Annotated in this window: 57 protein-coding genes and 3 pseudogenes (1 of these 60 running past the window's edge); 8 read left to right on the top strand and 52 right to left on the bottom strand. The window is 58.6% G+C overall.

All coding sequences use genetic code 11. The features are described 5' to 3' along the window. A protein-coding gene (gene mycP / locus HMPREF2562_RS05000; RefSeq protein WP_224783771.1) for a type VII secretion-associated serine protease mycosin crosses the window boundary here: on the top strand, window positions 1-1110 show its 3' portion. Its footprint begins 129 nt before the window's first position; the window shows 1110 of its 1239 coding nt (coding positions 130-1239); its start codon lies beyond the left edge, outside the window; its stop codon occupies window positions 1108-1110. Here the strand turns inward: mycP and eccB are convergent. Next, window positions 1069-2511, bottom strand: a complete 1443-nt coding sequence (eccB, locus tag HMPREF2562_RS04995) for a type VII secretion protein EccB (RefSeq protein WP_070549706.1) — start codon at window positions 2509-2511, stop codon at window positions 1069-1071. The genes mycP and eccB overlap by 42 nt on opposite strands. Window positions 2512-2625: 114 nt before the next feature. Here eccB and HMPREF2562_RS10730 point away from each other — a divergent pair, with 114 nt between their 5' ends. Continuing rightward, window positions 2626-3780 (top strand): hypothetical protein, encoded by a 1155-nt coding sequence (locus HMPREF2562_RS10730; protein WP_016422084.1) that lies wholly within the window; start codon window positions 2626-2628, stop codon window positions 3778-3780. Window positions 3781-4369: 589 nt separating this feature from the next. Here HMPREF2562_RS10730 and HMPREF2562_RS04985 read toward each other — a convergent pair. The 9 genes from HMPREF2562_RS04985 to map all read right to left on the bottom strand — a co-directional run bounded on the left by HMPREF2562_RS04985 (window position 4370) and on the right by map (window position 12371). Beyond that, window positions 4370-6511 carry a DUF6541 family protein gene (locus tag HMPREF2562_RS04985; protein ID WP_070549705.1) on the bottom strand — a complete coding sequence of 714 codons (2142 nt, stop codon included), beginning with the start codon at window positions 6509-6511 and terminating at the stop codon, window positions 4370-4372. A gap of 59 nt (window positions 6512-6570) precedes the next feature. Next, complete coding sequence (locus HMPREF2562_RS04980) at window positions 6571-7461, bottom strand: tRNA pseudouridine synthase A (RefSeq protein ID WP_070549704.1); 891 nt, start codon at window positions 7459-7461, stop codon at window positions 6571-6573. Window positions 7462-7754: 293 nt separating this feature from the next. After that, window positions 7755-8225 carry a 50S ribosomal protein L17 gene (gene rplQ / locus HMPREF2562_RS04975; RefSeq protein ID WP_016422080.1) on the bottom strand — a complete coding sequence of 157 codons (471 nt, stop codon included), beginning with the start codon at window positions 8223-8225 and terminating at the stop codon, window positions 7755-7757. Window positions 8226-8262: 37 nt separating this feature from the next. Beyond that, the gene (locus tag HMPREF2562_RS04970) at window positions 8263-9288 is read right to left on the bottom strand and encodes a DNA-directed RNA polymerase subunit alpha (RefSeq protein WP_016422079.1); all 1026 of its coding nucleotides are present in this window, start codon (window positions 9286-9288) and stop codon (window positions 8263-8265) included. A 73-nt stretch (window positions 9289-9361) separates the two neighbouring features. Next, window positions 9362-9967, bottom strand: coding sequence for a 30S ribosomal protein S4 (gene rpsD / locus HMPREF2562_RS04965; RefSeq protein ID WP_005509964.1), 606 nt, complete (start codon window positions 9965-9967; stop codon window positions 9362-9364). A 24-nt stretch (window positions 9968-9991) separates the two neighbouring features. Then, a complete protein-coding gene (gene rpsK, locus HMPREF2562_RS04960; RefSeq protein WP_016422078.1) occupies window positions 9992-10396 on the bottom strand; it encodes a 30S ribosomal protein S11 in 405 nt (134 codons plus the stop codon). Between the two features lie 3 nt (window positions 10397-10399). Continuing rightward, window positions 10400-10768 carry a 30S ribosomal protein S13 gene (gene rpsM / locus HMPREF2562_RS04955; protein ID WP_005509836.1) on the bottom strand — a complete coding sequence of 123 codons (369 nt, stop codon included), beginning with the start codon at window positions 10766-10768 and terminating at the stop codon, window positions 10400-10402. A gap of 296 nt (window positions 10769-11064) precedes the next feature. Further along, window positions 11065-11286 (bottom strand): translation initiation factor IF-1, encoded by a 222-nt coding sequence (gene infA, locus HMPREF2562_RS04950; protein ID WP_016422077.1) that lies wholly within the window; start codon window positions 11284-11286, stop codon window positions 11065-11067. A gap of 284 nt (window positions 11287-11570) precedes the next feature. Further along, complete coding sequence (gene map, locus HMPREF2562_RS04945; RefSeq protein ID WP_070429842.1) at window positions 11571-12371, bottom strand: type I methionyl aminopeptidase; 801 nt, start codon at window positions 12369-12371, stop codon at window positions 11571-11573. A gap of 137 nt (window positions 12372-12508) precedes the next feature. On the opposite strand from map, the gene HMPREF2562_RS04940 reads away from it, so the two are divergent. Beyond that, window positions 12509-13090, top strand: a complete 582-nt coding sequence (locus HMPREF2562_RS04940; RefSeq protein ID WP_070549703.1) for a hypothetical protein — start codon at window positions 12509-12511, stop codon at window positions 13088-13090. A 180-nt stretch (window positions 13091-13270) separates the two neighbouring features. On the opposite strand, the gene HMPREF2562_RS04935 is transcribed toward HMPREF2562_RS04940, so the two are convergent. Beyond that, window positions 13271-13822 carry an adenylate kinase gene (locus HMPREF2562_RS04935; RefSeq protein WP_005509947.1) on the bottom strand — a complete coding sequence of 184 codons (552 nt, stop codon included), beginning with the start codon at window positions 13820-13822 and terminating at the stop codon, window positions 13271-13273. Next, a complete protein-coding gene (secY, locus tag HMPREF2562_RS04930) occupies window positions 13822-15159 on the bottom strand; it encodes a preprotein translocase subunit SecY (protein WP_048731466.1) in 1338 nt (445 codons plus the stop codon). The genes HMPREF2562_RS04935 and secY overlap by 1 nt, the downstream gene beginning before the upstream one ends. 349 nt (window positions 15160-15508) lie before the next feature. Between secY and HMPREF2562_RS11180 the strand changes: the two are divergent. Both HMPREF2562_RS11180 and HMPREF2562_RS11175 read left to right on the top strand, forming a co-directional pair. Continuing rightward, a pseudogene (locus HMPREF2562_RS11180) lies at window positions 15509-16168 on the top strand (6-carboxyhexanoate--CoA ligase); the annotation flags it as partial. 48 nt (window positions 16169-16216) lie between these two features. Further along, a complete protein-coding gene (locus tag HMPREF2562_RS11175) occupies window positions 16217-17368 on the top strand; it encodes an aminotransferase class I/II-fold pyridoxal phosphate-dependent enzyme (RefSeq protein WP_371325808.1) in 1152 nt (383 codons plus the stop codon). Window positions 17369-17471: 103 nt separating this feature from the next. Here HMPREF2562_RS11175 and rplO read toward each other — a convergent pair whose 3' ends face one another. The 10 genes from rplO to rplN form a co-directional block, all read right to left on the bottom strand. Next, complete coding sequence (gene rplO / locus HMPREF2562_RS04920) at window positions 17472-17918, bottom strand: 50S ribosomal protein L15 (protein WP_016422071.1); 447 nt, start codon at window positions 17916-17918, stop codon at window positions 17472-17474. A gap of 7 nt (window positions 17919-17925) precedes the next feature. Further along, entirely contained in the window at window positions 17926-18111 is a 186-nt protein-coding gene (rpmD, locus tag HMPREF2562_RS04915; RefSeq protein WP_005509843.1) for a 50S ribosomal protein L30, read from the bottom strand. Window positions 18112-18116: 5 nt separating this feature from the next. Continuing rightward, window positions 18117-18734, bottom strand: coding sequence for a 30S ribosomal protein S5 (gene rpsE / locus HMPREF2562_RS04910; protein WP_005510059.1), 618 nt, complete (start codon window positions 18732-18734; stop codon window positions 18117-18119). 34 nt (window positions 18735-18768) lie between these two features. After that, entirely contained in the window at window positions 18769-19167 is a 399-nt protein-coding gene (rplR, locus tag HMPREF2562_RS04905; RefSeq protein WP_005510009.1) for a 50S ribosomal protein L18, read from the bottom strand. After that, a complete protein-coding gene (gene rplF / locus HMPREF2562_RS04900) occupies window positions 19167-19703 on the bottom strand; it encodes a 50S ribosomal protein L6 (RefSeq protein ID WP_005509895.1) in 537 nt (178 codons plus the stop codon). The genes rplR and rplF overlap by 1 nt, the downstream gene beginning before the upstream one ends. Window positions 19704-19718: 15 nt before the next feature. Continuing rightward, window positions 19719-20117 carry a 30S ribosomal protein S8 gene (gene rpsH, locus HMPREF2562_RS04895; RefSeq protein ID WP_005509822.1) on the bottom strand — a complete coding sequence of 133 codons (399 nt, stop codon included), beginning with the start codon at window positions 20115-20117 and terminating at the stop codon, window positions 19719-19721. Between the two features lie 403 nt (window positions 20118-20520). Further along, window positions 20521-21417 carry a GDSL-type esterase/lipase family protein gene (locus HMPREF2562_RS04890; RefSeq protein ID WP_070438096.1) on the bottom strand — a complete coding sequence of 299 codons (897 nt, stop codon included), beginning with the start codon at window positions 21415-21417 and terminating at the stop codon, window positions 20521-20523. Between the two features lie 382 nt (window positions 21418-21799). Next, the gene (gene rplE / locus HMPREF2562_RS04885; RefSeq protein ID WP_005509901.1) at window positions 21800-22354 is read right to left on the bottom strand and encodes a 50S ribosomal protein L5; all 555 of its coding nucleotides are present in this window, start codon (window positions 22352-22354) and stop codon (window positions 21800-21802) included. Window positions 22355-22356: 2 nt separating this feature from the next. After that, window positions 22357-22671, bottom strand: a complete 315-nt coding sequence (gene rplX / locus HMPREF2562_RS04880) for a 50S ribosomal protein L24 (RefSeq protein WP_005509963.1) — start codon at window positions 22669-22671, stop codon at window positions 22357-22359. Beyond that, the gene (gene rplN, locus HMPREF2562_RS04875; protein ID WP_016422069.1) at window positions 22672-23040 is read right to left on the bottom strand and encodes a 50S ribosomal protein L14; all 369 of its coding nucleotides are present in this window, start codon (window positions 23038-23040) and stop codon (window positions 22672-22674) included. It abuts the gene before it with no gap. Window positions 23041-23321: 281 nt separating this feature from the next. On the opposite strand from rplN, the gene HMPREF2562_RS04870 reads away from it, so the two are divergent. Beyond that, window positions 23322-24563 carry a multidrug effflux MFS transporter gene (locus HMPREF2562_RS04870; protein WP_070549702.1) on the top strand — a complete coding sequence of 414 codons (1242 nt, stop codon included), beginning with the start codon at window positions 23322-23324 and terminating at the stop codon, window positions 24561-24563. A 51-nt stretch (window positions 24564-24614) separates the two neighbouring features. On the opposite strand, the gene HMPREF2562_RS04865 is transcribed toward HMPREF2562_RS04870, so the two are convergent. From HMPREF2562_RS04865 to HMPREF2562_RS10720, 3 genes and pseudogenes are all read right to left on the bottom strand, one after another. Continuing rightward, on the bottom strand, window positions 24615-25397 hold the full coding sequence (locus HMPREF2562_RS04865; RefSeq protein WP_070549701.1) for a formate/nitrite transporter family protein: 783 nt from the start codon (window positions 25395-25397) through the stop codon (window positions 24615-24617). 223 nt (window positions 25398-25620) lie between these two features. Beyond that, window positions 25621-26163, bottom strand: a pseudogene (locus HMPREF2562_RS04860) (PTS transporter subunit EIIC); the annotation flags it as partial. Beyond that, a pseudogene (locus HMPREF2562_RS10720) lies at window positions 26147-26530 on the bottom strand (glycoside hydrolase family 32 protein); the annotation flags it as partial. The pseudogenes HMPREF2562_RS04860 and HMPREF2562_RS10720, both read right to left, overlap by 17 nt. Window positions 26531-26555: 25 nt before the next feature. On the opposite strand from HMPREF2562_RS10720, the gene HMPREF2562_RS04850 reads away from it, so the two are divergent. Then, window positions 26556-27452, top strand: a complete 897-nt coding sequence (locus HMPREF2562_RS04850; RefSeq protein WP_070549698.1) for a carbohydrate kinase family protein — start codon at window positions 26556-26558, stop codon at window positions 27450-27452. Window positions 27453-27472: 20 nt separating this feature from the next. Here HMPREF2562_RS04850 and HMPREF2562_RS04845 read toward each other — a convergent pair whose 3' ends face one another. From HMPREF2562_RS04845 to rpsL, 17 genes are all read right to left on the bottom strand, one after another. Further along, window positions 27473-28132: a class I SAM-dependent methyltransferase gene (locus tag HMPREF2562_RS04845; protein WP_070549697.1), complete on the bottom strand. Its 660-nt coding sequence runs from the start codon at window positions 28130-28132 to the stop codon at window positions 27473-27475. Window positions 28133-28185: 53 nt separating this feature from the next. Then, window positions 28186-29535 (bottom strand): magnesium transporter, encoded by a 1350-nt coding sequence (mgtE, locus tag HMPREF2562_RS04840; RefSeq protein ID WP_070549696.1) that lies wholly within the window; start codon window positions 29533-29535, stop codon window positions 28186-28188. 201 nt (window positions 29536-29736) lie between these two features. Continuing rightward, complete coding sequence (rpsQ, locus tag HMPREF2562_RS04835) at window positions 29737-30015, bottom strand: 30S ribosomal protein S17 (protein WP_042388398.1); 279 nt, start codon at window positions 30013-30015, stop codon at window positions 29737-29739. Continuing rightward, on the bottom strand, window positions 30012-30248 hold the full coding sequence (rpmC, locus tag HMPREF2562_RS04830) for a 50S ribosomal protein L29 (protein WP_005509851.1): 237 nt from the start codon (window positions 30246-30248) through the stop codon (window positions 30012-30014). The genes rpsQ and rpmC overlap by 4 nt, the downstream gene beginning before the upstream one ends. Then, entirely contained in the window at window positions 30248-30664 is a 417-nt protein-coding gene (gene rplP / locus HMPREF2562_RS04825) for a 50S ribosomal protein L16 (protein WP_016422059.1), read from the bottom strand. Before rplP ends, rpmC begins: the two co-directional genes overlap by 1 nt. Window positions 30665-30667: 3 nt before the next feature. Beyond that, window positions 30668-31408, bottom strand: a complete 741-nt coding sequence (gene rpsC, locus HMPREF2562_RS04820) for a 30S ribosomal protein S3 (protein ID WP_016422058.1) — start codon at window positions 31406-31408, stop codon at window positions 30668-30670. Next, window positions 31408-31770 (bottom strand): 50S ribosomal protein L22, encoded by a 363-nt coding sequence (gene rplV, locus HMPREF2562_RS04815; protein WP_005509775.1) that lies wholly within the window; start codon window positions 31768-31770, stop codon window positions 31408-31410. The genes rpsC and rplV overlap by 1 nt, the downstream gene beginning before the upstream one ends. 3 nt (window positions 31771-31773) lie before the next feature. Beyond that, on the bottom strand, window positions 31774-32052 hold the full coding sequence (rpsS, locus tag HMPREF2562_RS04810) for a 30S ribosomal protein S19 (RefSeq protein ID WP_005509882.1): 279 nt from the start codon (window positions 32050-32052) through the stop codon (window positions 31774-31776). A 14-nt stretch (window positions 32053-32066) separates the two neighbouring features. Next, a complete protein-coding gene (gene rplB, locus HMPREF2562_RS04805; RefSeq protein ID WP_016422056.1) occupies window positions 32067-32909 on the bottom strand; it encodes a 50S ribosomal protein L2 in 843 nt (280 codons plus the stop codon). A 37-nt stretch (window positions 32910-32946) separates the two neighbouring features. Continuing rightward, window positions 32947-33252, bottom strand: coding sequence for a 50S ribosomal protein L23 (rplW, locus tag HMPREF2562_RS04800; RefSeq protein ID WP_005509869.1), 306 nt, complete (start codon window positions 33250-33252; stop codon window positions 32947-32949). After that, window positions 33252-33899, bottom strand: a complete 648-nt coding sequence (rplD, locus tag HMPREF2562_RS04795) for a 50S ribosomal protein L4 (protein ID WP_049190610.1) — start codon at window positions 33897-33899, stop codon at window positions 33252-33254. Before rplD ends, rplW begins: the two co-directional genes overlap by 1 nt. Then, window positions 33896-34552, bottom strand: coding sequence for a 50S ribosomal protein L3 (gene rplC / locus HMPREF2562_RS04790; RefSeq protein ID WP_005509762.1), 657 nt, complete (start codon window positions 34550-34552; stop codon window positions 33896-33898). The genes rplD and rplC overlap by 4 nt, the downstream gene beginning before the upstream one ends. A 31-nt stretch (window positions 34553-34583) precedes the next feature. Further along, window positions 34584-34889, bottom strand: a complete 306-nt coding sequence (rpsJ, locus tag HMPREF2562_RS04785; RefSeq protein ID WP_003938093.1) for a 30S ribosomal protein S10 — start codon at window positions 34887-34889, stop codon at window positions 34584-34586. Between the two features lie 675 nt (window positions 34890-35564). Beyond that, complete coding sequence (tuf, locus tag HMPREF2562_RS04780) at window positions 35565-36755, bottom strand: elongation factor Tu (RefSeq protein ID WP_016422054.1); 1191 nt, start codon at window positions 36753-36755, stop codon at window positions 35565-35567. A 502-nt stretch (window positions 36756-37257) separates the two neighbouring features. Beyond that, window positions 37258-39390, bottom strand: a complete 2133-nt coding sequence (gene fusA / locus HMPREF2562_RS04775; RefSeq protein WP_016422053.1) for an elongation factor G — start codon at window positions 39388-39390, stop codon at window positions 37258-37260. Between the two features lie 299 nt (window positions 39391-39689). Beyond that, entirely contained in the window at window positions 39690-40160 is a 471-nt protein-coding gene (gene rpsG / locus HMPREF2562_RS04770) for a 30S ribosomal protein S7 (protein WP_016422052.1), read from the bottom strand. A 3-nt stretch (window positions 40161-40163) separates the two neighbouring features. Next, complete coding sequence (gene rpsL / locus HMPREF2562_RS04765) at window positions 40164-40535, bottom strand: 30S ribosomal protein S12 (RefSeq protein ID WP_005509887.1); 372 nt, start codon at window positions 40533-40535, stop codon at window positions 40164-40166. A 542-nt stretch (window positions 40536-41077) separates the two neighbouring features. Between rpsL and HMPREF2562_RS04760 the strand changes: the two genes are divergently transcribed. Then, window positions 41078-41725, top strand: a complete 648-nt coding sequence (locus tag HMPREF2562_RS04760; protein WP_016422051.1) for an SDR family oxidoreductase — start codon at window positions 41078-41080, stop codon at window positions 41723-41725. A 305-nt stretch (window positions 41726-42030) separates the two neighbouring features. Here the strand turns inward: HMPREF2562_RS04760 and HMPREF2562_RS04755 are convergent, their stop codons facing one another. From HMPREF2562_RS04755 to secE, 10 genes are all read right to left on the bottom strand, one after another. Further along, on the bottom strand, window positions 42031-46002 hold the full coding sequence (locus tag HMPREF2562_RS04755; protein WP_016422050.1) for a DNA-directed RNA polymerase subunit beta': 3972 nt from the start codon (window positions 46000-46002) through the stop codon (window positions 42031-42033). Window positions 46003-46150: 148 nt separating this feature from the next. After that, on the bottom strand, window positions 46151-49639 hold the full coding sequence (locus HMPREF2562_RS04750; RefSeq protein ID WP_042388391.1) for a DNA-directed RNA polymerase subunit beta: 3489 nt from the start codon (window positions 49637-49639) through the stop codon (window positions 46151-46153). Between the two features lie 433 nt (window positions 49640-50072). Then, window positions 50073-51038: a cell envelope lipid trafficking protein PgfA gene (locus HMPREF2562_RS04745; RefSeq protein WP_042388387.1), complete on the bottom strand. Its 966-nt coding sequence runs from the start codon at window positions 51036-51038 to the stop codon at window positions 50073-50075. A 223-nt stretch (window positions 51039-51261) separates the two neighbouring features. Beyond that, window positions 51262-51645 carry a 50S ribosomal protein L7/L12 gene (gene rplL, locus HMPREF2562_RS04740; RefSeq protein WP_016422047.1) on the bottom strand — a complete coding sequence of 128 codons (384 nt, stop codon included), beginning with the start codon at window positions 51643-51645 and terminating at the stop codon, window positions 51262-51264. A gap of 124 nt (window positions 51646-51769) precedes the next feature. Further along, entirely contained in the window at window positions 51770-52282 is a 513-nt protein-coding gene (gene rplJ / locus HMPREF2562_RS04735; RefSeq protein WP_016422046.1) for a 50S ribosomal protein L10, read from the bottom strand. 387 nt (window positions 52283-52669) lie between these two features. After that, window positions 52670-53302, bottom strand: coding sequence for a hypothetical protein (locus HMPREF2562_RS04730; protein WP_042388383.1), 633 nt, complete (start codon window positions 53300-53302; stop codon window positions 52670-52672). 253 nt (window positions 53303-53555) lie between these two features. Next, complete coding sequence (gene rplA, locus HMPREF2562_RS04725; protein ID WP_016422044.1) at window positions 53556-54260, bottom strand: 50S ribosomal protein L1; 705 nt, start codon at window positions 54258-54260, stop codon at window positions 53556-53558. Window positions 54261-54361: 101 nt separating this feature from the next. Then, window positions 54362-54799 carry a 50S ribosomal protein L11 gene (rplK, locus tag HMPREF2562_RS04720; protein ID WP_016422043.1) on the bottom strand — a complete coding sequence of 146 codons (438 nt, stop codon included), beginning with the start codon at window positions 54797-54799 and terminating at the stop codon, window positions 54362-54364. Between the two features lie 338 nt (window positions 54800-55137). Further along, complete coding sequence (gene nusG, locus HMPREF2562_RS04715; protein WP_070546900.1) at window positions 55138-56007, bottom strand: transcription termination/antitermination protein NusG; 870 nt, start codon at window positions 56005-56007, stop codon at window positions 55138-55140. A gap of 191 nt (window positions 56008-56198) precedes the next feature. Continuing rightward, window positions 56199-56507: a preprotein translocase subunit SecE gene (gene secE, locus HMPREF2562_RS04710; protein WP_049170051.1), complete on the bottom strand. Its 309-nt coding sequence runs from the start codon at window positions 56505-56507 to the stop codon at window positions 56199-56201. Window positions 56508-56867: the final 360 nt, after the last annotated feature.

The following is a 56867-nucleotide window of genomic DNA, read 5'->3' as shown; positions in this document are numbered from 1 at the left end:
GACTGCGTGGCCACGATGCTGTCGTCGGAAAGCGCACTGCATGAACCGACGGTGATCGAAAAAGCTCTTCGGTTTCGCCAAGCATGGCAACTGACGACGGGTGCGGGGATTACGGTGGCGGTAATCGATACCGGGGTCTCACCCAATGAGCGCCTGGGCGAGGTTCTCGACGGTGGCGATTTTGTCGACGGCAACAGCGGGTTCGTAGACTGCGACGGTCACGGAACTCTAGTAGCCGGCATTATTGCAGGCCGGCCCGGTGCCGATGGTTTCGCCGGACTGGCGCCCGACGCGCACGTGTTGTCGATAAGACAAACGGCCGATGGCGAAGGAAATTTGGAGTCGCTGGCACAAGCTATCGACAGGGCCGTCGCGGAGGGCGCGCGAGTCATCAATATCTCGCTCACATCGTGTGCCCCGGCAGGTGTAATGCCCCAAGGTGCAACAGATGTTGCCGAGAGCGTCGCACGCGCGGAAATCTCAGGCGCAGTAGTGGTCGCAGCGGCAGGAAATAAGGGCGATAGTTGTCAGGACGGATCCGTAGCGTGGCCCGCAGTTCTGCCGGAGGTAATCGCGGTATCAGCAGTACAGTTCGACGATGCTGGCCAAGCACAACCCGCAGAGTATGCAATCACGGGACAATGGGTCAATGTCTCCGCTCCCGGCGGCCCCGTACTCGGTCCCGATCCGCGCACCCCCACCGGTCTCATAGACCGCCACGTGTTCGGGTCCGGGGATAACACCCGAGCTCAACAGATTGCCGGCACCAGCTTTGCCACGCCAACCGTGTCGGGCACAGCTGCCCTGCTGCTGGCACGAAACCCAGAGCTTTCCCCAGCACAGGTTCGCGACATCATCCTTAATTCCGCGAGCCCAATTAGTTCCGGGCTCGGCCTTGGTCGCGGCATCATTGCACCTTATGACGCTCTGATTTGGACCACTGTAGACACCGCTGCGCAGCACGCAGCCAATCCCGCGGCCGCACCGGCTCCACCGGATCTGCTTTCTTCGCAGGAGCGCAATGCACCGCTCCGGGCGACTGGACTGCTCCTGATATGCGCACTGGGCCTAGGTGCCTGGCTGCTCTCGCGCCCCAGACAGCGGCCCTAGCGCCGCCTGCTTACTCAGCTCAGGGCCTCCGCGCAACGCGGCCAGCACTTCCCAGTCCACTGGTCGCGTGCCACCGCTATCGGCATTGGTTGATGCATTAAACCCGAGGGCAGCCAACGTCGTGCGATCGTGCACAGCAAAGCGCATCCCCTCTGGAGAAATGACGTGTACGGCCCCATTTACGCTTACTGCAATCGAGCTGCGCTCACGGCTGCGACCATCCACGAAACCGTCGACGGCCGCACCCGAACCGTCGGCATGCGGGTAATCCACGTGCCGCCCCTCCGGAGCATGCTGCGACCACTGCACGAGAGCTTGCGGCCGTCCTGCTATCCGGCCGGCACACAACCAGCCATCAGCATCGGCAAACGTCAGCGGCTTTTCAGGTAGCCCCGGGACTGCTGGCGCATTCGCAACGGGAACTGCCGCCAGCTGCCCCTCACTGGCCTGCAGAACTGGGCTATGCGCAGCTAATAGCTCTCCTAGCACCGGGGAGAGAATCGCGGCACCGTCGTCAAGCACGATAACGCGCCGCTGCCCGACCTCAACCACATTGCCGACTGTGTCGAATGGAGCGGCGAAGTGCGTGGGTGCGCCGCGGTTCGGGATTGCTGGCGCGGCCAGAATCGGAACCTCCGGAATCGTTCTGAGCAACGCAGGGCTGACAGGCCGGACTGCGGCGCGTTCCAACCCCAGCGCTCGAGAAACAGCGGCGTGCTCCGGGTGGTTGACATCCAGCCGCGAGCGGTAGCCCTGCGTAATCAGCCAGAGGTTTTGGCCATCGGCAACGACGGCACTGTCCGAGTGGGTTCGGGTAAGCTGCTGCGGTTCCGCACGGACTTCTTCAAGACGCGCAAGCGACTCTGCAACAATCCACGGCTGCCCGAGGTCTTGCACCGTCCGCTCGCATAAAGACAGTGCCAACTCCGGCGCACCTGCACTGCCCCTCTTGGCAGCTCCCGAGGCACCAGAGCCTGCCGGCGCGGCCGGAACTGCTGGTGCGCCCTCAATCCCGACAGCAAAACTGATGTCCTCTTTGTCCAACTCGCTACTGCGCACCCGCTTCGGCTCAGCAGGATTGCCCAAAATTAACCGCGCCGATGCGAGATTCGCGACTGGATGCAATCGACCATTGACACGTACATGCAGGCCCTCCGACCCCGATACGACAATCAGCTGCTCATTGGAGCTCGAACCGCCCTGCGGCCGCACCAACGACAGCACCGCAGTGCCGGCGGCCAGTAAAACCACCAGCGCACAGCCGATAAACAGTGCTCGCGTACGCGTGCGCAGAGGATCGTGCAGCATTCGCGAATCCGCACGCACAAGCGCGTGCTCAATCCGACGAATCAAGAATCGATGACCGCTGACCTGGCTAGGCGTAGTCGGCGTACGTGGCATGAGTTTCCCCCAAAACTATTCCCCCAAATAATCTCTACCCTGCAGAGTAAGCCAGGCCGCGCTACTGTGCGACCAGGGGAATTTTAGTGGGGAACATATTGGGGGGATTTTCACATGCCATTGTCATTGTGGCTACTCATTACAGCAATAACCATCACTGCAGGCGCGCATGTCCCTGTGCGCGGCCGCAGCCTTCGTGACCGCCTGCGACGCACCGAACCAGGACAACTCATCGGACTACGTCTCACACCAGGCCTGCGAAGCCAGCTAAGCGCTGCGGATATCGTCTCGCTTGCCGACGACAGCCCAGTGACCCTGGATGCGCTGTGCTTTTATCACATTGCGCCGGAAGTCCGCGGAGAGCATGCGCACCGCTACTTCCGAGCAGCCGAGCGCTCCGGCACAGCCCCTGAACCCTGGACACATCTGGTGGCAACTCTTCCGGTGGAAGCCTCCGCTGACCAAGCCCTACGCTTCCTCATCCACCGGCTGGGAACCCTTGGTATTCGCGCACGGCGATTGACGGCACCGGAATGTGCTCTGACTGAGAGCTCTGCGGAGGTCGTGCAGCTGCGCCGCACTGGACGCTCTCATCATGTGGCGGCGTTGGGACGCAAACCGCACCTGTGGTTAAGCCGACAACGTGACATCGCTATCACTAATGGTCCGGCGCAGGTCATAGGAGCCGGGAGCAGTGGACAAACCATCACAATGTGTCCCGCGAACGTCCCCCGATTGGAGGTCGACTGCGGCAATCAGGACATTTGTGAGCTGCTCATCGGAATGCTCTCGCTCGGCTATCGAGTCGGGATTCGCACGTCCCGTCCACATTTCTATACTGTGGCTCTTGATCTGGGCGCAGTACTTCTCGCTCGAGCTGGAGACGACACCGTCGATGTGGTTGTTGTCGAAGAGTATGAGCCCGACCTGTGTACTGGAATCGCGAGAATCATCGAGGTCAGTCGTACAGGTTCGCCCACGGCAGCAGCAGCGGAAATGCCAGCTTCGTGCCCTCGACTGGCGATGGGCGAATTCACCTGGACGCTATCTACCGCCCGCACTACCGATGAATTGCAGCCACTAGCTATGCGGGCAACTAGCGGTTTAGTCCCGGAATCAACGCACCCAAATCTGGCAGACCGCCCGGCGCCTGGGAGCCGTCAGGCTCCCCCTGCTGCGCCGGGTCATTCGGAGCGCCATTTTCTTGGCCACCCGGCTGACCGCCTGCTGCAGGAGGCACATCCTCCTTCGGCATCTGTGCACCAGTGACATTGCCATTGTCGATAGTGGCAGCGCCCGCTGGTCCCGAGCACTCCAGAGTAGACGGGCCATAGGCCGCGCAGTTGTAACCGAATGCGCTCAACTGAGAATTCGCTGGCAGCGTCTTCATCTCACCCGCCGGCGGGAACGTAAGGACCTCGTAAGTAACTCCCCCCGGGTTCCAGGACACAGCATTGGCGGGAACCTTGTTTCCCGTGCCGTCATCGACCATCGGAGGATTGGCAAGATTCACCTGGCAGGCCAAGTAGGCGTCACCGCTCAGATCGTTGAGGAAGCAGCGTGTCGTGCCATCCTCCAACTGAAAGAGTCGAGTATTTGGGCCGTCCGCCGGGGTGTAATCCGCATCATTGACCTGGGTGATTGCAGGAGTTTCCGTCGGCGTCTCTGATTTTGTCGGTGTCGTCGACTCCTCAGTCGGCTTCGGCGGAGTCGAGGATTTAGTCTTTGCGGAAGAACTGACGGAGCGATTCGAGACTTCCGGCTTAGCCGGCTCGTCGTCTCCACATCCGGCCAGCGCGAAAGTCATCATCACACCGGCTGCGATCGTTGCCATAAATTTATTCATCCGCATGGTGTCCTAACCTACCCGACCATCGCTCCATCCCCTAGTAGCCGAGGGAGGAATTACTTCCGGAGAACTAGCTCGCATCTCGTCGATGCGTTCTGGCGTAATCACGTCATTGAAGGCGAAGATAGTTACTTCCCTATCTCGATAAACAGGGGTTACCCCTGGAGCTACCCAGAGCCCTTCACCAGGAAACTCTAAATCCTCCTTGGAATCCCAAATACCCGGGGGTGACAAATAGATGAATCCCACGTTCAGCTTTCGGGCTGAGCGATCGACATCGTTCACCCCATCCGGCCGATCGGGGTCTGGAAAACCGAGGTAATCAGCGTGCCAATACAGCATTGAGGTAGCAGTCCACTTATTCGCCACTGGCCAATCATAGTGCGGGAACACTACCGGCAAGTCATTGCGAGCGTACATCCAGCTGGACCCCTCCGGCGGATTCGTCAACGTGCGGTACTTATGTGCCTCCGGCTGCTCGGCCAACCAATCAAATGCCTTCAAGTCAGCCTTGGAAATGATTTGCCATTCCCTAGGGCTCTTGTAGGCGAAATCCGCAGCGCTAGCATTAGACGCCACTCCATAGACCACAAGTACAGCAGAGCTCACCGTCGCTAAGCTCAACCCCAGAACTCGCCCCGTCGATGGCACTTTTGACTCACTAATTCGAGCCGCCCACGCGCAGCCCCACGCAACGGCGATACCCGCAAGCGCGGAATACAGGTACGCGGTGACCATCACCAACCGGTGAGGCGTCGAATAGTGAAGATCCGTATACAGCGCGAGAATATCGCCCGGCACGCCACCAAAATGATTGAGCGCGTGGGTCGTCATCAACACCGAAACAAACCAGGCCGGTACTACCCACACCCGTCGGCGCGAAGTACCTGCGAAAACCAAAAACGCCATCCCGATGAAACCGAGGATGATGATTGGCCAGAACGGCCGGAATTCCTCAGTGTGGCGGGTCAGCATTGTGGCGCCTCGATACCACGCATCGAAACGATCGAGGTCGTCTACTTCAGCGCTAACCGCGCGCACATCCTCGGTCTGAGAAGTTCCCGTAAGCCACTGCGGCAGGAGAACTGCCACTGCTGGCACAAAGGCGGCTGCAATCACCGCGACGTCGTAAAGCCTGGCGCGAACCGCACCCAGTTCAGGATGCGCGGGACGCGGCAGGCGGTAGCACAACCACCAGATTGCACCGAGCATAACGACTGTAGGCACCGATGCCGGATGGAGCTCTCCGATACCGATTATCGAAAGCGCGGCGCTCAAGATGCGCTGAGGTGCGTGCGGGAGCGACGTAACAAAGGCAAAAACGGTAATCGCTAGTGCAATCGAGACCTGGTACGGCCAGGCCCCCACGAAGACCCCGACGGGCATCAATACCGGAAGCGCTGCGGAAACAAGCGCTGCAACCCCCGCGGCAACGGCGGTGGACAGCTTTCGGCGATCAATAATTCTCCAGGTCAGCGCCGCAGCTGCCGTGGGTATGGTCACGGCCGGAATGATAATGCCGAGGTAATTGACTGCCTCGGTGATTGGTAGACGGACAATCAGTATCCAAAGCGCACCGAACGCATGCCATGCGGCGGGATAGTAGGACACCGCCTGAGTTTCCACATTCTGAATCTCGCCCATTCTAGTGGCCGAGGCCATGCCGTCTTCCGTAATCGAACGGAGCACACTTGCATGCCAGAGTGTGTCCCAGCCTTGCTGGATGGTCGCCATCCCCTCGGACATTGAAGCGATGCGGCCGATAGCGGTCCACGTGAGAACCGCCGCTGCGATGATGACTCCGATACTTGCGATTAGCCCATAGCCCAACTCGCGCCATCGACTTGCGGCGGGCGGCTGCGTCTCGGCCGACACTGAGCGATCGACACTACCGCGCCGCCGCCGAATCAAAGCGCTGCCGCCACTCCAGCAAAGCGCGAGAAGTAGTGTCACGGCCCAGCAGATAGACGCACTGACCAAGGTGAAGCGCACTTCGATAGCGCCGAGCGCCCACCCTGCGGTACCTGCGATACCAAACGTCACCGCAGGACCGAGGGCCAGCGCCCACGGAGTACGAACGCCGCTGGCTCTCACTACAACAGCGCCGGGGATTACGAGCAGCGCAACCAAGCTAACAATTGCCCACACCACTACCGAACACTCCTCCTACGGTCACTTTCTTCAGGGAATATTACCGAGAGCTTGTACATTTAAGCCTCGTCCCCATCTGTCCGGGCATCACGACGCTCGCGGGTCTGCTCCGCCCTGGCCGCCAAATCAGCATCGCCGGGGTAATCAACACCTACCAGGCTGAGCCCACGCGCCTCTGCCACCGGGACCAACGGGGAACGCTTCCCTTCACTCAACAACTGTTCAGTGAATCCAACCGCACGTCGCCCCTCACCGACACTAAGGCAGGCCCCAACCAGTGAGCGCACCATAGACCAGCAGAACGCGTCGGCAGTCACATGGGCCTCGTACAGCTCTGGTTCTTCCCGCGTAGATACGTCGAACCACTGGAACCGCTGTAGATCTCTAGTGGTCGTCGCATGTGGCTTGTGTCGACAAAAAGCGGCAAAGTCATTGAGCCCCAGTAGGGCATCAGCCGCCACCTGCATGCGGTTGATGTCCACTGACCGCCGCCAGTGGGCCGTATCGCGAGCACGGGTAGGAAGCGGGCCACTGACGCAACTAGTGACGCGATAGACATAGTGCCGACGTAACGCGGAAAAGCGGGCATCGAAACCCGGGGGCGCAAACGAGGTGCCCCGAAGCGTCACGTCCGCGGGCAATAGTCGCGCTACACGACGAACCAAATTACCCGGATCCCCTGCGATAGAACGTGTGTCTAAACAGGAGACAGGAACATCTGCGTGAGCCACCTGCCCGGAGGCATGAACACCGGCATCTGTACGACCGGCCACAGTCAGTTGCACGGGAGTGCGCAACACCTTCTCCAAAGTGGATTCCAACGTCGCCTGCACAGTCCGCACCGGTTCTCCAGTAGGCTTATCGCGCTGAGCAGCCCAACCATGGAAATCGGTCCCGTCATAGGCAATGTCAAAACGCAACCGAACCAGGTCGGAGTCGGTGCTCCCCATAGCGGCTCGATCGGGAGAATCGCACGGGGTATCCGGAGTCGTTGGAGTAAGTGATGTCACGGTTAACAGATTGTAGCCGGGACCCCGGATTAGATAATCAGCAGTTTCCACCGCAGGGTCTCCGTATTGCTCTCAATGTTGGTGCGTAATCCGTCGGTGTAACCGGAGGCAGAACTGGAGTCGGGCGCTATGCACCGTCGTCAAGCACAAAGAACCCCCGGAAGAGCGTTCAGATATGAACTGCTCAACGGGGGTTCAAAGCTGTGACGGTCAGAAGCCGTCAGCGAGGGGAATTACTCCTCCTCTGCAGCCTCAGCCTCAGTAGCCTCAGCCTCTTCGGCCTTTGCCTCTTCAGCCTGCTTGGAAGCAGCAGCGCGAGTTGCGCGAGTTGCCTCAGCAGTTGCGGTCTCTTCCTCAACCAGAGCAATCAGAGAGATCGGGGCATTGTCGCCCTTGCGGTTACCCAGCTTGATGATGCGGGTGTAGCCGCCGTCGCGATCAGCGAACTGCGGACCAATCTCGTCGAACAGCTTCTTAACTGCGTAGTTGTCGTTAAGCAGCTTTGCAACGTTGCGGCGATCTGCGAGAGTGCCGCGCTTTGCCTTGGTGATCAGCTTCTCAACGTACGGACGCAGCAGCTTGGCCTTGGTGTCGGTGGTCTTAATCTTGCCGTGCTCGATGAGCTGCTTCGCGAGGTTGGCCAGAATCTTCTTCTGGTGCGAAGCGGAGCCGCCGAGACGGGAACCCTGCTTAGGGGTAGGCATAGGTATCTCCTCGTTTTAATGAAGTCGCGTCGGTGAACTACTCGTCGTAGCCAGCGCTTGCGCCATCAGTCCAGTCAGCGTCATCGCCCGAGGCAGCGTCCAAATCAGCGACAGCAGCCGGGTCGAAGTTGTTCGGGGAATCCTTCAGAGCGAGGCCAAGCTCAGCGAGCTTCTCCTTGACCTCATTGATGGACTTGTCACCGAAGTTGCGGATATCCAGCAGATCCGACTCGGTACGAGCAGCGAGCTCACCGACAGTGTGGATCTCCTCACGCTTGAGGCAGTTGTAGGAGCGCATAGAGAAGTCCAGATCCTCAATCGGAGTCTGGTACGCAGCGACATCCTCAGCCTCGCGCGGGCTCGGGCCAATCTCGATGCCCTCAGCAGCCTCGTTCAGCTCACGTGCCAGACCGAACAGCTCAACCAGAGTCTTGCCTGCCGACGCCATCGCGTCGCGGGCGGTGATCGAGTTCTTGGTCTCGACATCGATGATCAGCTTGTCAAAGTCGGTGCGCTGCTCAACACGAGTAGCCTCCACCTTGTAGCTGACCTTCAGAACTGGCGAGTAAATCTGGTCCATCGGAATGCGGCCGATTTCGCCACCGGAGTTCGGGGTCGCCGGCACGTAGCCACGACCACGCTCAACGATCATCTCAATATCCAAGCGACCGGAATCATTGAGAGTAGCGATGTGGTGGTCCGGGTTATGAATCTCCACACCTGCTGGGCACTCAATGTCTGCAGCGGTCACCGCGCCTGCACCTTCGCGACGCAGGTAAACGGTAGCCGGCTCATCGAACTCGCTCGAGAGCACCAGACCCTTGATGTTCAGGATGATATCGGAGACATCTTCCTTCACGCCCGGGATAGTGGTGAACTCGTGCAGCACACCGTCAATGCGGATGCTGGTGACTGCAGCGCCCGGAATGGACGACAGCAACGTACGACGAAGGGAGTTACCGAGGGTGTAACCGAAACCCGGCTCCAGCGGCTCGATAACGAACCGGGAGCGAGAGGAATCAATGTAGTCCTCAGTCAGCGTTGGGCGCTGGGAAATGAGCATTTTCGAAAATCCTCCAGGTGGCGACCGCTATATGACGCCATAGGGAATGAATGGATGCAAGCGAAGTTGGTTATTACTTCGAGTAGAACTCGACGATCAGCTGTTCCTGAAGCGGAATGTCGATCTGTGCGCGTTCCGGGGTCTGGTGCACGAGGATGCGCAGGGACTCAGGAACAACCTGAAGCCATGCCGGGACGACAGCGTCGACCAGGTTCTCCTGTGCCTCTTCGAACCAAATCATCTTCTGCGACTTCGGGCGCACGTCGATGATGTCGTACTGGCTTACCTGGAAGGACGGCACGTTGATCTTCTTACCGTTAACGGTGAAGTGGCCGTGGGAAACCAGCTGACGAGCCTGGCGACGGGTACGAGCCAGACCAGCGCGGTAGACAACGTTGTCGAGACGCGACTCCAGCAGGACGACGAGGTTATCGCCAGTCTTGCCCGGACGACGGTGAGCCTCGGCGTAGTAGCGACGGAACTGCTTCTCCATCACGCCGTAGGTGAAACGTGCCTTCTGCTTCTCCTGGAGCTGGAGCAGGTACTCCGACTCCTTGATACGAGCGCGGCCAGCCTGCCCCGGAGGGTAGGGACGACGCTCAAAGTTCATGTCGCCACCGACGAGGTCGACGCGGAGACGACGGGACTTACGGGTTGCGGGACCGGTATAACGGGCCATTTCTGTTCTCTCCTTACCCTATTCCTAGACGCGACGACGCTTCGGCGGACGGCAGCCGTTGTGCGGCTGAGGGGTCACATCCGAGATCGAGGACACCTCAAGGCCAGCGGCCTGGAGGGAACGGATGGCGGTTTCGCGGCCCGAACCCGGACCCTTAACGAAAACGTCAACCTTCTTCATACCGTGCTCCATGGCCTTACGAGCAGCGTTCTCGGCGGCCATCTGAGCAGCGAACGGAGTGGACTTACGAGAGCCCTTGAAACCGACGTGACCAGAGGAGGCCCACGAGATAACAGCGCCCTTCGGGTCCGTGATGGACACGATGGTGTTGTTGAAGGTGGACTTGATGTATGCGTGGCCCTGAGCCACGTTCTTCTTTACAACGCGACGGCCGGTACGACGGCCGCGTGCGGACTTCGGAGCTGCCATGTTTTACTTCTTCTTTCCGGCGATCGTCTTCTTCGGACCCTTACGCGTACGAGCGTTGGTCTTGGTGCGCTGACCACGGACTGGCAGGCCACGACGGTGGCGCAGACCCTGGTAGGAACCAATCTCAATCTTGCGGCGGATATCAGCCTGAACCTGGCGGCGGAGGTCACCCTCGACCTTCCAGGTAGCTTCAATCACGTCACGCAGCGCAGCAACCTGCTCATCGGTGAGAGCGTCGGTGCGCAGATCCGGAGAGATGCCGGTCTTCTCCAGCAGCTCATTGGCACGGGCGGGGCCGATGCCATAGATGTAGGTAAGAGCGACCTCCATACGCTTGTTGCGTGGCAGGTCAACTCCAGCAAGGCGTGCCATACGGCAATTTCCTTCCGGTTGATGCGGTGGTTTACTCCACTGCCATCCTTCCCAGACCCGACTTACTCGGTCGGACGCCGAGTCGCGCAAGTGTTATAGAAAGGCTCCAGCCACCGTTGCCGGAGGTATTCTCGCTTACTTCTGTGGAAAAGCTTTCATAAAGAACCGCCGCGCTAATCTGCTGAGACACCCGGTCTCGACATCACGCGGCCGTCACCAGAAGCAGCTAGGACGGTGGAGTTTCTGTCTAGTTAGTAAATAAGCCCATAACCACTACCAACAGTGGTCAGGTCGATTTACTTGTAGCGGTAGACGATTCGCCCACGCTCGAGATCGTACGGAGAAAGCTCCACTACGACTCGGTCTTCCGGGAGAATACGGATGTAGTGCTGGCGCATCTTGCCACTGATATGGGCGAGCACCTTGTGCCCGTTGTCCAGCTCCACTCGGAACATCGCGTTCGGCAAGGGTTCGACGACGCGACCCTCAACCTCAATTGCGCCTTCCTTTTTAGCCATGTCCTCCACGTCTCTCTGGCGGATACCCGGGACAATCCCGGCACCAGTTGGGAAATCTCTACTCTGCCTGGTGTTTTAGCAGTTCCGTGCAGGGATAATCATCACTGCAGCGACACTGCGCCCACACCATCGCCCAACTTTACACGCGACCTGCGTTTTTACCAAATACGACCACTATGGGACCGCCTGCAAGCGATGGCAGGCGGACTCTCTCTCCGCGTTCAGAATTCATCGCAGCCTTTATGGCGACATTCTGACCTTTCGCGTAGCCCCTCCCGCACTAGTTATTCATTTCGAGGAGTCAAAATACGGGGGCCGTCCGCTGTGGCGGCAACTGTGTGCTCCCAATGGGAGGCCGGCATTCTATCGGCGCTGACGACCGTCCAGCCGTCGTCAAGCTCATCACTCCCCCACTCGCCGCCGAGAATGAGCATCGGTTCAATGGCCAATACGGAGCCTTCGACGATGCGGGGACCCTTTCCAGCTTTGCCTTCGTTGGGAAGGAAGGGGTCCATGTGCATCTCACGCCCAATACCGTGCCCGCCGTACCCATCGACGATGCCGAGTTCAATATCGTGGCGCAGTTCAGCCTCACGGGTGGCCATTTCAAGCGCATACGAAATATCGGTGAGGCGAGCGCCCGGCACCATGGCCTTAATACCTTCGGCGAGGACCTCTGATGTCGCAATGTTCAGTTTTTCGACATCGTCACTCAGCTTTCCGACGCCGAAAGTAAGTGCCGAATCGCCGTGCCAGCCATCCAGGATTGCGCCACAGTCAATTGAGACTAAATCACCATCGGCGAGAACCGTAGACGAAGACGGAATGCCGTGGACAATCACTTCGTTCACTGATGCGCAGACAGATGCCGGGAAGCCTTCATAGCCAAGGAAGGACGGCGTTGCGCCAGCATCGATAATGACCTGGTGCGCAATCTCATTGAGATCTGCCGTGGTGACCCCTGGCTTAGCGGCGTCTCGGCAGGCTAGCAATGCACGACCGACAATCTCGCCGGCCGCTTGCATCGCATCCAATTCTCCCTCGGTGCGGGCAGGAACTACTTTGCGGCGGCGTGGAAAACTCATCACGCTGGTTGAGTCTACTCTGACTTAAAAGGGAACCACCGGCTAGCCGCACCCCGCCACCTACGAGGGCGCCGCTCGGATCGCTGCTACTTCCGAGAAATTTACACCCAAAGATGAGCTGCCCTACGATAACTGGCATGCATTCACTGTTGAAGTCCGCGCAGACTGCGGGCGTTGTTATTGCTGCCAGCTCGCTTTTCCTGATTGGCGCATGCTCAAGCAACCCCGAACCGTCGCCAGCGCCGACTGTCCCCTCCACTTCCCCTGCCACGGAATCGCCGGAGGCCCCTGGAAGCACCTCGGGTTTCATGGGCGCCTCTGCACTGCCTGAGTCGATTCAAAACTTCACACCTGATGCAATTAAGGAGGCGATTGGCAGCTGCGTCGAGTCGGATGACTCTAAACCCGTCATTTTTGGCAGCGAGAGCGTACCTGGCTTCACCTGCGTAATGGCAGTTGGCGACGGTGGCACCGCAATGCTCAGTACGGCCGAGGACCCGGCCACTGTCGAGCGCATTAACGAAAAGGCTGAGTCCGTCGAAAACTACGCACCATACGAGCTACCCGGCAAGCACGCATTTAGCGGCATCAGCAAGGGGTCCCCTTTCGTTATGGTTATCGACGAGGATAACCGCATCTACCAAGAGTTCGTTTTCGCGAATATTGGCGCCGAGGCCGCACAGCCACTTATCGACGAAATCATTCAGGACTTCCAGTAGCCCTCACTATCGGCTGCCCCCCCCCGCCCCACCCCAGCCCCAACAGCCACACACAAAAGCCGCCCTTCCAAACCTCAACGGTTCGAAAGGGCGGCTTCAACAACCATCTACAACCGGCAAACCCATCGGCCCCAGCCAGCGAAAAAGCTAGAGCGTCTAGTTACCCGGTGTGCCAGGAGCCTAGTTCAGCTTCTCCAGCTCAGCCATCGTGCGCTCGTTAATCTCCTCAACGGATCCCTCAGCGGCAATCTTGATGATCTTCTCCGAGTAGTAATCCAGCAAAGGAGCGGTCTCATTGGTGTACACATGCATGCGGTTGCGGATGACCTCTTCAGTGTCGTCTGCGCGACCACGGGCCAGCATGCGCTCGACGACGACATCCTCAGAAACGTCGAACTGTACGACCGCATCCAGCTCAGTGCCGAGGTTGGACAGCAGACGCTTCAGCTCTTCTGCCTGACCAACAGTGCGTGGGAAGCCATCCAACAGGAACCCCTTGGCAGCGTCGTCCTCATTCAGACGGGACTCGACCATACGCACAGTCACGTCGTCCGGAACAAGGTTGCCGGCGTCGATGTAGGACTTCGCCTCAATGCCGAGCGGAGTGCCTTCACCGATGTTTGCGCGAAACAGGTCACCGGTGGAGATGTGCGGGACACCGAGCTTCTCCGAGAGGATAGCTGCCTGAGTGCCCTTGCCTGCACCGGGAGGACCTACAAGTACGAGTCGCATTACTTCAAGAACCCTTCGTAGTTACGTTGCATCATTTGGCTTTCAACCTGCTTGACCGTCGTCAGCGCAACACTGACCAGAATCAGCAGGGCTGTACCTCCAAACATACCGCCTGTACCGGAGTTCGCGTCGCCAAGCCCCATATCAAGAGCGACATTTGGCAGAACAGCAATCAGCGCCAGGTACAGCGAGCCGACAGTCAGCAGGCGAATCAGGACGTAGGACAGGTATTCAGCAGTCGGACGTCCCGGGCGGAAGCCCGGAATGAATCCACCGTATTTCTTCATGTTCTCCGCCTGCTCGTGCGGGTCGTACTGCACGGAGGTGTAGAAGAAGGAGAAGAAGATGATCATCAGGAAGAACAGCAGAATGTACTGCCAACTGGACGGCGCCAGCAGGTACTGAATGACATTGCGCTGCCACCAGTTGTCCATGTTCGGATTCGACTGACCGGACTGAACAATCTGGGTAATCAGAACCGGCACGTAAATCAGCGAGGACGCGAAGATGACAGGGATAACACCGGCCTGGTTCACCTTCAGCGGCAGGTAGGTGGAAGATCCGCCGTACTGGCGACGACCAACCATGCGCTTTGCGTACTGCACCGGAATACGGCGCTGTCCCTGCTCAATGAAAATAACGCCGATGATGAGAATCAGCACGGCAACAATCACGGTGGCGAACACGACACCGGTGGTGGAGCGCAGAATGTTCGCTCCCTGCGCCGGCATACCAGCGGCGATACCGGAGAAAATCAGCAGCGACATACCGTTGCCGACGCCTCGGTCAGTGATGAGCTCACCCATCCACATGACCAGCACGGCACCGGAGGTCATCACAACGACCATCACCACGAGGTCAAAGACACCCGCATCCTTAACCAGCAGCGACTGCGAGCCACCCAGCAGGGCACCTCGGTCTGCCATGGCCACAATGCCTGCAGACTGCAGCAACGCCAACGCCACTGTGAGGTAGCGGGTGTACTGGGTCATCTTTGTCTGACCCGACTGCCCTTCCTTCTTCAACTGCTCGAAGTGTGGAATCACCACCGTGAGCAGCTGGACGATAATCGAGGCCGTAATGTACGGCATAATGCCGATGCCGAAAATCGCCATCTGCAGCAGAGCGCCACCTGAGAACAGGTTAATCAGCGAGTAAACGCTGGACTGATCTTTCGAAATCTGCTCGAGCTGCGCGTTGACCAACTGGTAGTCGATACCAGGGGTTGGAATCTGCGAGCCGATTCGGTACAGAATGATCATCGTCAGAGTGAAGAAGATCTTCTTACGCAAATCGGGATCGCGCAACGCCGCAATGAGACCGGAAGCCACGTGCATCCTCCCGAGGTCAAGAAATCCGCTTCTCCCACGCTTTTCCCGAAAGACTTACCCGCTTATCCGCCAGTAGTCTCCCGTTTTAGTTAAGCAACGCGGATGACGTATTCCTCAAACCTTTAATTGACAGTATTTGACGTAGTGAGTCTACCAGCGTTTCTCCACATCGTCGCAATACACCTCCATATCACCGTTAGTACAGCGCCCCGCCAATCACCTCTTTTCGCTTGACGACGATCCCAGCGCCCCCTCCCCTCTGAGCCCACGCCCCCTCACTGTGCCTCACCCAATTTTCCCAGACAAAACTTGAACAGTGTTAAAGTTTTGCTCTGTGAGTACCTACAGCATCCGCATGCGATCCAGCGCCGATGGCTGCCATATCTCTGGCGCTGAGCGTCTTGCACCGGCCGTCGAACTACCTCAGCTGGCTTCTGCAATGACTAGCCGTGCACTTCACCACGACAAGGGTCGAGCCGACACAATTCACATCACTGTGGACAAGGTTGAAGAGTCGACTATCGGCACCGTGTCCGCGTTGACTCCCTTTCTAGAGTCGAACCCCAGCCCTGAGGACGCACGCAATCTCATTGCTCAACGCCTACACGCTGCAGGCATACAAGCAGCCGACATCGCCGTCGAAATGGCCTATTCACTCACAGGTCTCCGCGGTGCCGCTCTCATCGATGCCTCCTCCGGTGAACGGCTCGACCCAAATCCTGCCCGTGGTGTACGGGTTTCCACTTTTGATGCCATCTCGCACCCCAGTAAGGACTGCACCAAGGATCATTTTCACGAGGCGCTCATCCTCGCATCTAAGGTTCACAGCGCCCCGGGTATCGTCGCAGAAATCTGCCTCTCCGATGACCCCTTTTACACGCGGGGATATCTGGCGCTGGACGGAATCTTTCACCGTATCCCCAATATCAAGGACCACGGCAGCACTCTTGGTACTCGCATCTTCATCGTTGAACCCGGCACCGATATCCCCGAGCTAATCGATTACCTGGAGAACGCGCCGGTCTACGTCGAGCTCCCAGCTGACGCCAGTTCCTCGCCGGACGTGACCGCCCCCAACAGCGACCTCTCAGCAATCGCCGCCCAAAGGAACTCGGCCTGGGCCGCTGAAGGGCTTGCCCGCACACTGCGCACTTTCGAAACCGGACAACTGCCACACAGCCGAATTGACGGAACCGACTATCTACTGTTTTCTTCTTCGGACTACCTCGGCCTGTCCACGCACCCTGAACTCATCTCAGCTGCCACCGAGGCAATTGGACATTTCGGCACCGGGTCCGGCGGCTCTCGCCTGACCACCGGCACTAGCATCCACAGGGCACTTGAGAATGAACTGGCGCAGTTCTTCGGTTTCGACGATGCCGTTCTCTTTGCGACTGGCTACCAGGCGAACCACTCAACCATCGCTGCCATCGCCACCGCCGACGTGGAAATCTTCTCCGACGCCGCCAACCATGCTTCCATCATCGACGGGTGCCGCAATGCCCGAGCTAACGTCACGGTCTTTCCACATGCTGACTACCAGGCACTCGACCGTCTCCTCGCAGCATCGAGCGCCCGCCACAAGCTTGTCATCTCCGACTCCGTGTTCTCTATGTCAGGCGAGGTCATCGACGGCCCCGCACTCGAGCGCACCTGTCGCCGTCACAACGCATGGTTGATGCTTGACGACGCCCACGGCGTCGGCGTTATCGGAGAGCAAGGCCGTGGCACCGCAGCGCACCTGGGCATTCACCCGGACATTGTGGTCGGCACCGCGAGCAAGGCTCTCGGTGTCGAAGGAGGATACGTTCTCTGCTCCGCACCAGTTGGCGACCTGCTACGCAATCAAGCCCGTAGCTTCGTGTACTCAACGTCGATGAACCCCGGTTCCGTCGCAGCTATCCGCGCCGCGTTGAAGCAGTTGGAGGCTGGGGACGTCGTCAAGCGATTGCAGCGTAATATTGCGCGCGTCCGCTCCCTGGTTGGCGCGCAGTCAGACCCCGCATCTGCAATCATCCCACTGCCCGTTGGCGACGAGGCCGAAGCGATGGACGCCTCAGCACGGTTGGCGGAGCTAGGCGTGTACATACCTGCGATTCGCTACCCGACGGTTCCCCGTGGTGAGGCAATGTTGCGATTGACCATTACCGCGCTCCATACGGACGCTGACATCGACCGACTGGAGCAGGCTCTGCGCCACACCGGCCTGCTGTAAGCGGGCGGTTTGCGCTGCCCTCCCCTCCCCTTTCCTCCCCCTCAATACAAAAAGAGCTCTTAACCACTTGGGTTAAGAGCTCTTTTGTTAAAGCTTAAATGCTTTAGGCCTCAGTGACAGAGCCGCCTGCAGCCTCGATCTTGGACTTTGCGGAGCCCGAGAACTTGGTTGCGGTGACGTTGACGGAGACGTTGATGTCGCCGTCGCCGAGGACCTTCACCGGCTGGTTAGCGCGGACAGCGCCCTTTGCAACCAGGTCGGCGATGGTGACGTCGCCACCGTTCGGGAACAGACGCTCCAGATCCGAAACGTTGACCACCTGGAAGGTGACCTTCGCCGGGTTCTTGAAGCCCTTCAACTTCGGCAGACGCATGTGAAGTGGCATCTGGCCACCCTCGAATGCTGCCGAAACCTGCTTGCGGGCCTTGGTGCCCTTGGTGCCGCGACCAGCGGTCTTACCCTTGGAAGCCTCACCACGGCCGACGCGAGTCTTCTTCTTCTTAGCACCCGGAGCCGGGGCCAAGTCGTGGAGCTTAATTGGTTCGCTCATGGTTTACCTACTCCCCCGCTACTTCTTCAACCTCGACCAGGTGACGCACAACGTTCACGAGACCGCGCACAGCCGGAGTATCCGGGCGAACGGCGGAATCGTTGATGCGCTTCAGGCCGAGGGTGCGCAGCGAATCCTTCTGGTTCTGCTTGGTACCAGCGGTACCACGGACCTGGGTAATCTTCAGTGCCATGGAAATCACGCTCCCTGACCTGCGCGTGCGCGCAGCATACGTGCTGGGGTGACCTCTTCGAGAGACTTGCCACGACGTGCGGCGACCTCTTCAGGGCGAACCAGCTGCTTGAGGGCATCAACGGTTGCGTGAACAACGTTGATGGAGTTGTTGGTACCCAGCGACTTGGACAGAACATCCTGAACACCGGCGCACTCGAGAACCGGGCGGACAGCGCCGCCGGCAATCAGACCGGTACCCGGAGCAGCCGGGCGCAGCAGGACGATGCCAGCAGCGGTCTCACCCTGAACCGGGTGGGTAATGGTGCCAGCAATCATCGGGACGCGGAAGAAGTTCTTACGAGCCTCTTCAGCACCCTTCTGGATAGCTGCCGGTACTTCCTTGGCCTTGCCGTAGCCGACGCCGACCATGCCCTCGCCGTCACCGACGATGACCAGAGCGGTGAAGCTGAAGCGACGACCACCCTTGACGACCTTGGAAACTCGGTTGATAGTTACTACGCGCTCGATGTACTGCGAACGCTCGTCCTGCTGGCGACGGTCGTTACCGCGACCACCACGACGGTTGTTGTTCTTGTTGTCAGCGGAGTTACGTCCGCCTTCGCGCTTATCGCGTTCCGACATCACGCATTCCTTCCGTTGGACTTGTAAGTGCGCATTAGAACTTCAGACCACCTTCACGGGCAGCCTCGGCCAGAGCAGCAACGCGGCCGTGGTACTGGTAGCCACCGCGGTCGAAAACGACCTTCTCGATGCCAGCATCCTTAGCGCGAGCAGCAATCAACTCGCCGACCTTGGCGCTCTTGGCCTTCTTGTCGCCCTCGAAGCCACGGAGATCTGCGTCCAGAGTGGAAGCAGCTGCCAGGGTACGACCGATGGAGTCGTCGATAACCTGAGCGGTGATGTGGCGGGAAGAGCGGTGCACGACGAGGCGCGGTGCCTCGGAGGTGCCGCGGACGTTCTTGCGCAAGCGTGCGTGACGGCGGGCACGGGCGACACGACGACGAGTCGAGATGTCCTTGCCTACCGGGAGGCGCTTTTCGTTGGTGTTGCTCATTACTTACCCGTCTTTCCGATCTTGCGACGGATCTGCTCGCCATCGTAACGAATGCCCTTGCCCTTGTAAGGATCATCCTTACGCAGACGACGGATGTTAGCTGCGAGCTGTCCGACCTGCTGCTTATCAATACCTGTGATCGACAGCTTGGTGGTGCCGTCGACGTCGAAGGTGATACCTTCCGGTGCTTCGATCAGGACTGGGTGCGAGTAGCCCAGGGAGAACTCGAGGTCCTTGCCCTTCTTGGCGACACGGTAACCGACACCGAAGATTTCCATCTTGATGGTGTAGCCCTCGGTCACACCGACAACCATATTGTTAATCAGCGAACGGGACAGGCCGTGCAGGGAGCGGCTCTTGCGGTGGTCATCCGGGCGGTTGACCACAATCTCATTGTCCTTCAGCTCAACGGTAATTGGAGCCGGGATAGAGACAGACAGCTCGCCCTTCGGGCCCTTGACGGAAACGTCCTGGCCGTTGACCTGGGCAGTAACGTTTGCCGGGACAACGACAGGGTTCTTACCAATACGAGACATTGTGTAGTTCCCCCTTTACCAGACGTAAGCGAGGACTTCCCCGCCAACCTTCTTCTCGTAAGCCTGACGGTCAGTCAGCAGGCCCTGAGACGTGGAGATGATAGCCACGCCCAGGCCACCGAGGACCTTCGGCAGGTTAGTGGACTTTGCGTAAACACGCAGACCCGGCTTGGAGACGCGACGCACGCCAGCGATCGAACGCTCGCGGGACGGACCGTACTTCAGGTTCAGGGTCAGGGTCTTGCCGACCTTGGCATCCTCGACTGCGTAGTCCGCAATGTAACCCTCAGACTTGAGGATCTCGGCGATGTTAGCCTTCAGCTTGGACGACGGCATCGAGACAGAGTCGTGGTACGCGTTGTTAGCGTTGCGCACGCGCGACAGCATGTCGGCGATTGGGTCAGTCATGGTCATGGTTAGTGACCGCTTCCTTTCTCGCTGCGGTTCCTTCCCACCTCGTGGCTAACTCCAATGACCGCGCAAACAGCAACTGTCACACGGCGAAAGCTTAAGTTGGAGTGATTACCAATATCGTGATTCCGGCGATTTAAGGGCTACTGTTCGCCAACTCGGTTCAATAGCCGAGTCAGCTCGCCACCCAGGTGACACCAGAGACGATGCGAGGCGAGGGGCCTACAGCAAAGTTCTTACATTTTTACTGCCGCACCTCTTATAGAGGGCAGACCTGGTGATACTAACAAATACCGGCCGAAATGCAAAAACGCCGCGGACGGACGTTAGTCCGCTCACGGCGTGAAGCCCCACCAACTAGCGGTGGAACTCAATTCCTAGCCGACATGGTGCCGGCGAAAGGAAATTAGTAGAGCTGGTCGGCGATGATGTTACCCATTGCCTTTTCGCCAGCCACCGTCGGGTGGTTGGTCATCGGGCCCATCACCGGGTCTGCGAAACCGGCGACGAAGCGCTCATCCGGGTTCGGGTTGCAGGTACCGTGGCCGAGGGTTGCCTCGTAGACGTCAATGAAGCCGGCACCTACGTGCTGAGATGCGGAGCGAATGCTGTCACGGAATGCACCCTGGATCTCGCTGCCACCCGGTGCCGGGATCGGGAAGGTCTGGTTCGGGGTGTTCACCAGGCACAGCTGGTCATCAGTGGCGTACTCAGGGTACGACGCCAGGACGACCTGAGCGCCCGGGGCAACCTGGTGGACGCGGTCAGTGAACTGACGCAGCGTCTGCTTGAACGCGGAAGGAGCCTGCGGATCCGGCTTTGCGACAAGCTCGCCTGCCACGTCAACCCACTGGACCCAGTCCATGCCGCCGTACATCAGGACAACCTTCTCGGTGCCCTCTCCGATGTCGCCGTACTGGATGGAAGCCTCCAGGTATGCGAGGAGCTGACCCGGGAAGCCGCCAAGACCGTTACAGGACCAGTCACCCAGGGACTTGTTCAGCTTCGTAGCTGCGATCTTCGGCCAGTTTTCCATGTCGGTAGCGCAGTTGGCGACCAGTACGTTCTGCCCCGGCGCCAGGCCACGCGGGCCACCCTTACCGGCATTAGCGGTGAAGGAGTCACCGAAGGTGACGATCTGCTTGACGCCCTTCGGGCCGGTGTCGCCGATACCCGGAATCGGAATGTTCGGCATTTCCGGCAGTGCCGGCTGTGCGTTGGCAGCACCTGCACCCAAGCTCAGACCCAGAGCCGCAACAGTTGCAATAGCAGCCGAGCGGACGGCCACGGAGAAGTTCTTCATGTAGTTAATCCCTTTGCGTTTTAACTTAAGAACCGCTCTGTGTAGAACCACTGGCTCAATCACACAGAAGCTGAAGTCACTTAAGTCTTGCCCAAATTGATAACGACCACAATGCATTTTGGCGGCCGTCACTATGACGAATGGCAGTTTACAACGAAATCATCACAAACGCCTAACTTTCAACTGAGAAACCTTGTGGCTTTACTAATTTCCAACCCCCAAAAAGGGTCAACTTTCCCACCAGCAACACTGGTAACTTTTACGCAGGCCCCGCACAGCGACCTCACTCCCCCACGAACATAAGCAGTTAACAGAGCAGCAAAAAGCCCCGGAGGCCAAGCGGCATCCGGGGCTTCAGGCAAAAGCTACCGAAGAGGCAAAACTACTTCTTGAACGGGAAGCCCAGCTCGCGCAGCAGCGCGCGGCCTTCCTCGTTGTTGGTAGCGGTGGTCACGACGGTGATGTCCATACCGCGCGGGCGGTCGATCTTGTCAACGTCGATCTCGTAGAACATGGTCTGCTCAGACAGGCCGAAGGTGTAGTTACCGTGACCATCGAACTGCTGATCAGACAGACCGCGGAAGTCGCGGATTCGCGGCAGAGCCACGGTCAGCAGACGATCCAGGAACTCCCACATACGGTCGCCACGCAGGGTGACGCGAGCGCCGATGGCATCGCCTTCACGGAGCTTGAAGTTAGCGATCGACTTGCGAGCACGACGGGTCTCCGGCTTCTGACCGGTAATCAGAGTCAGGTCGTTGATAGCACCGTTGATCTGCTTCTTGTCCTGAGCAGCAGCGCCGACGCCCATGTTGACGACGACCTTGGTGACGCCCGGAATCTGCATGACGTTCTCGTAGGAGAACTCTTCCTGCATCTTGCCGCGAATCTCATCGCGGTAACGGGCCTTCAGACGAGGGGTGTAATTTTCGCTCATGCTTAGATGTCCTTCCCGGTACGGCGGGAGATGCGAACCTTCTTGCCGTCCTCATCGAAGCGGTAACCGACGCGAGTCGGGGTACCATCTTCGTCGACCAGCATGACGTTCGACACGTGAATCGGAGCTTCCTGAGTGACAATGCCACCCGAGGATGCACCGCGCTCCGCAGCGGAGTTTGCAACGTGCTTCTTGATACGGTTAACGCCCTCGACCAGGACCTTGTCGCGCTTCGGGTAGGCCTCGATGACCTTGCCCTGAGCACCCTTGTCCGGACCAGAGATAACCAGCACGGTATCGCCCTTACGGATCTTCACTTAAATCACCTCCGGTGCGAGCGAGACAATCTTCATGAACTTCTTGTCACGCAGCTCACGCGCGACCGGGCCGAAAATACGGGTGCCCTTTGGCTCACCGTCGGCCTTGATGATGACAGCTGCATTCTCGTCGAACGAAATGTAGGAGCCGTCCGGACGACGGGTCTCCTTCTTCGCACGGACGATGACTGCCTTAACAATTTCGCCTGCCTTGACGTTGCCGCCCGGAGTAGCTTCCTTGACAGTTGCGACAATGGTGTCGCCAATGCCAGCGAAGCGTCGGGTCGAGCCACCGAGAACGCGGATGCACAGAATTTCACGTGCACCAGTGTTGTCGGCAACGCGCAGACGGGATTCCTGCTGAATCACTGCGTTTCTCCTGACCTGGTTGCATTGTGCGTCAGATTTCCGTCCTAAACGCACGCGGTCTTTATGTCTTGCGTTTACGCTTTACGACGGAAGCACCTGCTAGAGGTAGCTTTCCTATCGCTTTGACCTCGTGCTTACTACGGTTCTAGACCGTTGAGAGCAGCACGCAGTCACTTCGCGCAACCTGTGTATTATGGCACGTTCGTGCGGGACAACAAAATCCCTTATTTTCATGCCCCCAACATGGTTTATGCCTTGTGCGGCAACCCTGTACTGAGACAGTGACAAATCAACATTCCGAGAGTGCTCAGACAAAGCCAGCACAGACGCTACCGGTATCGCTACTTGCCGGGTTGGCCTTGTTATCCGCCGCCGCCCCGTTCGGCGCAGATACATATCTGGCATCCTTCGTGGAGATTGCACGCGAGTTCTCCACGACCGAGTCGATGGTTCAGCTCACGCTGACAACCTTCATGATTGGCATGGCTGCTGGACAGCTCGTCATTGGCGCTCTCTCCGATAGTTTGGGCCGCAAGAAGCTGCTTCTCATTGCGACTTTGGTGTTCTTGGGCTCGTCAATCCTCTGTGCAGTAGCACCGAATATTGGCACGCTTATTGCAATGCGCCTGTTCCAGGGGTTAGCTGGTGGCTCCACAGTTGTTCTGGCTCGTTCTGTAGTACCAGACCTCTTGACGGGCAAGGCATCAGCGAGAGCTTTCTCCACGCTGATGGGCATTTCCTCCATCGCCCCGGCAATCGCTCCCCTTGTGGGCGGTTTTCTAGGCCCCGCATTCGGCTGGCGCAGCGTGTTCTGGTTTCTCGCAGCCATCAACGTCGCGATGGTCGCGATTGTGATCCTGATGGTTCCGGAAACCCTGCCGCCTGAGCGACGCTCCACAGGCGCTCTGCGCAATCTCCTGCCCAATATTGGCAGGCTGCTGCGGCGGCCAGTATTTGTCGGCTACTTGTTGGCTTTCGCTGGTGGCTTCTCGGTGATGTTTTCGTACATCGCTGCGTCACCCTTTATCTTCCAGGAGCTGCTGGGGCTAACCCCTACTCAGTTTTCTCTCGTATTCGCATCCAATGCAGCGATGTTGACATTTGTGTCAATCCTTAACGGCAAGATGATCAACCGGATTCATCCCCGCAAGGGCATTTTAATTGCCCTTACGGTCATGCTCGTGACGTCGATAGGCCTGATTATTAATGCCACCGTCGGGATTACTTTCTTCACTACTTGGCTGTTGCTGTTCATTACGGTACCGATGATGCCGCTAATCTTCGCCAATGCCACGGCACTCGGAATTGAGGAGGTTCGAGATATCGGAATTGGCTCAGGTTCCGGTCTCATGGGCTTCACACAGTTCCTCGCGGCCGCCACGGTTTCCCCGCTGGTGGGGCTTGGTTCCAATCTGCCCCTCTCGATGGCTATTTCGATGTTGACCTGTGCATTGATTGCGCTGACCGCGGTGTTGACATTGACGCGCGCCGGCCTCCACAAACGCTCACACCGACTGACATAAGAGCCCTGCTCAAGAAACTCGGCACTCTAAGACTCCGGCGCAGCTCAAAAACTAGTCAACATAGCTGGTCTTCGTCTGGTTCAACCAGGCGTAGACCGCGCCGATTCCCAGGCCACCACCTACGAAGTTGCCCAGCCACACGGCCACCCAGTTAACAGTAATGTGCAGACCATCGAAGCCTGCAGGATGCGGATCAGCGAAAAAGGCCAAGGAAAACAACGAGAAGTTCGCAATCACGTGCTCGAGTCCGAGCCCGACGAACACTGCAATGATCGGCAGAATCACAACGAACTTCGAAATGATTTCCTTGGCTTGTAGCGCACCTAAGACAGCCATATTGACCACGAAGTTCGCACCCATCGCCTCTACGAAGGCACCGAAGAACGGCTTGGCCAGCTTCCCCTCAGTCAAGGTGGAAATCAGATGTGTGTCATCGATCCCACCGAGCTTGGCGCTCTGGCTGAGCACCAGCGCCACAATCGCCGCACCGATGAAGTTGTAGAACGTAGCGACGGCCACCATTCGAAAGGCAACTCCCCACGCCATGCGCCCGCGTGCGGCGGACCAGGACACAAACATCATGCTGCCGGTCGCAAGCTCTGCACCGAGCACCACAATGGCGAACAGCCCAAGCCCGAATAGGCACGCAAAGACCAGTCCCCCAGTCCCCGGCGCGACGCCCTCTGCCACTTGACCAGCGACCGCAGCGAAGGCCGTTCCGAGCGTCAGGTACATACCCGCCAGGACCGCTCGCACGGCAAATCGTCCGTAGTCCTGCGTCAACAGTTCCTGTTTCTTGTCGCCAGCCGTATCCAGCGTTTCGTATAGCGTCACCGCCGAAGCCTTTCCCTGCGTGCCGTTAATTGCAGTTATTCGCATAAAAGAATATCGACAGGCTGACGCGGAATCGCAACCGCTTTACGACGGTCACAGCGCCCTACCCCCCCCTTAGGCGCTGCAACCAGGAACTGCGATTCACCGTCGAAGAGAGGCAGATTTACTTCTTCTCTGCGGTAACAGCAGGTTTCGCAGCAGTTTCTGACTTCGGCTCGTCCTTCATGGTTGAGGCAATGGCCGAGGCACCCATGCCGATGTAAAACGGCCAGCGCAAACGTAGGTTCACACCGAAGATGGCCGGCTCGGTAATACCGAATAGCGCCGACATACCGGAGGCGCCAGCCAGACCTTTAAGCTTCTCACTCTTGGCCAGGAAGTACACTGCCAGCGCGGCACCACCTTGGGCAATATTGGCCATCGATGCCGTCGCGAAAATGAACGAGCCGCCCTGGTCCCACAGCATGTACTCGATTGGTGGGAAGGACTGGTGCAGGCCAGTAATGACAATTGGCGAGTAAACCAAGCCGAACAAGAAGCCGCCCACAGGTCCCGCGAATTCGTACAGATTTGCAAGACCAATACCCAGCCATTCACCTGCAGTGCGCAGTACTTGACCAATGGCGGCAAAGGTGATGAAACCAGTGATGAGCAACGTCAACAGTGGTGTCAGCATAAAGTCGACAGTGCCCTTGAGACGCTTATGGAAGAACTTCTCAATCGTTGCCAGAATCCATGAGATAACCAGAATCGGCAAGATGAATCCCACCCTCCGGGCCGGAGGGAGCAACCGCACGGACGCGGTTCTGCGATGGTATACGGCGTCCGTCTGCCTTCAAGTTTCCGGTATAAAAGAGCCACACATCATCACCATCAACAGCCGCGCCGCCCGAATAACAACCATGCTTGTCATAGGGCATGTCCGGATACAGCGCATCTGGATGATGACGCCACCGCTCGGCTGTCGTGAGCGACGCGGACGCATGCCCCCACCCAGTTCTCTTCGGCGCATGTGGAAAGCATGGATCATGCTGGTAGAACACATGCAGTGTCTCGCCGTCCACGAAAAGGCCATTCGGGTCATTCAGTCGGCCCTGTGGCGGTGACAGATGGTAATTCGGCCGATAGGTCATACCCCCCCCCGATATTATTGAAGTCATGGCTATTTGTGTTTGCGGCGAAGGTCTGGTTGACCTCGTTCCGGTATCTCCTGGCAGCCTCAATAACCACGTGCCGGCGCTAGGCGGAGGCCCCTACAACGTCGCAGTCACGGCCTCTCGCCTCGGTGCGGATGTTATTTTCCAGTCCCGCCTGTCTACGGATGGATTCGGAAATGAGCTAGTCAAGCACTTGGAAACCGAAGGGGTCGACACCACTTACGTTCAGCGTGGCCCAGAGCCGACCATTCTGGCGGTAACCACCATCCACGACGATCGCTCTGCAACATACACCTTTTACACCGACGGCACGGCCACCCCACTTGTGGAGCCGAAGCTCATCGATGCGAATATCGCATGTTTTGGCACGCTGTCGCTGGCGCTGGAACCGGGTGCCAGCCGATACGCGGAATTGCTCAAGCAGTTCGCAGCCAACGACACCCTAGTCGCTTTGGACCCGAACATTCGCCCCATGTACGCAACGGATGCACACCGCGAATTCCTCATGGGCTTGCTCCCCTACGTCAATTTGTTGAAGCTCTCGGATGAGGAAGTCGAGTTCCTTGGCGAAGAGGCGCTGACTAAAGTTCCGGCCGCTGTCATCACCCGAGGTGGCGATGGGCTCACTTTGCTTGCCGACGGAAACCGCATCGATGTCCCAGCCGTCAACGCGAATGTCGTTGACACCATCGGTGCTGGGGACACAATTATGGGCGCGCTGTTGGCACAGTTCGACGAGCGTGGCCTAACAGTCGCTGACCTGACTTCCGTATCACCAGATCAGTGGCGCGAGATTCTGCACTATGCGGCCGCCGCGGCTGCCATCACTGTGTCCCGCAAGGGAGCGCAGCCGCCGACGAAAATCGAGGTCGAAGAACTCCTGGCTAAGGATTCCTAGTCCGCGCTGCTTGGCCCGCTCTATTTAGCTCGCTCAAGCACTGCGACCAGGAATTGAGACTCATCGTCAAAGGGACGAAGATCCCACGTGGAGTAACGCTGGATCACGATGAGCCCAGCCTCCTGCGCAGTCGTTTCAAAATCCGCAAAGTCCCAGCCACGGCCAGCACCGAAGCCGATAATGGCACGACCGTTCTCCGGATTCAGCACCTCCGCGAAGCCCTGCAGTACCTTCGCGCGGTCTTCTGGCGCTACGAAAGTCAGCACATTGCCGGGGCAAATGATGACATCGAAGGCGGATGCCGTGTCATCGTGGGGTGTGTTCTCCAGCCCGTCGTCAAGCACGTGCGGCAGCTGCGCCAAGTCCCCGACCAACCACGTCGCCTCCGGGAACTGTCGCTTTGCCTCGTCGATGAGATAGGGGTCGACATCGACGCCGACAATCTGGTGTCCAGCCTTCGCCAAGTAGCCGCCGACGCGCCCCTGCCCGCAGCCGGCATCCAGAATTCGAGCGTGGCGTGGCGCCATTGCATCCACCAGCCGTGCCTCGCCGTCAATATCGCGACCCTCGCGCACGAATCCCCGCCAGCGGTTGGCGTAGCGGCGGGAATGCTGCGGATCGGCGGCGATAATTTCTTTCCAAGTGCGGTGATTGTGGGTGCCATTGCTCATGGCCACCATTATGGCGCAGCTGGTCTCTTTTCTATACCGCCGACGTCCCCTGCGCGACGGGACTAGATTCCCAATACTGACTTAGCGATCAGGAAGTAGATGATCAGACCGGAGGCATCGACAAGAGTGGTAATGAACGGGTTAGCGAAGACGGCTGGGTCGATGCCGAACTTCTTACCGATTAGCGGCATGATGCCACCGACAGTTGCCGCGAGAGTACAAATACCCAGCAGCGTCAGGCCAATCACTAGGCCGATGTCCCAGCCGTAAACCAAGCCAGCCAATAGCAGGCCGAGAGTACCAAGCAATAAACCGAGGAAGGCACCGACTCTCACCTCGCGGAGAATGACTTTGAATATATCGCGGGGTTGGACATCCCCCAGCGCCAACGCACGCGTAATCGTAGTTGCAGCCTGGTTACCGGTATTGCCACCTGTACCGATCAGCAGCGGCACGAATACCGAGAGAACTACCATCTGAGACAGAGTCTCTTCGAAGGTTTCTAGGACTTGCACGGTCAATGTTGCACCGATAGCAAGCACGAGCAGCCACACCACGCGAGAGCGAACAATCTCGAAAATGGGCGTCGCGAGATAGGGCAAGCGCAGAGGCTCAGAACCGGAAATACGAGCTTGGTCCTCGGAGTCTGCCTCTTCCAGAATCCGGAGGGCGTCGTCCACCGTGAGCAGACCGATAACACGCTGCTCGCTGTCGACGATCGGCAGAGCTAGGCGCTTACGATCAGCGCACATGCGGGCTACCTTCTCTTCGGATTCGGTCGCCTCTGCGTAATCGGCCTTCCGCAAAATCGCCGCAACATGGATATCACTGCTGGCGCGCATCAGTTCACGAAGGCTAACCACGCCCACCAGCCGACGATTCCGGTTCGACAGCGGCAGCGTGTAGATGGATTCGGCATCATCCAGATGCTTGTAGACGGTCTCCAGAGCCTCCCCCACCGTCATATCGTCGTGAAGCGACACCAGCTCCGGGCTCATCCGACGCCCAATGGAACCATCGGGGTAACCGAGGACGATGTTGGTTAGCTCTCGCTCATCATCCGGCAGATCGGCAAGCAGTTTTGCAGCGACAGACGCAGGAAGCTCGTCGAGCAGCTCTGCTCGATCGTCCGGTTCCATCTCCGCGAAAACTGCGGTGACTTCAGGATCACGGAGGCTGTCAATCAGGTGCGCCTGCAGAGCCGAGTTCAGCTCATCGAAGGTTTCAACCGCCGTGTCTTTCGGCAGTGTGCGGTAGAACAGCGCACGTTCCCCATGGCTGAGGCGGCGCATCTTTCGAGCGGCAGCCTTGGGTTCAATATCAGTTAAGAGCCGCGACAGCGTAGCCACGTCATGTGAGCGAAGCGCGGACTCGAGATCTCGATCATCAATCCTGGTCACGTCAATAGTCACCGAACTTCTCCCCTCACAAAGCACAAATCCTGGCCAATGCTATCAGAGATAAAAACCCATCAAACCTGGATTGAGCGGACTAGAAATACGAAGGAACATGGCTTTCTAAAAAAACAAAGCCCCGCCACAGAAAACACTTTCGTGTTTCCCGCGACGGGGTTCTCGTCGTAAAGCCCGAGCTGATTGCTCAGCTGACGGGTCTTACTTAGCCTTCTCGATGATCTCGATCAGGCGGTAGTGCTTGTCCTTGGAGAGCGGACGGCACTCTTCGATGCGGACGCGGTCGCCCACGCCAGCCTCTTCGTTTTCGTCGTGCGCCTTGACCTTAGAGTTCGTGCGCATGATCTTGCCGTACAGGGCGTGCTGCTTGCGGTCCTCGAGCTCGACGACGATGGTCTTCTGCATCTTGTCGGACACGACGTAACCGGTGCGCACCTTGCGTGCGCCAGCCTCGGTGGTGTTCATGTTTTCCTCACTCATGCTGCATCACCATCGGTTGGTGCAGCAGACAGGCCGAGCTCGCGCTCACGCATAACGGTGTAAATGCGAGCAATATCCTTGCGGACAGTGCGGAGACGGCGGTTGTTGGTCAACTGACCGGTAGCGCTCTGGAAACGGAGGTTGAACAGCTCCTCCTTAGACTCCTTGAGCTTGGCAACCAGGTCATCGTTATCCAGCGAGCGAAGCTCGTGGGCGGGAATGCCGTTCGACATCAGTACTGATCCTCCTTCCGAACGATTCGGGTCTTAATCGGCAGCTTAGCGCCTGCGCGCTTCAGTGCCTCGACAGCAGTTGCCTCGTCCGGGTAGGACATCTCGAACATGATGCGACCCGGCTTGACGTTTGCAACCCACTTCTCGACCGGGCCCTTACCGGAACCCATACGAACACCCAGTGGCTTCTGGGTCAGCGGACGGTCCGGGAAAATCTGGATCCAGACCTTACCACCACGCTTGACGTGGCGGTTAATAGCAATACGCGCTGCCTCAATCTGACGGTTGGTGATGTAGGCCGGCTCGAGAGCCTGGAGACCGTAGTCACCGAAAGTCACCTTGTTGCCGCCCTTGGACATACCAGAACGGGTCGGGCGGTGCTGGCGACGGAACTTAACGCGCTTCGGGATGAGCATGAATTAGCCCTCCTTCTTCTCAGATGCACGCTGACGACGCTTGCCACCACGACGCGGACGGTCGTTGCCGCGACGCTGGCGGTCGTTGCCGGCGTTGATCTCGGACTCGCGACGGCCACCGATTACGTCACCCTTGTAGATCCACACCTTGACGCCAATGCGGCCGAAGGTGGTGTGAGCCTCGTGGGTGCCGTAGTCGATTTCCGCACGCAGGGTGTGCAGCGGAACGCGACCCTCGTGGTAGCGCTCGGTGCGGCCCATCTCGGCACCGCCGAGACGACCGGAGCAGACAACCTTGATGCCCTTGACGTGCGGCTGACGCATTGCAGACTGGATAGCCTTGCGCATTGCACGACGGAAAGCGACACGGTTGGCGAGCTGCTCAGCGATGGACTGAGCAACCAGCTTCGCATCCGCGTCAATGTTCTTGACCTCGAGGATGTTCAGCTGAACCTGCTTGCCGGTGAGCTTCTCGAGCTGGCCGCGGATGCGGTCAGCCTCGGAGCCACGACGACCGATAACAATGCCCGGGCGTGCGGTGTGGATGTCCACACGCACGCGGTCACGGGTGCGCTCGATAACGACATCGGAGATGCCGGCGCGCTCAAGACCGGTGGACAGCAGATCGCGGATCTTGATGTCCTCGGCCAGGTAGTCAGCGTACTGCTTGTCGGCGTACCAGCGGGACTTCCAGTCGCTGGAAATACCGAGGCGAAGACCGTGTGGATGGATCTTCTGTCCCACTATCGGTCACCTTCCTTCTGGCTCTCGACGACCACGGTGATGTGGCTGGTGCGCTTGCGGACGTGGAAAGCACGGCCCTGCGCACGCGGGCGGAAGCGCTTCATGGTCGGTCCCTCGTTGGCGTAAGCTTCGGAGATGACCAGAGTACGACGGTCCAGGCCGAAGTTGTTCTCAGCGTTTGCAGCTGCAGACGCAACAACCTTGGCGACCGGATCAGCAGCACCCTGCGGAGCGTACTCCAGGATGTTCAATGCCTCGTCGACGGACTTACCGCGAACGGTGTCCAGGACGCGACGTGCCTTCATCGGAGTAACGCGGACGAAGCGCGCAGTTGCGCGTGCAGAAGTAATGTCGTTGCTCATGGCTTATCGACGTCCCTTCTTGTCATCCTTGACGTGACCCTTGAAGGTCTTGGTCGGGGCGAATTCGCCCAGCTTGTGGCCGACCATAGAGTCATCCACGAACACCGGCACGTGCTTGCGACCGTCGTGAACGGCGAAGGTGTGGCCGATGAAATCGGGGAGAATCGTGGAGCGGCGAGACCAGGTCTTAATGACCTGCTTGGTGCCCTTCTCGTTCTGTGCATCGACCTTCGCGAGGAGGTGCTCATCGACGAACGGGCCCTTCTTAAGGCTGCGTGGCATTCTCAGTTCCCTCCTTAGCGCTTCTTATTCTTGTTGGTACGACGGCGACGAACGATCAGCTGGTCGCTCGGACGGTTCGGCTTACGGGTGCGGCCTTCCTTCTGGCCCCACGGGGAAACCGGGTGGCGACCACCGGAGGTCTTACCCTCACCACCACCGTGCGGGTGGTCGACCGGGTTCATGACAACACCGCGGACAGTCGGGCGCCAGCCCTTCCAGCGCATACGGCCGGCCTTGCCCCAACGGATATTGATCTGATCCTGGTTTCCGACCTCACCGACGGTTGCACGGCAACGTGCGTCGACGCGACGGATCTCAGAGGACGGCATACGCAGAACTGCGTACTTGCCTTCCTTACCGAGAAGCTGAATAGAAGCACCAGCAGAACGTGCCAGCTGTGCACCAGCGCCCGGCTTGAGCTCCACGCAGTGAATAGTGGAACCGGTCGGGATGTTGCGCAGCGGCAGGTTGTTACCAACCTTGATGTCGGCATTAGCGCCGGACTCAACGATGGCACCCTGCTTCAGGTTCTTCGGAGCGATGATGTAGCGCTTCTCACCGTCTGCATAGTGCAGCAGTGCGATGTTGGCGGTACGGTTCGGGTCGTACTCGATGTGAGCGACCTTTGCCGGAATGCCGTCCTTGTCATTACGACGGAAGTCGATGACACGGTACTGGCGCTTGTGTCCGCCACCCTTGTGGCGAGTGGTGATGTGACCGTGAACGTTACGGCCACCGGTCTTCGACAGCGGGCGCAGCAGAGACTTCTCAGGAGTCGAGCGAGTAATCTCGCTGAACTCGGAGACGGAGCTCTGGCGGCGACCCGGCGTAGTCGGCTTGTACTTACGAATAGCCATACTTTTGCTCTTCCTTAACTTCCTCGTCGGCTAGCGGCTAAGCTGCCGAACCGCCGAAGATGTCGATGGGATCGCTGCCGGCCGCGAGAGTCACGTAGGCGCGCTTGGTGTTCTTGCGCTTGCCGTAGCCGGTGCGGGAACGCTTGCGCTTGCCCTCACGGTTGAGGGTGTTGACGGAAGCGACCTTGGCACCGAAAATCTCCTGGACCGCGATCTTGATCTGGGTCTTGTTAGCGTCGGTGTGGACCAGGAACGTGTAAACGCCCTGCTCCATGAGTCCGTAGGACTTCTCAGACACTACCGGTGCAACAATGATGTCGCGGGGATCTGCGATGGTAGCCATTACTTCTCCTCCTTACCGGCGGTGCGAGTGATGAAGTCATTGAGTGCCTGAACGGCGAAAATGACGTCATCGGCCTTCAGAACGTCGTAGGTGTTCAGCTGATCCTCAGACAGGATGTGGACACCTGGCAGGTTACGAACCGACTTCCACGAGTTGACGTCCTCGCGCGGCAGAACGACGAGCACGTTGCGGCGCTCAGTCAGACGCTCGACGAAAGTACGAGCTGCCTTGGTGGACGGGGTCTGGCCTGGGACCAGTTCCTCGACAACGTGGATGCGGTCGTGGCGAGCACGGTCAGAGAGTGCGCCGCGCAGAGCAGCTGCAATCATCTTCTTCGGGGTGCGCTGGCTGTAGTCGCGCGGCACCGGGCCGTGGACAATGCCACCGCCGGTCCAGTGCGGAGCACGGATCGAACCCTGACGAGCGCGACCGGTACCCTTCTGGCGCCACGGCTTGCGGCCACCGCCGCGAACCTCACCGCGGGTCTTGACCTTGTGGGTGCCCTGGCGAGCTGCTGCACGCTGTGCGACAACAACCTGGTGCATCAGGGCGATGGACACCTCCGCGTCGAACACGGAAGCAGGAAGCTCAACCGAACCGTTCACGCCGCCTTCAGCGGTGTGTACGTCTAGCTTGAGGTTGGTCATGCGTGAGCACCACCCTTCGTGGCAGTCTTAACAACCAGCAGGCCGCCGCGTGCACCCGGAACTGCGCCCTTGATGAGCAGCAGGTTCGCGTCAGCGTCAACCTTCTGGATCTTCAGGTTCTGGGTCGTGACCCGGTCGTTACCCATGCGGCCTGCCATGCGCTTGCCCTTGAAGACGCGTCCTGGCGTGGCGCAAGCGCCAATGCCACCAACACGACGGTGAGCAGCCTGGTTACCGTGAGCAGCACCCTGGCCAGCAAAGCCGTGGCGCTTCATACCACCGGCGAAGCCGTGGCCCTTAGAGGTACCAGTGACGTCGACGTACTCAATTTCGCCGAAGATGTCGACACCAACGGACTGGCCGACCTCGTAAGAGGAAGCGTCCGGGGTGCGAATCTCAACGCTGTGGCGACGCGGGGTCACACCGGCCTTCTTGAAGTGGCCGGCCTCCGGCTTGTTGACCTTACGCGGGTCAATTTCGCCGTATGCAATCTGGACGGCGTCGTAGCCGTCGGTTTCCTTAGTGCGCACCTGAGTCACTACGCACGGCCCAGCCTCAACGACGGTAACCGGAACAACGCGGTTCTCCTCGTCGAAGATCTGAGTCATACCGAGCTTCGTGCCCAGGATGCCCTTGATCTCGTTTTCACTCATTTATCTTGTCTCCGCTACCAAAAGTCCAGGATCACTGAATGTTCACATCGACACTTGCCGGAAGGTCAATGCGCATAAGTGCATCGACGGTCTTCGGCGTTGGATCGAGAATGTCGATCAGACGCTTGTGAGTGCGCATCTCGAAGTGCTCGCGCGAGTCCTTGTACTTGTGCGGCGAACGGATAACGCAGTAAACGTTCTTTTCGGTTGGCAACGGCACCGGGCCAACGACGCGTGCACCCGTACGGGTAACGGTCTCCACGATCTTTCGCGCAGAAGCGTCGATAGCCTCGTGGTCGTAGGCCTTGAGCCTGATGCGGATCTTCTGTCCGGCCACGCTTGTCCTCTCCTCGGTCGGCGCGCCCCAATTAAAGGGGCGTCGACCCTGTCAATGTTTCTCGACGCCTTCAGCAACTATGGCCAGCGCCAGAAATCAAAACTGGGTTGTGCATTACTTCAAAGCGATTTCGTCTTCAATCGTCATGGCAAATTAACTTTTGGCCATGACCCGAGCGGACGAATAACGCCTTGCACTCAAATCCCAGTGGAAAACAAGTCCCCCTCGTGGGGCTCTTCATTTGCCTACTGCCGCTGTTAATTTGCCATGCCACCTCCGACCCCCGCGGTCGGGCGTGTCGCCCATTTTCTCCGTGAGGCACGATCAGGAAGAAACTTCCCTACGTGGTCATGCTCGCCTTACCATAGGCGCTAAATCCAATTTCGTACTGGTTCCCAGCTGGGCCTGATACAACAATTGGCGCGAGCGCCTTTGTTAAAGCAACCTCCGTATTAAAGCACGTCCGGGCTACGAATGTAAAATCACGATTCCAAAGTGCAACGTACATCACACCCATTACGGCACAGTCTGCTTGACGACGGCTATTGCGCCGCCGCCCCCCCGCTCCGTCTAGTGTCGGCTATGTACAGATACAAAAAATCCCGACTTCCGCTTACGCGGAGTCGGGATTCTTCTAAGACTTAAGTTAAAGCATTTCCCCTATGGGGAGAAACCTTACTTAACGATCTTGGTAACGCGGCCAGCGCCGACGGTGCGGCCACCCTCGCGGATAGCGAAGCGCAAGCCCTCGTCCATTGCGACCGGCTGGATCAGCTTGACAGACATGTCAACGTTGTCGCCCGGCATGACCATCTCGACACCTTCCGGCAGGGAAACGACGCCGGTGACGTCGGTGGTGCGGAAGTAGAACTGCGGACGGTAGTTGTCGAAGAACGGGGTGTGACGGCCGCCCTCATCCTTAGACAGGATGTAGACGGAACCCTCGAACTCGGTGTGCGGGGTGTAAGCGCCCGGCTTAGCAACGATCTGACCGCGCTCGATGTCCTCACGCTTGGTACCGCGGAGCAGCAGACCACAGTTGTCGCCAGCCTCAGCGGAATCCAGCAGCTTGCGGAACATCTCGATACCGGTAACGGTGGTCTTCTGGGACTTCTCCTTGATGCCCAGAATCTCGACCTCGTCGTTAACGTTCAGAACGCCGCGCTCAACACGACCGGTAGCAACGGTGCCGCGACCGGTAATGGTGAAGATGTCCTCAATCGGCATCAGGAACGGCTTGTCGGTCTCGCGAACCGGATCCGGGATGTTCTCGTCGCAAGCTTCCATCAGCTCGACGATGGAGTTGACCCACTTCTCTTCGCCCTCAAGAGCCTTCAGAGCGGAGATGTGGACGATCGGAGCTTCCTCGTCGTAGTCCTGCTCAGCCAGCAGCTCGCGGACCTCCATCTCGACGAGCTCGATGATCTCTTCGTCGTCGACCATGTCGCACTTGTTCAGCGCAACGAGGATGTACGGAACGCCAACCTGGCGAGCCAGCAGAACGTGCTCGCGAGTCTGCGGCATCGGGCCGTCAGTAGCAGCGACAACCAGGATTGCGCCGTCCATCTGAGCAGCACCGGTAATCATGTTCTTGATGTAGTCGGCGTGGCCCGGGGCATCGACGTGAGCGTAGTGGCGCTTCTCCGTCTGGTACTCAACGTGGGAAACGTTGATGGTAATGCCACGTTCCTTCTCTTCCGGTGCCTTATCGATGGCATCGTAAGCGAACGACTCGTTCAGGTCCGGGAACTTGTCAGCCAGAACCTTGGTGATAGCGGCGGTAGTGGTGGTCTTACCGTGGTCAACGTGACCAATGGTACCGATGTTGACGTGCGGCTTCGTACGCTCGAACTTCGCCTTTGCCACTTTTAGTCCTCCTGGAGGTCTAGGTGGCCACGACTCTCGCAGCCACAATTTTGTGGTCACTCAATCCGCCTTCACAAGCATCAGAAGCCTTGAAGCTGTTCGCTTCCGACTTCGGAACGTGCGCGCGCAAAAGAGCACTATTCTTTCACTGTGCCAGTTACTCGATACTAGGGCAGGATACTGGAGTTTTCCAAACCAGACCAACCCCCTAGTTAAGGGTGGGTAACGGCCAGCAACTCACATCGTCATTTACCTGCATAAATGCTAGATATTTGAGCTGCGATCTAAAATCGGCCAACGATATGAATTGCGAGCAGCTACCCCCTAGAGCTTGCCTGTGCTAACACACGCCAACAGTCTGACGATGTCTCAGCACAGTCAAAGCTAGAGGGAATCTACTAAAGCTGCAGACCCTCGCACTGCGTTCTCTAAAAGAGTGACAGTGCAGTGCGTGCAGGGATGGGGTCAACTCTGATTGAGTGCCCCACCCTACCGGCGTGATTTAAGCGCCGGTACGAGCTGCAATGATCTCCTCGGCCACGGAGGACGGAACCTCAGCGTAGGAGTCGAAGATCATGGTGTAGTTAGCGCGACCCTGGGTCTTGGAACGCAGGTCACCAACGTAGCCGAACATCTCGGACAGCGGAACCAGAGCCTTGACAGCCTTGACGCCGGTGCGGTCTTCCATGGAGTTGACCTGGCCACGACGGGAGTTGATGTCACCGATGACCTCACCCATGTACTCTTCCGGAGTAATGACCTCAACGGCCATCATCGGCTCGAGCAGGACCGGCTTAGCCTTCTGAACAGCTTCCTTCAGAGCCTGCTGACCAGCGATCTTGAAGGCCATTTCGGAGGAGTCAACCTCGTGGTAAGCACCGTCGAGCAGGGTTGCCTTGATGTTCACCAGCGGGTAGCCGGCGAGGGTACCGTACTGCATTGCATCCTGGATACCAGCGTCGACAGACGGGATGTACTCCTTCGGAACGCGGCCACCGGTGACCTCGTTTGCGAAGAGGTAAGTTGTGGACTCGCCTTCTTCCACCTCTTCAGCGGACGGGGAGTACGGCTCCAGAGCAATGATGACGCGGGCGAACTGACCCGAACCACCGGTCTGCTTCTTGTGGGTGTACTCGAACTTCTCGACCGGCTTGCGGATGGTCTCGCGGTAAGCAACCTGCGGGTTACCGATGTTTGCTTCGACCTTGAACTCGCGCTTCATGCGGTCAACCAGGACGTCGAGGTGGAGCTCGCCCATACCGCCGATAACGGTCTGGCCGGTTTCCTCATCCAGGTGAACGGTGAAGGTCGGGTCCTCTTCAGCCAGACGCTGAATAGCGGTACCCAGCTTCTCCTGGTCAGCCTTGGACTTTGGCTCAATAGCAACGGAGATAACCGGATCCGGGAAGGACATGGACTCCAGAACGATCGGAGCATCCTGTGCACACAGGGTGTCACCGGTGGTGGTGTCCTTCAGACCAATGAAGGCGTAGATGTTACCTGCCACTGCCTCGTCAACAGGGTTCTCCTTGTTGGCGTGCATCTGGAACAGCTTACCGACGCGCTCCTTCTTGTCCTTGGTGGAGTTCAGGACCTGCTGGCCAGGCTCCACACGACCGGAGTAAACGCGGACGAAGGTCAGCTTGCCGAAGAACGGGTGAGCAGCAATCTTGAATGCGAGAGCGGAGAACGGCTCATCCTTAGACGGCTTACGGACCATATCGACGTCCTCGTCGCCCATCTGGTGGCCGTGAACCTCACCGATGTCCAGCGGATTCGGCAGGAAGTCAATGACAGCGTCGAGCAGCGGCTCAACACCCTTGTTCTTGTACGCGGTACCACAGTAGACCGGGTAGACCTCAGAGTTGATAACCATCTTGCGGATGGCGCCCTTGATCTCGTCCATGGTCAGCTCTTCGCCACCGAAGTACTTCTCCATGAGCTCCTCGTCGGACTCAGCGACGGTCTCAATGAGCTTCTCACGGTACTCGTTAGCCTTGTCGACCATGTCCGCCGGAATCTCCTCGACCTGCGCAGGAGTACCGATCTCAACCTTGCCCGGCCACATGAGGGCCTTCATCTCCAGCAGGTCAACAACGCCGTCGAAGTCATCCTCAGCGCCAATCGGCAGCTGCATAACCAACGGCTTAGCACCGAGGCGGTCAACGATGGTGCCAACGGTGTAGTAGAAGTCAGCGCCCAGCTTGTCCATCTTGTTGACGAAGCAAATACGCGGGACATCGTACTTCTGAGCCTGACGCCAAACCTGCTCAGACTGCGGCTCGACACCTTCCTTACCGTCGAAGACTGCGACGGCACCGTCGAGCACACGCAGGGAACGCTCAACCTCAACGGTGAAGTCGACGTGGCCCGGGGTATCGATGATGTTGATCTGGTTGTCGTTCCAGAAACAGGTCACAGCAGCGGAGGTAATGGTGATACCGCGCTCCTTCTCCTGCTCCATCCAGTCGGTGGTAGCGCCACCATCGTGAGTCTCGCCGACCTTGCGGTTAATACCCGTGTAGTACAGGATGCGCTCAGTCGTAGTCGTCTTACCAGCATCGATGTGCGCCATGATGCCGATGTTGCGGACCTTGTGGAGGTCCTTCTTAACGGGAAGTGCACCTTCAGCCACTTGATTCCCCACTCGTTTCAAATCGGTTTGGCGGTGAGACTCAATTACGGGATTGCAATTGGCCGTCAAATCCGCCGTCGGTCGGGTTTGCTTTATCTATAATGCCACCGTCTTGGCGCGAAGTCGCGCCGTGACGTACACCTATTGCGTAAATTCTACGCAAGACATCGGGTGTAAGCGCCGGGCTGGCCCCTATTGAGTGACCCTTAAAGATCTGTGGACCGCGACCGACGCGCGCCGTTGACATACCGGCAGCTGCTCTACGACGGTGACCACTCGCGGCCTCCGTCGATAAGCGATTACCAGCGGTAGTGAGCGAATGCGCGGTTTGCTTCCGCCATCTTGTGAGTGTCCTCACGACGCTTGACGGATGCACCCAGGCCGTTGGATGCATCGAGAATCTCGTTAGCGAGACGCTCGGTCATGGTGTTCTCACGGCGCTGACGGGAGAACATCAGCAGCCAGCGCAGTGCCAGCGTGGTGCCACGGCCCGGACGAACCTCGACCGGGACCTGGTAGGTGGCGCCACCAACACGGCGGGAACGAACCTCAAGAGCCGGCTTGACGTTCTCGATTGCGCGCTTCAGAGTCAGCACCGGATCAGTACCGGTCTTCTCTTCGCACAGCTCAAGTGCACCGTAGACGATGCGCTCTGCAGTCGACTTCTTACCGTCGATCAGAACCTTGTTGACCAGCTGCGACACCAGAGGGGAGCCGTAGACCGGGTCGTTGACGACAGGACGCTTCTGTACTGGGCCCTTACGTGGCATGGCTTACTTCTCCTTCTTTGCGCCGTAGCGGGAACGAGCCTGCTTGCGGTCCTTGACACCCTGGGTGTCGAGGGAACCACGGACGATCTTGTAGCGGACACCCGGGAGGTCCTTAACACGACCACCGCGAACGAGCACCATGGAGTGCTCCTGCAGGTTGTGGCCCTCACCCGGAATGTAAGCCGAAACCTCGATACCAGAGGTCAGACGAACACGAGCGACCTTACGAAGAGCCGAGTTCGGCTTCTTCGGGGTGGTGGTGTAAACACGGGTGCAAACGCCGCGGCGCTGAGGGGAACCCTTCAGAGCTGCGGTTGCAACCTTAGCCTTCTTGTCATGGCGGCCCTTGCGGACCAGCTGCTGAATAGTGGGCATGAAGCCTCTTTCTGTTTTCAATCCTCGCTGGACATTCTCACGACCGATGCCAACCGCAGCGGAGTAACCACCTTCCGTGTGAATGCATCACAAGAAAAGTTATTACTCATCCAGTGGTGAGCCCATCGGTTGAACGCAAGAAATGGAGGGATTTTGAACGTGCGAAACCCAGTCAGCCGCTCTCGCTGGCCTACTGGGTAATGTCTCAAGTTCCCAATTCTTTTCTGGGATCGTTGTATAACAGTACGCGAGCTGCGGGTTTAGTCCAAACACCCTGGTAATGGCCTATAAATTTCAAGCACTTTGAGCGCTTGTGGGCTTGGTGATCAAATTTTTGGGTGTTCAGCACGGCGCGCCTCGCCCCAAAAGACGCAGACGTTACTATGCCGGTTTGAATTGATAACTCGGCCAATTCTGCCGTCCGTTCGGTTTGCCCATAGTACTGTCCTGCATCAGCGCTGGAGAAACTTAATCGCCATGTTCACCACAGGCGAATGCCTTCTTCATTGCCAGCAGTGTACTGGCAGCGTATAGGTGGGGACATGTCTAAAAAGGTTATTGTCATTGGCGGCCACGGCAAGGTGGCCCAAATCTCTACTCCCCTACTTATCGACGATGGCTACGAGGTCACGTCTGTTATACGCAACCCCGACCAGGTTCCGGATATCGAGGCTCTCGGCGCCACACCAGCCGTTTACGACATCGCCAGTCTCTCGACCGAACAGTTTGCGGACCTTCTCAGCGCGCACGACGCTGTGATTTGGTCCGCCGGCGCTGGTGGAGGTTCACCAGAACGGACGTACGCGATCGACCGCGACGCAGCTATTACTTCGATTGCCGCAGCCGAGCAGGCTGGCGTTAAGCGCTACGTGATGGTCTCTTACTTTGGTGCGGGCCACGACCATGGCGTTCCAGAGGATCACAGCTTCTTTGCCTATGCCGAGTCCAAGGCTGCAGCCGACGAAGCGCTGCGCGCTTCAAACCTGGAATGGACCATTCTCGGCCCGAGTGCGCTCACGCTCAACGAGGGCCAGGATTCCATCGACACCACGGCGGACAAGGCAGGCGAGGTCGCTCGCGCGACCGTTGCCAATGTCATCGCGCAGGCCGTGTTCAACGAGGCTACCGTTGGTCGCATGATTAACTTCAACGAGGGCAACACCCCGATTGCAGAGGCTCTCAAGATGTAGAGGAGGGAGGTCGGGACGGAACCCCTAGGCCCTTCCTCCCCTGCCCCTTGCCTCTGTTCCTATCGCCTTTCTTCAGTCTCCAGCCGAGTTTTCCAGTTGGGTTGCCTCGACAAAGAAAAATCCTCCGGCACGACCGTGACGAACTAGCAACCCGCTAGTAAGCCACAACTGTGCCGGAGGATTTTTCCGGTTGCCACCTAACAGTTAGCGCACGAAGCCCCAACTGTCAGGCGAGGTGCTTTGCCAGACAGTGACCGAGGGAATTCTCCCGCTCCCCCCAGCCGCTGCCGCAAAGCTATTGATTTCTACTCGAAGGTTCCGATGTCATCCAGCGGAACTGCGGAACCGACCTGATCGATGCCGTAGGTGTCCTCGGCACCGTAGAAGCCCTCGCCGAAGGAAGCGAACGGGGCGGCTGCCTGGCGGGCAGCTTCCTCAGTCGGCTCAACCGTGATGTTGCGGTAGCGCGAGATACCCGTACCAGCCGGGATCAGCTTACCGATGATCACGTTCTCCTTCAGGCCGATGAGCTTATCCGAGCGCTTGTTGATAGCGGCGTCGGTAAGCACGCGCGTCGTCTCCTGGAAGGAGGCGGCGGACAGCCAGGACTCGGTGGCCAGCGATGCCTTGGTAATACCCATCAGCACGCGACGGCCTTCGATGACGCTGCCACCGGAGGCGACAATCTCGCGGTTCTTCGCCATGACCGTGGAGCGCTCGACCAGTGCACCTGGCAGCAGTTCGGAGTCACCTGGCTTAGACACAATCACGCGGCGCAGCATCTGGCTGACGATAACCTCGATGTGCTTGTCGTGAATGGCCACACCCTGATCACGGTAGACCGACTGGACTTCCTCGATGAGGTGGCGCTGGACGCCTCGGCGGCCCAGAACCTCGAGGACCTCGTGCGGATCGGCAGCGCCCTTGAGCAGCTGCTGACCCTTGACCACATGGTCACCATCGCGGATGGCGCGACGACGGCCATCGACAGTGATTTCAGCCAGGCCCTGACGCTTGGACAGCTTGTCGTAAACAACCTCGTCTTCGCTGTTGGCATCCGGGATGAGGGTGAGCGTGTAGAAGTGCTCGTCCTCCTCCAGGCGCACGCGACCGTTTTCGCGGACCAGCGGAGCCTTGTTCTTCGGCACGCGGGCCTCAAACAGCTCCTGGACACGCGGCAGACCACCGGTAATGTCGCCACCGACACCACCCTGGTGGAACGTACGCATGGTCAGCTGGGTACCCGGCTCACCAATGGACTGCGCAGCAACAATACCGACAGCCTCTCCGATGTCGACCAGCTTGCCGGTTGCCATCGAGCGACCGTAACACTTGGCACAGACACCGGTTGCGGTGGAACAGGTCAGAACCGAGCGGACCTTGACTTCCTTGACACCGTGGCTGAGAGCCAGGGTGATGTGGTCGTCGTTCAGGTCGGTGTCAGCCGCGATAAGGACATTGCCCTCAGCGTCGGTGACATCGGCTGCCAGCACACGAGCAATCGCGGCGGTCTCGACATACTTCGCACGACGGATCTCGCCGGTCGGGTTGCCGGCTGCGTCCAGAACATCCTCGCCGATCTCGACAATGACACCATCGTGGGTGCCACAGTCCTCTTCGCGAACGATGACGTCCTGCGCAACGTCGACCAGACGACGGGTCAGGTAACCCGAGTCAGCGGTACGAAGCGCGGTATCGGCCAGACCCTTACGGGAACCGTGCGAGTTGTTGAAGTACTCGAGAACCGACAGGCCTTCGCGGAAGGAGGTCTTAATCGGACGGGTGATGTATTCACCACGCGGGTTCGTAACCATACCCTTCATGCCGGCCAGCGAGTGAATCTGGCCCATGTTACCGGCAGCACCCGACTTCACGATCATCGGAATCGGATTGTCATCCGGGTACAGAGCCTCGACCTTTTCACCGACCTCAGCCGTCGCAGCCTTCCACAGGTTAACCAGCGACTCGTGACGCTCAGCAGCCGAGAGCTTACCGCGGCGGAACTTCTTCTCCACCGTGGCGGCCTTCTCTTCGTAGCCGTTTAGGATCTCCCGCTTGTTCGGGAGAACCAGCACGTCAGACATAGCAATGGTGACACCAGAACGGGTAGCCCAGTAGAAGCCAGCATCCTTGAGCTTGTCGACGGTCTGAGCGACCGTGATCATCGGGTACTTGGCAGCCAAGTCGTTGATGATCGCAGCCTGCGGCTTCTTAGCCATAACGCCTTCGACGTATGGGTAGTTCCACGGCAGCAGGTCGTTGAACATAACGCGGCCCAGCGTGGTCGAAGCCAGCCAGGTATCGCCCTTGTTCCAACCGTCTGGGAACTGCTCGGCCTCAATCTCGGCCGGCGGACGCAGGTGGCTGATGCGCACCTTAATCGGGCTCTGCAGACCAATTGCACCGCGGTCGTAAGCCATGATGGCCTCGGCCGGGCTGGTGTAAATACCCTGCTCCGGTGCGTCCTCGGTGGCATCCTGGTGGCCACCCGGCAGCTCCGGCTTCTCCAGCGTCAGGAAGTACAGGCCAGTGACCATATCCAGACGCGGCATAGCCAGCGGCTTACCGGAAGCCGGCGACAGAATGTTGTTCGAGGACAGCATCAGGACGCGAGCCTCGGCCTGTGCTTCAGCGGACAGCGGCAGGTGGACTGCCATCTGGTCACCGTCGAAGTCGGCGTTGAAAGCCTCACATGCCAGTGGGTGCAGCTGAATTGCCTTACCCTCAACCAGGACCGGCTCGAAAGCCTGAATACCCAGGCGGTGCAGCGTAGGTGCACGGTTCAGCAGGACCGGGTGTCCGGTAATGACATCTTCGAGGACGTCCCACACCTCTGGGCGCTGACGCTCAACCATGCGCTTCGCGCTCTTGATGTTCTGCGCGTAGCTCTTGGCCACGAGCTCCTTCATCACGAACGGCTTGAACAGCTCAAGTGCCATCAGCTTCGGCAGACCACACTGGTGCAGCTTCAGCTGCGGGCCGACGATAATAACCGAACGGCCGGAGTAGTCAACACGCTTACCCAGCAGGTTCTGACGGAAACGACCCTGCTTACCCTTGAGCAGGTCGCTCAGGGACTTCAGCGGGCGGTTACCCGGACCAGTGACCGGGCGGCCGCGACGTCCATTGTCGAACAGTGCGTCAACGGATTCCTGAAGCATGCGCTTCTCGTTGTTGACGATGATCTCCGGAGCGCCGAGGTCGATCATGCGCTTCAGGCGGTTGTTGCGGTTGATGACACGACGGTAGAGGTCGTTCAAGTCCGAGGTCGCAAAGCGGCCACCGTCGAGCTGCACCATCGGGCGCAGCTCCGGCGGAATCACCGGGATGCAGTCGAGCACCATAGCGGCTGGGTCGTTGCCGGACTGCAGGAATGCAGTGACAACCTTCAGGCGCTTGAGGGCGCGCATCTTCTTCTGACCCTTGCCGTCGCGAATAATCTCGCGCAGCTCCTCGGCCTCCTTGGCCAGGTCGAAGTTGCGGATCAGGGTCTGAATAGCCTCAGCACCCATACCACCGGTGAAGTAGTCCTCGTAGCGGTCGACGAGCTCGGTGTAAATACCCTCGTCGATAATCATCTGCTTCGGCTCGAGCTTGATGAAGGTGTTCCAAATCTCATCGAGACGATCCAGCTCGCGCTGGGCGCGCTCACGGATGTGGCGCATCTCGCGCTCGGCTGCAGACTGAACCTTCTTGCGGGCGTCAGCCTTGGCACCGGCTGCCTCGAGCTCAGCCAGATCCTCTTCCAGGGTCTGGGCGCGTTCGGCCAGCTCCTGGTCGCGGTCGTCCTCAACCAGCTTCTTGTCCACGAGCATGTCTGCTTCGAGGGTTTCCTGGTCGTTGTGGCGAGCCTCTTCATCCACAGAAGTGATGATGTTGGCAGCGAAGTAGATGATCTTTTCCAAATCCTTCGGAGCCAAATCGAGCAGGTAGCCGAGGCGAGACGGCACACCCTTGAAGTACCAGATGTGAGTGACCGGAGCGGCCAGCTCAATGTGGCCCATGCGCTCACGGCGAACCTTCGACTTGGTCACCTCAACGCCACAGCGTTCACAGATGATGCCCTTGAAGCGAACGCGCTTGTACTTACCACAAGCACACTCCCAGTCACGGGTCGGGCCGAAGATACGCTCACAGAAAAGGCCATCCTTTTCCGGCTTCAGCGTACGGTAGTTAATCGTCTCGGGCTTCTTGACCTCACCGCGAGACCAGCGGCGGATGTCGTCGGCGGTAGCGAGCCCAATCCGGAGCTCGTCAAAGTTGTTGACGTCGAGCACCTGTTTTCCCTTTCCCTCCGCATCGAAGTAATGCGGAAACCAAATTCTCTGCGGAGGTTTTTGTACGTTGTCGTCTGTGTTGGGTTATTCGCGAGTTAGGGCTTCCCGACCCTGATACTCACGCAATGTTTCGTCGTTAAGCGAGAAACTATGCGGAGTCAGCGTCAGAACGCTCGTCGCGGGACAGGTTAATGCCGAGGGAAGCGGTCGCGTGGTCGAGTTCCTCATCGTCGGAGGAGCCCAACTCAACCGGAACGCCGTCGGCCGAAAGGACCTCAACGTTCAGGCAGAGCGACTGCAGTTCCTTCAGAAGCACCTTGAACGACTCCGGAATACCCGGATCCGGAATGTTGTCGCCCTTCACGATTGCCTCGTAGACCTTGACGCGGCCAACCACGTCATCGGACTTGATAGTGAGCAGCTCCTGCAGGGTGTAGGCAGCGCCGTATGCCTGCATTGCCCACACCTCCATCTCACCGAAGCGCTGACCACCGAACTGAGCCTTACCACCCAGCGGCTGCTGGGTAATCATGGAGTACGGACCGGTGGAACGAGCGTGAATCTTCTCGTCGACCAGGTGGTGCAGCTTCAGCATGTACATGTAGCCCACCGAAACCGGGAACGGGAACTTCTCGCCAGAGCGGCCGTCGAACAGCGTGGCCTTACCGTCAGCGTTGACCAGCACCTCGCCGTCACGGTTCGGGCGGGACGACGCGAGCAGACCAGCGAGCTCCTCGTTCTCAGCACCGTCGAACACTGGGGTTGCGACCAGGGAGTCGGACGGAACGTCGTGCAGGTCAGCCGGAAGACGCTTAGCCCAATCCGGGTCGCCCTCAATGCTCCAGCCGGCCTTCGCCAGCCAGCCGAGGTGAACCTCGAGGACCTGGCCGATGTTCATACGACGCGGAACACCGTGGGTGTTCAGAATGATGTCGACCGGGGTGCCGTCCGGCAGGAACGGCATATCCTCCTGCGGCAGGATCTTGCCGATAACACCCTTGTTACCGTGGCGACCTGCCATCTTGTCGCCGTCCTGAATCTTGCGCTTCTGCGCAACGTAGACGCGGACCATCTCGTTGACACCCGGTGCCAGGTCGTCATCGTCTTCACGGGAGAAGACGCGGACGCCGATGACCTTGCCGGACTCACCGTGCGGAACACGCATGGAGGTGTCACGGACCTCGCGGGACTTCTCGCCGAAGATAGCGCGCAGCAGGCGCTCCTCCGGAGTCAGCTCAGTCTCGCCCTTCGGCGTGGTCTTAGCGACCAGGATGTCACCGTCGCGAACGTCGGCACCGATGCGGACGATACCGCGGTCATCCAGATCCTTCAGCATCTCCTCGGATGCGTTCGGGATGTCACGGGTGATTTCCTCCGGACCCAGCTTGGTGTCGCGGGCATCAATCTCATGCTCCTCGATGTGAATCGAGGTCAGGATGTCCTCCTCAACCATGCGCTGGTTCAGGATGATGGCGTCCTCGTAGTTGTGTCCTTCCCACGGCATGAATGCCACGAGCAGGTTCTTACCAAGTGCCATCTCACCGTTGTCGGTACCCGGACCATCAGCGATGACCTGGCCGGCCTCAACACGCTGGCCTTCGTCAACCAGTGGCTTCTGGTTGTAGCAGGTGCCCTGGTTGGTGCGTTCGAACTTGCGCAGCAGGTAGGTGTGGCGCTGGCCCTCATCGTCCATGATGGTGATGAAGTCTGCCGACACCGTCTCGACCACACCGGTGGCCGAAGCGACAATGACATCGCCGGCGTCGTAAGCAGCACGCTGCTCCATACCGGTACCGACGAACGGAGCCTCCGAACGCAGCAGCGGCACAGCCTGACGCTGCATGTTCGCACCCATCAGGGCACGGTTAGCGTCGTCGTGCTCGAGGAACGGAATCATGGCGGTAGCCACGGAGACCATCTGACGCGGGGAAACATCGAGGTAGTCGACCTCATCGGCGCGGACGGACTCGACGTCACCACCCTTCTTACGAACAGACAGGGTCTCCTGAACGAAGTGGCCGTTCTCGTCGATCGGGGTGTTGGCCTGCGCGACGACGTAGCGGTCTTCCTCATCAGCGGTGAGGTAGTCGACCTCGTCGGTGATGACACCATCGCGGACGCGACGGTACGGAGTCTCAATGAAACCGAACGGGTTCACGCGTGCGTAGCAGGACAGCGAACCAATCAGGCCAATGTTCGGACCCTCTGGGGTCTCAATTGGACACATGCGACCGTAGTGGGACGGGTGAACGTCTCGAACCTCAAGGCCAGCACGGTCACGGGTCAGACCACCCGGGCCCAGTGCGGACAGACGACGCTTGTGGGTCAGGCCCGACAGCGAGTTGTTCTGGTCCATGAACTGGGACAGCTGGGAAGTACCGAAGAACTCACGGATAGCCGCGGAAACCGGGCGCACGTTAATCAGGGTGGTCGGCTGGATCGACTCCACGTCCTGAGTGGTCATGCGCTCACGAACCACGCGTTCCATGCGGGACAGACCCACGCGGACCTGGTTCTGAATCAGCTCGCCTACGGTACGCAGACGACGGTTACCGAAGTGGTCGATATCGTCGGTCTCAACCGGGATTTCGACGCCTTCCGGCGAGGTCATAACATTCTCGCCGTCGTGCAGACGCACGAGGTATTCGATGGTGGTAGCAATATCCTGCTCGGTCAGAACCATCTCGCCGGAGGCATCAGCGCCCAGGCCCAGCTTGCGGTTGACCTTGTAGCGACCGACCTTAGCCAGGTCGTAGCGCTTCGGTTTGAAGAAGTTGTTCTCCAGCAGAGCCAGCGCGGACTCGCGCGTCGGCGGCTCACCCGGGCGCTGCTTGCGGTAAATCTCCAGCAGGGCCTCGTCGGTGTTTGCAACACCGTCCTTCTCCAGGGTGGCCATCATGATCTCAGAGAAGCCGAAGCGCTCCTTGATCTCCTCGGTGGTCCAGCCGAAAGCCTTCAGCAGAACCGTGACCGGCTGGCGACGCTTACGGTCAATACGAACGCCGACGGTGTCCCGCTTGTCGACGTCGAACTCCAGCCACGCACCGCGCGACGGAATAATCTTCACCGAGTGCAGCGGGCGCTCGGTGGACTTGTCGATGGTCTCATCGAAGTAGACGCCCGGAGAGCGCACCAGCTGAGAAACAACGACACGCTCAGTTCCGTTGACGATGAACGTACCCTTGTCCGTCATCATCGGGAAGTCACCGATGAAGACGGTCTGGCTCTTGATCTCACCGGTCTCGCGGTTGGTGAACTCCGCGGTGACGTAGAGGGGAGCCGAGTAGTTGATGTCCTTATCCTTGGACTCATCCACGGTGTTCTTGACGGAGTCGAACCATGGGTCCGACAGCGTCAGGGACATCTTCTGGGAGTAGTCCTCGATCGGAGAGAGCTCTTCTAGAATATCTTCGAGACCGCTGGTAACCCGAGCGTCTTCTCCGAGCTCCTCCTGGCGACGAGCACGCCACTCAGGCGTGCCAATGAGCCATGCGAAAGACTCACGCTGCAGGTCGAGCAGACCAGGAACCGCAATCGGCTCCTGAATCTTTGCAAACGAGTACCTCTTCGAAGCTCCGGGAATACCGGTTACTGCCTTGGTCTGGCGGGAGACTGCCAAGATGCGTCCTTCCAGCACCTCACGCGGTGGAGCACACCGGCAACCGGTGGTGCGCTCCGCCCGCTTGGTTTATACGCGATTCAAGTTGCAGGAATTATTTCTGTTGCGCACCGGGATACTTTGCGTCTAACCTTTGGTCACACACGAAAGTGATTCCCCCGCCACTTGGCCTCCAAGACCAGCCTTTAAAGGCGAGCCCCCGAGCCCTAACGGCGGCGTCGCAGCAACTCCTTTAACAGCTAGATGCACGAAAAACGGTGCTACATAATAGCCCCGCGCTCCGAGCGCAAACTATAAAAGAGCTGGCGACAGATACACTAATTCCAGCGCAACGATTTAGCCTATATCAAAAACTGGCAGTTGTCTAGTACAACTTGACAAATCGGGCGTGTCGCATTCACCCGTTACCGATATAACGATGAGGCCTGGGCGCTATGGCCGTCGTAAAGCGTTACTCTGTTTTACGACGGGTCGAAGGACGCACGATACCCACGATTGCGATGAATACCAGAATCGAACCGGACGCAATGAGGCCGATTGACCACGGCTCTAGAGCTGGGCGCTGGAAATTCTGTATTGCGCCAAAGAGAAGCTGATTGGAAAGGCCTTCGTCCATCTTGCCGTTGAAGCGCAGGTAGTCCATGATCGGCTCGCCATCGCGGGTCTCCCACCAAAGGTGGATGTCCTCGGCCATATCGATGACCGAGCCAGACTTGGGCTCAACCCACAAATCACGGGTGCCCTGGTACTGGAGGAAGCCGGACTTGTCATCCTGGGTTAGCTGAGAGACGTAAGAACGGTACTTCTGGGCGAGATTCGTCTTCTCAATGTCCTGACGGAAATGCAGGACACGGTTACCGCCGCGCTCCTCTTCCCCGACAAACTTTGCCGGCAAGGAATCGTGGAGGAGATCATCAAAGATCAGGTATTCCTTTTCCTCCGTGTCGGCCGGAAGCTTCACCCAGTTCCCCTCGAAAGCCACTGACCGTGGAACGCCTGCCATGCGGTCGACAAGCGTCGCAGGAGCCAGCGCCTCGCCAGTGAGGCGGTCGATGGTAACTGTCCAGATATTGGCCTCGATAAGCTCCGTCAGCGGGTCGGTGCCTATGACCTCAGGGGGAAGCTCACGCATTTCAGTCACACCGACACGGAGCGAAACCTTGTCCGCATCCGCGGGTTCGATGAGCACGCCATGGAGCTGTCGCTGCAGCGGCGAGTGCACTTCCTCCCGCTTGCCCTCTTCGTTAATCCTGGTGGATACGCCGTCTTCCGCCCGCAGGGTATACGACACCGGCGGCAGGTCAAGCGGCATTTTGGGATCAACATTGAGCACTTTGGGCAGCAAAATGCCAGCAGCAAGCAGTGCGGTGCCTAGACCCAACAGAAGGATAGACAAAATTCTCGGCCGTGAGAGCATGTTAGATACTTTACAGGCCAATAAGGGTAATCAAGACAATGAGTGGGCTGGTTTTTGCCTCAACTCCCTGTGACGGGTGAGATTAGTGAGGTTTTGCCCGGGTCAGGTGGGTTAGCAAAGGCCCCAGATACAAAAGAACCGCCAACCCCGGGCACGAAGCCCAGAACTGGCGGTCAGAATTGGTAGCTTTAGGCCACTACCGGGGCCGAGGCAAGTAATTGAATTACTTGAGGGCAACCTTTGCGCCAGCCTCTTCCAGCTTAGCCTTAGCAGCCTCAGCGTCGTCCTTGGAAGCACCCTCCAGGATAGCCTTCGGAGCGGACTCAACCATCTCCTTAGCCTCCTTCAGGCCCAGGCCGGAGACGATCTCACGGACAGCCTTAATAACGCCGATCTTCTTAGCGCCAGCGTCCTCGAGGACGACGTCGAACTCGTCCTTCTCCTCAGCAGCAGCCTCGCCGCCAGCAGCGCCTGCAGCAGCAACTGCAACCGGAGCAGCAGCGGTGACGTCGAACTCTTCCTCGAAAGCCTTCTTGAACTCGGTGAGCTCAACGAGGGTCATTTCCTTGAAAGCCTCGAGCAGTTCCTCAGTGGTGTACTTAGCCATGGATATTCTCCTATGAGTGTGGTGCGGCCGCTCCCCTCAGAGATCCCTGGGGTCGAAGCCGTCAAAGTGATATTGAAAAGTTTTTCGCGTGATTTAGTTCGCGTAGATCGCGAGCCGCTCGGGATTACTTCTTTTCCTCGAGTGCCGCAGCAAGGCGGGCAACCGAGGAGGTCGGAGCGTCGAGCAGGCCAGCGACGTTCGCCAGAACGCCGTTGAAGGCACCAGCCAGCTTTGCCAGCGTGGTCTCACGGTTATCCATATCCGCAAGAGCCTCGAACTGTGCTGCATCCATTGCAGCACCGTCCATGTAGCCGCCCTTGATCACGAGGTTCTTGTTGTCACCGGCGAACTTCTTAATCGCCTTAGCCGCATCCACAGCCTCGCCCTTGATGAAGGCGACTGCAGTCGGGCCGTTCAGGTGCTCATCAAGACCCTCAATCCCTGCCTCGTCGGCAGCGATCTTGATCATGGTGTTCTTGGCGACGGAGTACTTAACATCAGCACCGAGGGCGCGACGCAGTTCCGTGATTTCCGCAACGGACAGGCCGCGGTACTCAGTCAGCACGATAGCGTTGGACTCTTCAACGTCCTGCTTCAGCGCTGCAACAGCTGCAATCTTCTCAGCATTTGCTGCCATGTGTACTCTCGCCTCCTTCCTGGTCTTTGCAATTTTCCGCTCGGCCAAGTGAAGGATTCTTTTGCGCAAATACAACAAACGCCCCAATCCTCGCACAAGGATGGGGCGCACAATTCTTGTGGCGTGTTCCACTTCAACTCCGCCAACCCCAAGGCCAGCAGGTGAAGTCAAACTGCGCAAGCGCTTCCAAGTCCTCCTGCGTGGGCCGCTCACTGTATTCCTACAATGAAACCTTCAATCCGCTTCTTTCAAAGCGAATGACCGACGGTCTTCGGTGAAACTTGAGTACCAACCTCCATCTTCCCAACTCGATGTTGGTACCGATTGGAAGCCGGTCAAACTTCGTGAAGAAACTTTATACCAGACCCTGGCAATTAACCAAATCGCCTATCCAAACCGCGCCGCACCTGGCTCTCCGAAGCGGCCGAACTCCAGGTCCTTCTCACGTTGCTGGACAATCATCTCGAGCTCGGCAAAGTACGCATTCAGGTTGTCGTCGGCAAGCCAGAGCACTTGGTCGGCGTAGTCGAGCACCACGCGCACCATGTCGTCGGGATGTGCGTCCAATCTGGCGGCGTCGAGAATATCCACGGTGAGTGTCAGTGCCACGCGCACAACCGGCGGGATCTGCGATGCCAGGCACTGCTGCGCCACGACATTGCGCAGCTCGACGGCCTCCATCCGCGCGATGATGCGCAACAGCCGCACGACCACGACCTGCGCCGCCCGAGCTTGCAGAGCTTCCTCCTCACTCATCCCCGGAAGCACCACAGAGTCCTGGATATTGCGGCGAAGGACCTCAGCTACGCGCTCGTCCTCCCCTAGCCCCGTCAGTACCTCGCCCAGCAGAGTCTGTCCCGCGATGCGCAGGCAGGGCATGTCATAGGCGTCGTCGCCCAACGAGTCGAGATACGAGATGAGCTGCGATTCAATAATTCCGGAACCGTCGTCGAGCTGCGCCAGGCGATTAATCTCGCCGAGCGCCTCCAGCCCTTCTTCGGGTTCCAAAATTAACGTCATAGTCGCGATTTTAAGCAACAAACTTTGGCTGTGAGTCCATTTCGCCTGGATTAGTTGTTTGGATTAGCAATTCGCTTTACGACGTCTACCGCGCCCAAGCCCCCACCGCGCTATCGATACCCCTTATGCCAATGCAAAACCGCCACCTCACACACTCTGGAAAGTGCGCGCGGCGGCGGTTTTAAAGAGCTTTGCTCAGAGTCACTCTCGAGTGACTCGTGAAGAGCACACTCGCCTATCGGCTGATGCTGATTTAGGCGGTGTAGTCCTTGATCACACTGGTGTCAACCGGGATGCCCGGGCCGTTGGTGGCGGAGACGGTGATCTTCTTCAGGTACTTACCCTTAGCAGCGGACGGCTTGAGGCGCATCAGCTCGTCGATAAGCGCACCGTAGTTCTCGGCCAGCTTCTCAGCGTCGAAGGAAGCCTTACCGATAACAGCCTGCAGGTTTGCAGCCTTGTCAACGCGGAAGGAAATCTTACCGCCCTTGATCTCGGTGACAGCCTTAGCGACATCCGGGGTAACGGTGCCGGTCTTCGGGTTCGGCATCAGACCACGCGGGCCGAGGATGCGAGCCACGCGACCAACCTTGGCCATCTGGTCCGGGGTAGCGATAGCAGCGTCGAAGTCGGTCCAACCGCCCTGAATCTTCTCGATCAGCTCCTCGGAGCCAACGAAGTCAGCGCCAGCCTCTTCAGCCTTGGTGGCGTTCTCGCCAGCAGCGAAGACGACAACGCGGACGGTCTTACCGGTACCGTTCGGCAGGGAGACAGTGCCGCGAACCAGCTGGTCAGCCTTGCGCGGGTCAACGCCCAGGCGGATGGCGACGTCGATGGTGGCGTCGTAGTTCTTGGAGGAGGTCTCCTTGGCCAGGTTAGCGGCCTCGAGCGGAGAGTAGATGCGGCCGGCGTCGATCTTCTCGGCGGCGGCGCGGTATGCCTTAGAGTTCTTGCTCATGAAAAGTCCAATCTCAATTAAGTGAAATGGTTGGATTGTGGTGTGTAGCGGGCCGAAGCTGGCCCTACCACTTGATGAAGGTGCAGCTAAACGCTGACGGTTTACTTAGCGCCCTCGACGGTGATGCCCATAGAACGAGCGGTACCGGCGATGATGCGTGCACCCATCTCGATGTCGTTAGCGTTCAGGTCCGGCTTCTTCAGCTCGGCGATTTCCTTGCACTGCTCCCAGGTCACGGAACCGACCTTGTTGGTGTGCGGAACGCCAGAGCCCTTCTGGATGCCAGCGGCCTTCAGCAGCAGCTTAGCTGCCGGCGGGGTCTTCAGAACGAAGGTGAAGGAGCGGTCTTCGTAGACAGAGATTTCAACCGGGACAACGTTGCCACGCTGGTTCTCAGTTGCTGCGTTGTAAGCCTTGCAGAACTCCATGATGTTGACACCATGAGCACCCAGTGCCGGACCAACCGGCGGAGCCGGGTTAGCCTGACCAGCCTGAATCTGCAGCTTAATAATCGCAGAAAGCTTCTTCTTCGGAGCCATCGGATTAACCTACTTCCTAGTTACCGGGGCACGCCGCCCCGATGAAAAGGCGACTCACCCCGTCCGGATGCCGACGCTTTACGACGACCCTTGCGCCCTCGACCATCATGGCCGCTGGCGCTGGTCATCGAGTTGGTGCCAGCCACCGGGGATACGAATTACTTGGCGCATCTGTGCTCAAGGCACAAAAATGCACGCCTGGCTACGTTACCGCAGCGTATGGCGTGCATCAAAATCCGTTACCGGATTGGTTGCGCGAGCGAGCTAGCTGGTGCCTTGCTCGGCGCTTGGCTTGGCGGTGCTCTCCGCTTGGCTCTGCGCCTGGCTTGAGGTCGGGCCTAGTTCAGCTTCTCGACCTCATCGATGCCCAGCTCGACCGGGGTCTCACGGCCGAAGATGGAAACCAGAGCCTTCATGCGGCCGGTGTCCGGGTCGATCTCGGAGATGGTCGCAGCCACAGATGCGAACGGACCGGACAGGATGGTGACGGACTCGCCGACCTCATAGTCGATGGCGACGGCCTTCTTCTCCGCCTGCGGCGCCGCTGCGACAGCCAGCTCACCGTCGGCATTTGCAGCTTCTTCAGCGGCGTCCGCGGTGATGGTCTCCTTCGGCATGAGGAACTTAGCGACCTCGCGAATCTTGACCTTGGACGGCTGGCCCTCGCTACCGACGAAGGAAGTAACACCCGGGGTGTCGCGGACGACGGACCAGGACGGGTCATCCAGGCTCATACGAACCAGAACGTAGCCCGGCAGCAGCTTGCGCTTAACGATCTTCTTCTTGCCGTCGTCCTTGCGCTCTTCGACTTCCTCAACCGGAACGATGACCTCGTGGATCTGCTCATCGACACCCATGGTCTGGGCGCGCATTTCCAGGTTGGTCTTCACCTTGTTCTCGTAGCCGGAGTAGCACTGGATGATGTACCAGTCGCCCGGACGACGCTTGAGCTCACGCTGGAACTCGCGCAGGCGCTTACGGTACTCGGCATCTGCGTCAGCAGCTGCCTGTGCCTCAGCGTCAGCGGCAGTCTCCTCTGCCGGCGCTGCTTCTGCTGCAGCAGTGTCAGCTGCGGCTGCGTCGGCTGCGGCTGCGACTGCACCCTCGGCCGAAGCTTCTACCTGAGCCGGTGCGTCCTGCGCATCCTGCTCAGTTGCGGCAGCATCCGCGGACTGGGCGTCGGAGAAAATATTCTGACCATCATTCATGTCGTGCTAACCCCTCTTGTATCTACATCAACGGTTCGCGACATTGGCATCTTCGCCTAAAGAGTCCTAAGAGCCAATATGCCATCCGCAATCACTTCGCACAGCCAGACACCAGCTGCGCTAACGAATAATCCCGCCGTCCGGAACTCGGAGGCGGGATGAAAAGCATCACTGCGAAACAGTATAACCGATTACTTACCCAACACCGATCGGACACCCAGACCGGCCAGCGTGTCCACACCCCACACGAGAACGATCATGGCAATCAAGAACAGAATCACGATGATGCTGTAGGTGACCATCTGGCGGCCGGTCGGCCAAATCACCTTGCGCAGCTCGTCAACAACCTGCTTGATGAAAACCAAAGGGTTACGAGTCGAAAGCTCGTTGGTCTCCTTCTCACGCGCAGGCTTCTTCGCCACGGTGGTCTGCGCGCCCGTCGCCTGGCGCTTACCGGACGGGCGAGCCGCCGCCTGGAAAGTCTGGTTTTCCTCAGACACGATGCTCCTTCGCTACTTCGTGCATATGAGACCTAAAGATACTGCACAGTGAAACTCAAACGTGAATTCTTCAAGGGCAAACTCCGGGGAAGTTCTCCGGAGCCAAGCCCCCACTGTGCAGAGCAAGTCTGGTTCAGTGCGTAAATTCTAGCCGATAATCCACACTATCGAAGAAATGCCCTTCGTGGGAACCGCAGGCTTCGAGATTCGATTCTGACAACCCCAAAGAGCTACGGGCTGCTAGCTCGGTCTGCTCGCTGGGGCTGCTCGCTTGGGGATGCGAACTTGGGGCTGCAAATGTGAAACTGTATGGGTTTATGACACTTTCAAGCCGGTAGGGTCAGGCGGTCATTGCATCAT

It is taken from the genome of Corynebacterium sp. HMSC077G07 (assembly GCF_001809225.1).
Lineage (GTDB): Bacteria > Actinomycetota > Actinomycetes > Mycobacteriales > Mycobacteriaceae > Corynebacterium > Corynebacterium jeikeium_D.
Note: the sequence above shows the minus strand (reverse complement) of the source record. Positions and strands in the feature narration are given on the sequence as shown.

Excerpts from the sequence above, each read along its gene's own strand:
- rplF (WP_005509895.1), bottom strand. The coding sequence starts at position 19,703 with ATGTCTCGTATTGGTAAGAACCCTGTCGTTGTCCCGGCAAACGTTACT.
- rpsH (WP_005509822.1), bottom strand. The coding sequence starts at position 20,117 with ATGACCATGACTGACCCAATCGCCGACATGCTGTCGCGCGTGCGCAAC.
- rplQ (WP_016422080.1), bottom strand. The coding sequence starts at position 8,225 with ATGCCTACCCCTAAGCAGGGTTCCCGTCTCGGCGGCTCCGCTTCGCAC.
- rplW (WP_005509869.1), bottom strand. The coding sequence starts at position 33,252 with ATGGCTACCATCGCAGATCCCCGCGACATCATTGTTGCACCGGTAGTG.
- HMPREF2562_RS04745 (WP_042388387.1), bottom strand. The coding sequence starts at position 51,038 with ATGCTCTCACGGCCGAGAATTTTGTCTATCCTTCTGTTGGGTCTAGGC.
- HMPREF2562_RS04890 (WP_070438096.1), bottom strand. The coding sequence starts at position 21,417 with ATGAAGAACTTCTCCGTGGCCGTCCGCTCGGCTGCTATTGCAACTGTT.
- HMPREF2562_RS04845 (WP_070549697.1), bottom strand. The coding sequence starts at position 28,132 with ATGGTGGCCATGAGCAATGGCACCCACAATCACCGCACTTGGAAAGAA.
- nusG (WP_070546900.1), bottom strand. The coding sequence starts at position 56,007 with ATGAATGATGGTCAGAATATTTTCTCCGACGCCCAGTCCGCGGATGCT.
- rpsG (WP_016422052.1), bottom strand. The coding sequence starts at position 40,160 with ATGCCACGTAAGGGCCCAGTACAGAAGCGTCCTGTCGTCAACGACCCG.
- HMPREF2562_RS04850 (WP_070549698.1), top strand. The coding sequence starts at position 26,556 with ATGGCTATTTGTGTTTGCGGCGAAGGTCTGGTTGACCTCGTTCCGGTA.
- rplL (WP_016422047.1), bottom strand. The coding sequence starts at position 51,645 with ATGGCTAAGTACACCACTGAGGAACTGCTCGAGGCTTTCAAGGAAATG.
- rplR (WP_005510009.1), bottom strand. The coding sequence starts at position 19,167 with ATGAGCAACACCAACGAAAAGCGCCTCCCGGTAGGCAAGGACATCTCG.
- rpsM (WP_005509836.1), bottom strand. The coding sequence starts at position 10,768 with ATGGCACGCCTTGCTGGAGTTGACCTGCCACGCAACAAGCGTATGGAG.
- rpmC (WP_005509851.1), bottom strand. The coding sequence starts at position 30,248 with ATGTCGAACGGCATTCCCGCCCACGAGCTTCGCTCGCTGGATAACGAT.
- rplK (WP_016422043.1), bottom strand. The coding sequence starts at position 54,799 with ATGGCTCCGAAGAAGAAGCTTTCTGCGATTATTAAGCTGCAGATTCAG.
- eccB (WP_070549706.1), bottom strand. The coding sequence starts at position 2,511 with ATGCCACGTACGCCGACTACGCCTAGCCAGGTCAGCGGTCATCGATTC.
- rplO (WP_016422071.1), bottom strand. The coding sequence starts at position 17,918 with ATGAGCGAACCAATTAAGCTCCACGACTTGGCCCCGGCTCCGGGTGCT.
- map (WP_070429842.1), bottom strand. The coding sequence starts at position 12,371 with ATGAGTTTTCCACGCCGCCGCAAAGTAGTTCCTGCCCGCACCGAGGGA.
- rpsQ (WP_042388398.1), bottom strand. The coding sequence starts at position 30,015 with ATGAGTGAGGAAAACATGAACACCACCGAGGCTGGCGCACGCAAGGTG.
- secY (WP_048731466.1), bottom strand. The coding sequence starts at position 15,159 with ATGCACGTGGCTTCCGGTCTCATTGCGGCGTTGCGCGATCCCGATTTG.
- HMPREF2562_RS04760 (WP_016422051.1), top strand. The coding sequence starts at position 41,078 with ATGTCTAAAAAGGTTATTGTCATTGGCGGCCACGGCAAGGTGGCCCAA.
- HMPREF2562_RS04940 (WP_070549703.1), top strand. The coding sequence starts at position 12,509 with ATGCATTCACTGTTGAAGTCCGCGCAGACTGCGGGCGTTGTTATTGCT.
- rplJ (WP_016422046.1), bottom strand. The coding sequence starts at position 52,282 with ATGGCAGCAAATGCTGAGAAGATTGCAGCTGTTGCAGCGCTGAAGCAG.
- rpsD (WP_005509964.1), bottom strand. The coding sequence starts at position 9,967 with ATGGCCCGTTATACCGGTCCCGCAACCCGTAAGTCCCGTCGTCTCCGC.
- rplP (WP_016422059.1), bottom strand. The coding sequence starts at position 30,664 with ATGCTCATCCCGAAGCGCGTTAAGTTCCGTCGCCAGCACCGCCCGACC.
- HMPREF2562_RS04980 (WP_070549704.1), bottom strand. The coding sequence starts at position 7,461 with ATGGGGAGCACCGACTCCGACCTGGTTCGGTTGCGTTTTGACATTGCC.
- rpsE (WP_005510059.1), bottom strand. The coding sequence starts at position 18,734 with ATGTCGGAACGCGATAAGCGCGAAGGCGGACGTAACTCCGCTGACAAC.
- rplC (WP_005509762.1), bottom strand. The coding sequence starts at position 34,552 with ATGAGTGAAAACGAGATCAAGGGCATCCTGGGCACGAAGCTCGGTATG.
- rplV (WP_005509775.1), bottom strand. The coding sequence starts at position 31,770 with ATGAGCAACGACATTACTTCTGCACGCGCAACTGCGCGCTTCGTCCGC.
- rplB (WP_016422056.1), bottom strand. The coding sequence starts at position 32,909 with ATGGCTATTCGTAAGTACAAGCCGACTACGCCGGGTCGCCGCCAGAGC.
- rpsS (WP_005509882.1), bottom strand. The coding sequence starts at position 32,052 with ATGCCACGCAGCCTTAAGAAGGGCCCGTTCGTCGATGAGCACCTCCTC.
- rpsL (WP_005509887.1), bottom strand. The coding sequence starts at position 40,535 with ATGCCCACTATTCAGCAGCTGGTCCGCAAGGGCCGCCATGACAAGAAG.
- rpmD (WP_005509843.1), bottom strand. The coding sequence starts at position 18,111 with ATGGCACTGAAGATTACCCAGGTCCGTGGTACCGCTGGTACCAAGCAG.
- rplE (WP_005509901.1), bottom strand. The coding sequence starts at position 22,354 with ATGAGCGAAAATTACACCCCTCGTCTGAAGGCCCGTTACCGCGATGAG.
- rpsK (WP_016422078.1), bottom strand. The coding sequence starts at position 10,396 with ATGGCAGCTCCGAAGTCCGCACGCGGCCGTCGTACCGGCCGTCGCGTT.
- rplD (WP_049190610.1), bottom strand. The coding sequence starts at position 33,899 with ATGACCAACCTCAAGCTAGACGTACACACCGCTGAAGGCGGCGTGAAC.
- HMPREF2562_RS10730 (WP_016422084.1), top strand. The coding sequence starts at position 2,626 with ATGCCATTGTCATTGTGGCTACTCATTACAGCAATAACCATCACTGCA.
- infA (WP_016422077.1), bottom strand. The coding sequence starts at position 11,286 with ATGGCTAAAAAGGAAGGCGCAATTGAGGTTGAGGGTCGCGTCGTCGAA.
- rplA (WP_016422044.1), bottom strand. The coding sequence starts at position 54,260 with ATGAGCAAGAACTCTAAGGCATACCGCGCCGCCGCCGAGAAGATCGAC.
- HMPREF2562_RS04935 (WP_005509947.1), bottom strand. The coding sequence starts at position 13,822 with ATGCGACTCGTACTTGTAGGTCCTCCCGGTGCAGGCAAGGGCACTCAG.
- HMPREF2562_RS04970 (WP_016422079.1), bottom strand. The coding sequence starts at position 9,288 with ATGCTCATTTCCCAGCGCCCAACGCTGACTGAGGACTACATTGATTCC.
- HMPREF2562_RS04730 (WP_042388383.1), bottom strand. The coding sequence starts at position 53,302 with ATGACGTTAATTTTGGAACCCGAAGAAGGGCTGGAGGCGCTCGGCGAG.